The organism is Pseudomonas sp. GW821-FHT07B01, assembly GCF_059419065.1.
Window position 1 is genome coordinate 1 of record NZ_JBWKRA010000029.1, and the last position, 57,671, is coordinate 57,671.

Below are 57,671 nucleotides of genomic sequence, written 5' to 3' on the forward strand. Positions count from 1 at the left end.
GTGTATCAGTCAACAGGTGGGTTGCTGATACACCGCTATCGCAGGCAAGCCAGCTCCCACATTATTCTGCCAGCCTGAAAACAGGCTTCGCCATTTACCCTCATAAGCTAATTCGAAAAAGTTATTTATTTTCGAGTTCTTAGATCATTTAGTCTCCTCTCACGCCGACCCTCGGCCGCCTGATTGAGGAGCTTCCCTTTGAAACTGCTGATCCCTCTGCGCCTGTTGGCCGCATTGTCCCTGGCCGGTGCCAGCCTGTTTGCCCAGGCGGCGGATGTGACCATTGCGTACCAGACCACCGTGGACCCGGCCAAAGTCGCCCAAGCCGACGGCGCCTATGAAAAAGCCACCAACGCCAAGATCGACTGGCGCAAATTCGACAATGGCGCCGACATCATCGCCGCCATCGCCTCGGGCGACGTGCAGATCGGCTACCTCGGTTCCAGCCCGCTGACCGCAGCAATAACCCGCAAAGTCCCGGTGCAAACCTTCCTCGTCGCCACCCAGATCGGCGGCGCCGAAGCCCTGGTGGCGCGTAACGGCTCGGGGATCAACAGCCCGCAGGACCTGGTCGGCAAAAAAATCGCTGTGCCCTTCGTTTCCACCGGCCACTACAGCCTGCTCGCCGCCCTTAAACACTGGAACATCGACCCGGCCAAAGTCACCATTCTCAACCTCGCCCCGCCGGCCATCATTGCCGCCTGGAAGCGCGGTGATATCGACGCCACCTATGTCTGGGACCCAGCCCTGGGCGTGGCCAAGGAAACCGGCAAGGTGCTGATCACCTCCGGGGAGCTGGCCAAGTTCGGCGCGCCGACGTTCGATGCCTGGATCGTGCGCAAAGACTTCGCCGAGAAGCACCCAGAGATCGTCACCGCCTTCGCCAAGGTCACTCTGGATGCCTACGCCGCCTACCGCAAAGACCCACAAGCCTGGCTCGCCGATTCCGGCAACGTCGACAAACTGGTGAAACTCTCCGGCGCCAAGGCCAGCGATATCCCGTTGCTGCTGCAAGGCAACGTCTACCCGTTGGCCGCCGACCAGGTAACGCTGCTGGGCGCACCGACCACCAAGGCCGTCACCGACACCGCTGCGTTCCTCAAGGAGCAAGGCAAGGTCGAGGCCGTGCTGCCCGACTACGCCCCTTATGTCAGCGCCAAGTTCATTACCAACTGACCCAGGAGTTCACTGCGATGGCCTTGCTACAACTGGAGCGCATCAGCGCACAGTACCCAGGCGCCCCGGAACCGGTACTGTCCGATATTTCACTGGAGCTTGGGCCCCAGCAATTGCTGGTCGCCCTGGGCCCGTCCGGTAGTGGCAAGACGTCGTTGTTGAACCTGATTGCCGGCTTTGTCGAACCGTCTGCCGGGCGTATCACCCTCGATGGCGTGCCGGTCAAGGGCCCCAGCGCCGAGCGCGGCGTGGTGTTCCAGGACGACGCCCTGCTGCCCTGGCAGGACGTGCTGGCCAACGTCGCCTTTGGCCTGGAACTTGCCGGCGTGCCCAAGGCGCAGCGCGAAGTGCGCGCCCGCGAAATGCTCGCGCTGGTGGACCTGGCCGGTTTCGACAGCCGGCGCATCTGGCAGCTCTCGGGCGGCCAGAAACAGCGCGTCGGCCTGGCCCGCGCCTTGGCGGCCGACCCTCGTGTATTGCTGATGGACGAACCCTTCGGCGCGCTGGATGCCTTTACCCGCGAACAAATGCAGGAGTTGCTGCTGCAAGTGTGGCGGCGCACGGCCAAGCCGGTATTCCTGATTACCCATGACATTGAAGAGGCGGTGTTTCTGGCCACGGACCTGATCCTGCTGGCGCCCAACCCCGGCCAGATCGTCGAACGCCTGCAGCTGGATTTCGGCCAACGTTACGCCGCCGGTGAATCAGCCCGCGCAATCAAGTCCGACCCGCGCTTTATCGAAACCCGTGAACATGTGCTGGGCAAAGTGTTCTCCCAACGGCAGGTGTACGCATGAGCAGCTACGAACTTCCCGCCACGGCCAGCAAGGCGGTGGCACCTGTCGTTATTCCGGTACGCCGCAGCCTGAGCACGCGTTGGATCAGCGTGCTGACCCTGGTGGCCTTGCTCGCCCTCTGGTGGGCCGTCACCGCCACCGGTTTGATCGAACCTCTGTTCCTGCCGCCACCATCGGCAGTGTTGCAAAAAGGCTGGCTGCTGGCGACCACCGGCTACATGGATTCCACTTTGTGGCAGCACCTGGGCGCGAGCCTCAGTCGCATCGGCCTGGGCCTGGGCTTTGCAGTACTGACCGCCGTGCCGGTGGGGATTGCCATCGGAGCCAACCGCATTGCCCGAGGCGTTTTCGATCCGCTGATCGAGTTCTACCGGCCAATTCCGCCGCTGGCCTACCTGCCGCTGATCGTGATCTGGTGCGGCATTGGCGAGCTGTCCAAGGTGCTGCTGATTTACCTGGCGATTTTCGCCCCGATTGCCATCGCCACCGCCACTGGGGTGCGCACCGTCGACCCGGCCAAATTGCGCGCGGCGCAGTCGTTGGGCGCTACCCGCGCGCAACTGATTCGCCATGTGATCCTGCCCAGCGCCCTGCCCGATATCCTCACAGGTGTGCGCATCGGCCTGGGCGTGGGCTGGTCGACCTTGGTGGCGGCCGAGTTGATTGCCGCCACCAGCGGCCTGGGGTTCATGGTGCAGTCGGCGGCGCAGTTTCTGGTCACCGATGTGGTGGTGCTGGGCATCCTGGTGATCGCCCTGATCGCCTTCGCCATGGAAATGGGCCTGCGCGCCCTGCAGCGTAAATTAGTGCCCTGGCATGGCCAGGCACACTGAGTGAAGAATCCACAATGAGCAGCCTGACCGTTACCCCATTAAGCACCGCCCTGGGCGCCCAGATCAGTGGCGTCGACATCGCTCAGCCGCTGAACCCTGAACAGCGCGACGCCATTGAACAGGCGTTGCTCGACTATTCGGTGCTGTTCTTCCGTGACCAGCCGATCACCCCTGCGCAACAGGCACGGTTCGCGGCAAACTTTGGCGACCTGCACATCCATCCGATCTACCCCAACGTGCCGGAACAGCCCGAAGTGCTGATCCTCGACACCGCCGTCACGGATGTGCGTGATAACGCGGTGTGGCATACCGACGTGACCTTCCTGCCCACGCCGGCCCTGGGCGCTGTGCTCAGCGCCAAGCTGCTGCCAGCCTTCGGCGGCGATACCTTGTGGGCCAGTGGGATTGCGGCGTATGAGGCATTGTCCGAGCCGTTAAAGCGCATGCTCGATGGCCTCACCGCCACACACGATTTCACCAAGTCGTTCCCGCTGGAGCGCTTTGGCAACACCGCCGAAGACCTTGCGCGCTGGGAAGCGACCCGCAAGAAAAACCCGCCGCTATCGCACCCAGTCGTGCGCACGCATCCGGTGAGTGGGCGTAAATCGCTGTTCGTCAGCGACGGATTCACCACCCGAATCAATGAACTGGAACCGGCCGAAAGCGAGGCCATTCTCAAGCTGCTGTTCGCCCACGCCACCCGCCCGGAATTCACCATTCGCTGGCGCTGGCACGAGAATGATGTGGCGTTCTGGGATAACCGCGTCACCCAGCATTACGCCGTGGATGACTACCGGCCGCAGCGGCGGATGATGCACCGGGCGACGATTCTTGGGGATGTGCCGTTTTAGAATCCAGCGATGATCAACTGTGGGAGCTGGCTTGCCTGCGATAGCGGTGGTTCAGCCACTGCACCATTGGCTGAAAAACCGCTATCGCGGGCAAGCCCGGCTCCCACATTTACCGAGTTCGGCAGGTTATTCAGCGGTAGATGGCTTTTCCCACAGGTTGATCCCACCTTCCTGCGCAAACCGATCAATCTCCGCCAGTTCTTGCGCACTGAAGCTCAAGTTCTTCAACGCCCCGACGTTCTCGATAATCTGCTCCGGCCGGCTTGCGCCGATCAGCGCACTGGTTACCCGCGGATCACGTAATGTCCACGCCAACGCCAACTGGGCCAGGCTCTGGCCACGGCGCTTGGCGATTTCATTCAGGCCGCGTACATGGGCGATGTTGGCTTCGGACAGGTGCTGGGCCTGCAACGAGCCACCACCCGGACGGTTCACCCGCGCATCGGCCGGTACGCCGTTGAGGTATTTATCGGTCAACAAACCCTGGGCCAGCGGCGTGAAAGCGATCACCCCGGCGCCGAGTTCTTCAGTGGTCTCCAGCAGGTCTTTTTCCACCCAACGGTTGAGCAGGTTATAGGCCGGCTGATGGATCAACAGCGGCACTTTCCACTCTTTGAGCAGCGCCGCCATTTCGCGGGTTTTTACTCCGGAGTAAGACGAGATACCGATGTACAACGCCTTGCCTTGCTGCACGGCGGTGGCAAGGGCGCTGGCGGTCTCTTCCAGCGGCGTGTCGGGGTCGAAACGGTGCGAATAGAAGATATCCACATAATCGACGCCCAGGCGTTGCAGGCTCTGGTCCAGGCTGGCCAACACGTATTTACGCGAACCGCCACCCTGGCCGTAAGGACCGGGCCACATGTCCCAACCGGCTTTGCTGGAAATGATCAATTCGTCGCGGTAGTGCTTGAAGTCTTCACGCAGCAACCGACCGAAATTGATCTCGGCGCTGCCGTAAGGCGGGCCGTAGTTGTTGGCCAGGTCGAAGTGGTTGATGCCCAGGTCGAACGCCGTGCGCAGCAGAGCGCGCTGGGTGTCGATCGGGGTGCTGTCGCCAAATTTGTGCCACAACCCCAGGGACAGGGCTGGTAGCACCAATCCACTGCGGCCTACGCGGCGATAAGGAATAGATTCATAGCGGTTTTCGGCAGCAATGTACGTCATCGAATCCTCTCTTGATCTAGGGCAAATAAGGCCCGGGAATAGACATATTCCCGGGCCTTTTAAGCAGCTGAATCGCTTAAGTCTGCCTCTTCCTTTTACAGCAAAGACCTACTTGAGAGGAACGCTATCAGCGCACCATGTGCAAGAACTGCAGATGGCGCTCGTACTGGTCGAGGATGTCATTGATGATCTGCTCCTTGGTGTAGCCCACCAGGTCATAGTCCTGGCTGCCCTCACTCAAGTGCACTTCGGCCCGATAGTAGCGGCGGTTGTTGATCTCTTTCTTGCCGATGCCGCCCAAGGCGAACGACGGCGTGAAGTAGCCACGCATCTGCACCTGGTAGATGAACGGACGTTCTTCGCCATGGCCAATTTCGAGGCTGACACTGTCGTTGGACGGGTCGGGCTGGGTCACCACCGTAAGGCCCTTCTCGACAAACACGGCGGTCACTTCTTCAATCGCGGGGCGCACCGTGGTGTCGAGGAAACGGTACACCTCGTCACGCGACGGAAAATGCACCGCCTGGCTCAAGCGCTGGCGCCAGCCGCCTCGACCTTTGCGTGAAGCCGATATCGGCGCCAGGGAATGCAACTGCGCAATCTGCTTTTGCGACTCCAGGTAGAACGCCTTGTGCAGCCCCCACATCATCAGCAGCAGGATCAGCGAGAACGGCAGCGAGGTCAGTACCACCGCAGACTTGAGCGAGTCGATACTGCCAGCGAACAGCAACGCACTGGTGACCAGGGCGGTCATCGCGCCCCAGAACACACGCAGCCACTTCGGCCCGTCTTCATCCGCGTTGCCGCCTTTGGACGAGAGGGTGGAGAGCACCACAGTGCCGGAGTCAGCCGAGGTCACGAAGAATACAAAGCTGATGAACACCGTGACCGCGATCACCGTCTTGCTCCACGGGTAGGTTTCCAGCAGCAGGTAGAGGCTCATCGATGGGTCATCGATCGCCGACTGGCCCAGTGCAGCCATGCCATGGTTGAGCACCTGGTCGATGGCGCTGTTACCGAAAATCGACATCCACGCCAGGGTGAAGCCCAGCGGAATCAGCAGCACGCCAAACACGAATTCGCGGATGGTACGACCACGGGAAATGCGCGCGATAAACAGGCCCACGAACGGCGACCATGCGATCCACCAGGCCCAGTAGAACACCGTCCAGCCGCCCAGCCAGTCGCTCGGCTCGTTGTAGGCGTACACATCAAAACTCTTGGTGGGCAACGCGCCCAAATAGTCACCGATGTTCTGGATCAGGGTGTTGAGCAGGTGCTGGGTAGGCCCGGCGAACAACACGAACAGCAGCAGCGCACAGGCCAGCAGCATGTTGATGTCGGACATCACCCGCACGCCTTTGTCGACGCCGGCCACGGCCACGATGATCGCCGCGCCCATCATCAGAGTGATCAGGCCCACCTGGATCCACTGGGTATGGGCAATGCCAAACAGGTAGTCCAGGCCAGAGTTGAGGTGCAGTACGCCAAAGCCCATGTCGGCGCCCAGGCCGAACACCGTGGCAATGATGCCAAAGCCATCCACCGCATAACCGATAGGGCCATTGATGCGCTTGCCGATCAGCGGGTACAGCGCCGAGCGCAATGCCAGCGGCAGGTTATGCCGGTAGGCGAAATAGGCCAGGGCCATGCCGACAAACGCGAACACGCCCCAGCCATGCAGGCCCCAGTGCAGGAACAACACCTGCATGGCCTGGCGCGCCGCATCGGCGTTCATTGCTTCGCCCTGGGGCGGTTGCACCAGATGGGTCAGCGGCTCCGAGACGCAGAAGAAAAACAGCGTGATGCTGATCCCGGCGGCGAACAACATGCCGGCCCAGGACAGGTAACTGAATTCGGGCTCGTCGTGGTCGGCACCGAGTTTTATCTTGCCGTAGCCCGATAGCGCGGTGACCACCACGAAGACCAGATACAGCGTCATCGCCAGCATGTAGTACCAGCCGACTGTGTTGGCCGCCCAGTTTTGCGCCGCCAGCAGCCAGGCACCGGCCTGTTGCGGGATAGCGATGACCGTGATGCCAAACAGCAGGATGACGGTGGCGGCAAAATAGAAAACGGGCGCATTCATGCGCACCATGCCGCTGGAAGGGGTGGACGATGCACTCATGAACGATGCACCTCAAGGTTGCGGGATATGGCTGTAAAAAACGGACTCAGCAAAGGTAAGCCTCCTGTTGTGAGCGGGCAGCGAACCACCGGTTTAACTTGAACGAACGTTCAAGTTAAACATGAATAGGCGGTCTGGGACTAATCTCGGGGCTGAGTGGTAGGTGTTTCCTACACTAGCTCAGGGATTGGTATGACGCGTGGAGGAGACGAATCGTTCAGCAACCCGCCGGTGAAATACATACGAAATGTGGGAGCTGGCTTGCCTGCGATAGCGCTGGGTCAGCAACCCATCTGTTGACTGATACACCGCTATCGCAGGCAAGCCAGCTCCCACACTGACCGGCGTTTGGCTCAGGTATTACTTCTGCGCCCCATCATCATGCTGCAAGTTCGCCTGGGTGATATTCGCCCCGGCCGGCACGCTGCGGGTCAGCCACACATTGCCGCCGATGGTCGAACCCTGGCCAATGGTGATCCGCCCCAGGATCGTCGCCCCGGCGTAAATCACCACATCATCTTCAACAATAGGGTGACGCGGGTGGCCTTTCTGCAATTGCCCATCTTCATCCGCCGGAAAGCGTTTGGCGCCCAATGTCACGGCCTGGTAGATGCGCACGCGCTCGCCGATGATCGCGGTCTCGCCAATCACCACGCCTGTGCCGTGGTCGATAAAGAAACTCGGGCCGATCTGTGCGCCGGGGTGGATATCAATGCCGGTGGCCGAGTGGGCGATTTCCGCACTGATCCGCGCCAACAGCGGCAGGCCGGCGCGGTACAGGTGGTGGGCCAGGCGATGGTGGATCACCGCCAGGATGCCCGGGTAGCACAACAGCACCTCATCCACACTGCGTGCGGCCGGGTCGCCGTGGTAGGCGGCCAGTACGTCGGTGTCCAGCAGGCTGCGCAAGGATGGCAACGCCAGGGCGAAATCCTGGATCAGGCGAATGGCGTGGGCGTTGACTTCGCTGTCGTCCTCACCGCTCTGGCGCGCGGCATAGCGTAACTCCAGGCGCGCCTGGGCGAGCAAGGCGTTGAGCGCGACGTCGAGGGTGTGGCCCACGTAGAAGTCTTCGCTTTCTTCGCGCAGGTCCGCCGGGCCCAGGCGCATCGGAAACAGGGCGCCGCACAAGGCCTCAAGAATCTGTGCCACCGCCTCGCGGGACGGCAACTCGCGGCCACCATGCTCGCCACTCAAACGCCCATTGCGCGTTCGCCACTGGTCGCGGGCGCCGCGCAGTTGGCTGACGATGGTCTGCAATTGCCAATGACTGGAACGCTCACTCACGGTATTCACTCCTGACGAAATGGCCATCACTTTACGGTATGCACCCAGGCAGCTCTTAAGAACCAATGGTGTGAGCATAAGAACATTTCGTCATAAGCGATTGACGGTTGCCCGATGAAAAGTGCCTGCCTATAGTCCCCCAATCAATCAGCCACCGTGCGTAACCATGATCAAACAACAGCTCGACCGTTTTAACCGTCTGGAACTACTGGGCAGTGCCACGGCCCTGGAAAAACTCGAGCGGCTGTCGGCTTGGCTGGGCAGGGACATCTACGTCAAACGCGATGACACCACGCCGCTGGCCATGGGCGGCAACAAGCTGCGCAAACTCGAATACCTGGCCGCCGACGCCATCGCCCAGGGCGCCGACACCCTGGTCACCGCCGGCGCGATCCAGTCCAACCATGTTCGCCAGACCGCCGCGCTCGCCGCCAGGCTTGGCCTGGGCTGTGTTGCCCTGCTGGAAAACCCTACCGGCACCGACGACCCCAACTACCTGGGCAACGGCAATCGCCTGCTGCTGGAGCTGTTCGACGCCAAAGTGGAGTTGGTGGAAAACCTCGACAACGCCGACGACCAACTCAACGCCCTCGCCGACCGCCTGCGCAGTAACGGCAAGAAGCCGTACCTGGTGCCTATCGGCGGTTCCAATGCACTCGGCGCGCTGGGCTACGTGCGCGCCGGGCTGGAGTTGGCCGCGCAGATTGAAGACAGCGGCATTCAATTCGCCGCCGTGGTGCTCGCCTCTGGCAGTGCGGGTACCCACAGCGGCCTGGCCCTGGCCTTGAGCGAAGCACTGCCGCAGTTGCCGGTGATCGGCATCACGGTGTCGCGCACCGAGCAAGCGCAATTCCCGAAAGTGCAGGGCCTGGCCGAACGCACCGCCGAGTTGCTCGGTGTGGCTATGCCCGACGCCTTCAAGGTTACCCTGTGGGACGAGTATTTCGGGCCGCGGTATGGCGAGCCAAACGCTGGCACCCTCTCGGCGATCAAACTTTTGGCCAGCCAGGAAGGTCTGTTGCTGGACCCGGTGTATACCGGCAAGGCCATGGCCGGTTTGCTGGACGGCATCGGGCGCCAGCGCTTTGAAGAGGGGCCTATCATTTTCCTGCATACCGGTGGCGCGCCGGCATTGTTTGCCTATGACTCAGTATTCAACTGATTGAATACTGTCGATGTGGGAGCTGGCTTGCCTGCGGTTGCGGTGGGTCAGCCAGAAACTTGGCACTGACACACTGCAATCGCAGGCAAGCCAGCTCCCACCCAGGCTGTACATATTTCTAAAAAGAATATGAAATTGTATTTTTATTATTTTCAAGACTTAAAAACCCACCTTATCATCGCGCCGAAGGCGAAGACGCGCTTCGCGCTTTAGGGCAGGATACGACTACCGCGTCACCTGCTTCGCTCACCATAAAAACACAGGGGCTTTCCATGACTATTTCTGCATTTCGTCGCACGCTGTTGGTTGGCACTTTGGGCCTCGCGCTTGGCGCTGGCTGGCTGGGCCAGGCGGTTGCCGGCGAGCAATTGAACACCATCAAGAAGGCCGGCGAGATCAAGATCGGCCTGGAAGGCACCTACCCACCGTTCAGCTTTGTCGATGAAAGCGGCAAGCTCAGCGGTTTCGAAGTGGAACTGTCCGAGGCGCTGGCCAAGGAGCTGGGTGTCAAGGTCAAGCTGCAAGCCACCCCTTGGGACGGCATCCTCGCCGCGCTGGAATCCAAGCGCCTGGACGCCGTGGTCAACCAGGTGACCATCTCCGAAGAGCGCAAGAAAAAGTACGACTTCTCCAAGCCTTACACCGTGTCCGGCATCCAGGCGCTGGTGTTGAAAAAGAACGTCGACTCGATCAAGAAAGCCGACGACCTGGCCGGTAAGAAAGTCGGTGTGGGCCTGGGCACCAACTACGAACAATGGCTCAAGGACAACCAACCAAAAGCCATTATCAAGACCTACAACGACGACCCGACCAAGTTCCAGGACCTGCGCATCGGCCGTATCGACGCTATCCTGATCGACCGCCTCGCCGCCCTGGAATACGCCAAGAAAGCCCCCGACACCGCCGCTGCCGGCGACGCCTTCTCCCGCCAGGAATCCGGTATCGCCCTGCGCAAAGGTGAGCCCGAGCTGCTCGATGCGGTGAACAAGGCTCTGGACAAGCTGCGCGCCGACGGCACCTTGAAGACGCTGTCCGAGAAGTACTTCAACGCTGACGTCACGCAATAATGGAAGCAGGTTTCCAACTCGCGCTGGACTCCGCGCCCTTTCTGCTCAAGGGCGCGTACTACACGGTAATCCTCAGCCTGGGCGGGATGTTTTTCGGCCTGCTGCTGGGCTTCGGCCTGGCCTTGATGCGCCTCTCGCGCTTCAAGCTCTTGAGCTGGACCGCCCGGGTCTACGTGTCGTTCTTTCGCGGCACGCCGTTACTGGTGCAACTGTTCCTGATCTACTACGGCTTGCCGCAAGTGGGCATCGAGCTGGACCCGATCCCGGCCGCCATGATCGGCTTTTCGCTGAACATGGCTGCCTATGCGTGTGAAATCCTGCGGGCCGCCATCGCCTCCATCGAGCGTGGCCAGTGGGAAGCCGCTGCCAGTATCGGCATGACCCGTGCGCAGACGTTGCGCCGGGCCATCCTGCCCCAGGCGATGCGCACGGCGTTGCCACCTTTGGGCAACAGTTTTATTTCGCTGGTCAAAGACACGGCGCTGGCCGCCACCATCCAAGTGCCGGAGCTGTTCCGCCAGGCCCAACTGGTGTCGGCACGTACCTTCGAAATTTTCACCATGTATCTGTCCGCGGCCCTGATCTACTGGATCCTGGCGAGCATCCTGGCGCATCTGCAAAATCGTCTGGAAGACCGGGTCAACCGGCATGACCTGGAGTCTTGAAGCATGATCGTGGTTGAAAAACTGACCAAACAATTCAATGGTCAGGTGGTGCTCAACGGCATCGACCTGGAGGTCAAGGAAGGCGAAGTGGTCGCCATCATCGGCCCCAGCGGTTCCGGCAAGACCACCTTCCTGCGCTGCCTGAACTTCCTCGAAGAACCCACCAGCGGCCGTATCAAGGTGGGTGACATCGAGATCGACAGCAGCAGGCCGCTCAACCAGCAACAGGGCCTGGTGCGGCGCCTGCGCCAGCATGTGGGCTTTGTGTTCCAGAACTTCAACCTGTTTCCCCACCGCACCGCGCTGGAAAACGTCATCGAAGGCCCCATCGTGGTCAAGAAGATGCCACGGGAAGCGGCGGCCGAACTGGGGCGCAAGCTGTTGGCAAGGGTCGGCCTGGCGGGCAAGGAAGCTTCTTACCCGCGGCGCCTGTCCGGCGGCCAGCAACAGCGTGTGGCGATTGCCCGCGCATTGGCCATGGAGCCGGAGGTGATCCTGTTCGACGAACCCACCTCGGCCCTCGACCCGGAACTGGTGGGCGAAGTCCTGGCGACCATTCGCAGCCTGGCCGAAGAAAACCGCACCATGGTCATCGTCACCCACGAGATGAGCTTTGCCCGTGATGTGGCCAACCGGGTGATCTTCTTCGACAAGGGCGTGATCGTCGAACAGGGCGAAGCCAAGGCGCTGTTTGCCAACCCCAGGGAAGAACGTACCAAGCAGTTCCTGAGCAAATTCCGCGCCCACTGACGTTCTGTGTGGGAGCTGGCTTGCCTGCGATGCAAGCGCCTCGGTGTAGCAGTCAAAATGGGGAGATGCTATCGCAGGCAAGCCAGCTCCCACATAAGCCAGGCCCTACAGGGAGTCGCCATTCCAACCCGTAAAAGACCCCGCAGCCTGCCTCTTGAAATCCCCCTCCCCGTCAGACCCGTCTGAATCTCGCCAAACCCGCCGTTTAGCCCTTTGCCTCCATTGACGCTCCTCGGCCAACCCTCTTATCTAGCGCCTTGAGGATTGGATCCTATCCCGGCTACTGACTGAATCGTGCCTTTCGACCCCCCTTGCGCCTGTGCGTCGAGGTTTCGGAACGATTGCTGCTGGCTGCATCAAGGAGATTACTTATGACACACACTCAAATCCCGGCCACGCTCAGTGCCCCAAGGCTTCCCCAGGCTATTGGAAACGGCATCAGCGCCCTGGCCTCCGCCCACTTGCAGGTCGACATTTCACCCTACCCGAGCATGGAAGAAGGCGACCTGATCGAACTCTTCTGGAACAATTGCTTCGCCGCCTCGCGCAAGGTGACGGCGTGCAGGATCGGCACGTGCACCCACCTGTGCGTACCGCAGAGCTTTGTGCAGGACGGACCGGCACGCGTCCATTACCAGGTCTTGCAGATCGGCCATGGTCCGATGCGCTCTGCGGTGACCCTGGTGCGGGTCAAGACCAGCTATCCGGGCGGTCAGCCTTCGCCGCGCCTGAACCCTGAAGGCGGCGATGAAAATCAGAACCTGGCGCCCGTGAACCTGCCCGAGACGATCCGCCGCCATGGCGTCAACAGCAGCCAGGTAAGGCGCGGTATTCCGCTGACCATCGAGCCCTACCTGAACATGAGCACGGGCGATGCCATCACCTTGCGCTGGGGCGATGTACGCCTGGACCTGCCTCGCATTCAGGCCCAGGGCGTCGGCCTGGCGGTGCAGGTGTGGGTGCCGCCCCACGTGATTGTCGAAGCCGGCGACGACTGCCGGTTGGAGGTCACCTACTGCATTCTCGATCGCGTGGGTAACAACTCCCGCTGGGCGCCCGCCCGCACGCTGCGCATCGCCGCCTGCACACCGCCCCGCCCAGCCTCGCCCGCGCCAGGCTATCAACCGCGTCGCTTCGGTTCACCCTGTGAACCGGGGTGACAGCCCTTCTATGCATATTCCTAAAAGTTAGTTTATTTAAATAATTAACACGCTTAGGGTATATGCACCGGACCACCGGACATTCCTGATTTTTCTGTTTATTTCATTGAATGCGAGGTCGGTATGGTCAGAATTACCCCGGTGCGCAACGCCAGGGCATTGCGTGCAGCCAAGGAGCGGCGCTGATGTCTAACTTGGCTCTAACATCCCCCCAGAGCGATCTGGACGTAGCCCCCCTGCTGTTGCCCGCCACGGTGCTGCGCAACGACGCCCAGGCGCTGAGCGCCGCCCACGAGCTGGCCCAGGCTGCACGCCTGCACGCCGCCCAGCGCGACCAGCAACGCAAACTGCCCTGGGCGCAGCTCGAACAGTTCACCCGCAGCGGCTTGGGCAGTATTTCCATTCCCCGTGAATACGGCGGCCCACAGGTGTCGTTTGTGACCCTGGCCGAAGTCTTCGCGATCATCAGCGCAGCCGACCCGGCACTCGGGCAGATCCCGCAGAACCATTTCGGCATCTTGCACGTATTGCAGGGAACCGCGACCGAGCGTCAGAAAAAGCAGCTGTTCCAGAGCGTGCTCGACGGCTGGCGCATCGGCAACGGCGGCCCGGAACGCGGCACCAAAAATACCCTGGAGCTCAAGGCACGCATTACGGCCGAAGGTGATGGGTACGTGGTCAGCGGCCAGAAGTTCTACTCCACCGGCGCACTGTTTGCTCACTGGGTCGCGATAAAGGCATTGAACGATGACGGCAAGCAGGTCATGGCCTTTGTGCGTCGCGGCAGCGAAGGGCTGCGCATCGTCGATGACTGGTCGGGCTTTGGCCAACGCACCACCGCCAGCGGCACCGTTTTGCTTGACCGCGTGGCGGTGGAGCCGGAACTGGTCATCGACAACTGGCGCCTGGGCGAAAGCCCGAATATCCAGGGGGCCGTGTCGCAACTGATCCAGGCCGCTATCGACGCCGGCATCGCCCGTGGCGCCCTCGACGATGCTATCGCCTTCGTGCGTGAGCGTTCGCGCCCGTGGATCGACGCCAAGGTCGAGCGAGCCAGCGACGACCTGTATGTAATCGCCGATATCGGCAAGTTGAAGATCGAACTGCACGCCGCCGAAGCCCTGCTGCGCAAGGCCGGCCAGGTGCTCGACCAGGTCAGCGCCGCGCCGATCACCGCGCAGTCCGCCGCCCACGCCTCGATTGCCGTGGCCGAAGCCAAGGTGCTGACCACCGAAGTGGCGTTACAAGTCACCGAGAAGCTCTTCGAACTGGCGGGCAGCCGCGCCACCCTGGCCGAATTCAACCTTGACCGTCACTGGCGCAACGCCCGGGTTCACACCCTGCACGACCCGGTGCGCTGGAAGTACCACGCCATCGGCGCCTATCGGCTCAACGGCACCTTGCCGGCTCGTCATTCCTGGATTTAACCAACCAGAACACTTTTCCACGAGCTTCTGGAGAAACTCATGACCCTTTCTCACCCCGTCGCGGTCATCACCAGCGACGAACAAGCGCTTATTGTCGCCAGCGATCTTGCTGAAGACTTGCGCCGCGACAGCGCCCAACGCGACCGCGAACGCCGCCTGCCATTGCCCGAACTGGACGTGTTTTCCCGCTCTGGCCTGTGGGGCATCAGCGTGCCCAAGGCCTACGGTGGCGCGGGCGTATCCAACGTCACCCTGGCCAAGGTCATCGCACTGATCGCCCAGGCCGATGGCTCGTTGGGCCAGATTCCGCAAAACCATTTCTATGCCCTCGAAGTACTGCGCGTGAACGGCAGCCCCGAACAGAAGCAACGCCTGTACGCCGAGGTGTTGGCCGGCCAACGCTTTGGCAACGCCTTGGCGGAGCTGGGCACCAAGACCGCCCACGACCGCATTACCAGCCTCACCCGCGACGGCAACGGTTTTCGCATCAACGGGCGCAAGTTCTACGCCACCGGCGCGATCTACGCCCAGCGCATCCCCACTTCGGTGGTGGATGCAAATGGCGTGCAGCAACTGGCCTTCGTACCGCGTGACAGCGAGGGACTGACGGTGATCGACGACTGGAGCGGCTTCGGCCAGCGCACTACCGGCAGCGGCTCGGTAGTGTTCGACAACGTGTGGGTCGCGGCGCAAGACGTGGTGCCGTTCCAGAGCGCTTTCGAACGCCCGACCACCGTCGGCCCGCTGGCGCAGATCCTCCACGCAGCCATCGACACCGGCATCGCCCGCGCGGCCTTTGAGGACGCCTTGCATTTTGTGCGCACCAAGACCCGCCCATGGATCGACGCCGGCAACGACAAGGCCACCGAAGACCCGCTGACACTCAAGAGCTTCGGCCACCTGAGCAGCCGGCTGCACGCCGCCGAAGCCTTGCTGGAACGCTCGGGTGAATTCCTCGACCGCGCCCAGGCCGACAGCAATGCCCAGACCGTCGCCGCAGCCTCCATCGCCGTTGCCGAAGTACGCGCTCTGAGCACCGAGATCTCCCTGGCGGCCGGCAGCACCCTGTTCGAACTGGCTGGCAGCCAGGCGACCCTGGCCGAACACGGCCTGGACCGCCACTGGCGCAACGCCCGGGTGCACACCCTGCACGACCCGGTGCGCTGGAAATACCATGCGGTTGGCAACTACTACCTCAACGATGAAAACCCGCCGCTGCGGGGGACCATCTGATGAGCAAAAAAAAGATCCTGCTCAATGCTTTCAACATGAACTGCATCGGGCACATCAATCACGGTTTGTGGACTCATCCACGGGACAACTCGACCGAGTACAAGACCCTCGAATACTGGACTGAACTGGCGAAGATCCTGGAGCGCGGGTTGTTCGACGGTTTGTTCATCGCTGATATCGTCGGCGTGTATGACGTGTATCAGGACTCCATCGACGTGCCGCTCCAGGAGTCGATCCAGTTACCGGTCAACGACCCGTTGCTGCTGGTGTCGGCCATGGCCGCCGTCACCCAGCACCTTGGCTTCGGCCTTACCGCCAACCTCACCTATGAGCCGCCGTACCTGTTCGCCCGGCGCATGTCGACGCTGGATCACCTGAGCCGTGGCCGTGTGGGCTGGAACATTGTCACCGGCTACCTCGACAGCGCCGCCAAGGCCATGGGCCTTACCGAACAGGTCGAGCATGACCGGCGCTACGACCAGGCCGATGAATACCTGCAGGTGTTGTACAAGCTCTGGGAAGGCAGCTGGGAAGACGACGCGGTGCGCAACGATCGCCAAGCGCGGGTGTATGCGCAACCGGGCAAGGTGCACAAGGTAGAGCACCACGGCGAGTTCTATCAGGTGGAGGGTTACCACCTGTGCGAGCCCTCGCCGCAGCGCACGCCGGTGCTGTTCCAGGCCGGCAGTTCCGAGCGCGGCTTGCTGTTCGCCGGGCGGCATGCCGAGTGCGTGTTTATCAGCGGGCAGAACAAGGCCGCGACCAAGCGCCAGGTGGACAAGGTGCGCGCCAGCGCAGTGGAGGCTGGGCGCAACCCGGACGACATCAAGGTGTTCATGGGCCTGAACGTCATTGTGGGCGCCACTGAAGCGTTGGCCTGGAACAAGCACGCCGAGTACCTCAGCTACGCCAGCGCGGAAGCCGGCGTGGCGCACTTCTCGGCCTCGACCGGGATTGATTTTGCCCAGTACGCGTTGGACGAACCGATCCAGTACGTCAAAAGCAACGCGATCCAGTCGGCCACCCAGAACCTGCAGAACAACGACTGGACCCGGCGCAAATTGCTCGACCAGCACGCCTTGGGCGGGCGCTATATCACCCTGGTGGGCTCGCCTGAACAGGTGGCCGATGAGCTGGAATCCTGGATCAGCGAAACCGGGCTGGATGGTTTCAACCTGACGCGCATTGTGACGCCGGAGAGCTATGTGGATTTCATTGAGCTGGTGATACCGGAGCTACAACGACGGGGCTCGTACAAGACGGAATATGCGCAGGGAACGCTGCGGGAAAAAGTCTTTCACGACACGGCTCGCTTACCCAACCAACACACCGGCTCTACCTACCGCCACATTGTTTGATCGCTCCCACGCTCCGCGTGGGAATGCCTCTTGGACGCTCTGCGTTCGCTTGTGGGACGCGGAGCGTCCCTGGCGGCATTACCACGCGGAGCGTGGGAACGATCTCGCTACCTAAGACCTTATGACTGGAAAACCACTATGAAAAAGACATTCCTAAACCACCCAGTCAAAGCACTGGCCCTGGCCTTCGGCTTATTCAGCTCGGCGGTATTTGCCGCCGACGCCCCGCTGAAAATCGGCACCACCGCTGCCTTCGCCATTCCGCTGGAAGCCGCCGTAGAAGAGGCCGGCAAGCAGGGCCTGAAGGTCGAACTGGTGGAGTTCACCGACTGGATCGCGCCCAACGTCAGCCTCGCCGCCGGCGATATCGACGTGAACTACTTCCAGCACATCCCCTTCCTGGAAAACGCCAAGGCCGCCGCCGGGTTTGACCTGGTGCCATATGCGCCAGGCATCATCAATAACGTCGGGCTGTATTCGAAAAAGTACAAAAACTTCAACGAGCTGCCCGCAGGCGCCAGCGTGGCGATTGCCAACGACCCGATCAACAGTGGTCGCGGCCTGCAACTGCTGGCCAAGGCCGGGCTGATCACCCTCAAGCCGGGTGTGGGCTACAAAGCCACCGAAGAAGACATCGTCGCCAACCCGAAAAACATCAAGATCCTGCAAGTGGAAGCGGTGCAACTGGTGCGCGCCTATGACGACGCCGATCTGGTGCAGGGCTACCCGGCGTACATCCGCCTGTCCAAGACCTTCGATGCCGAGTCGGCACTGTTGTTCGACGGCCTCGATCATCCGGAATACGTGATTCAGTTCGTCATCCAGCCCAAGAGCAAAACCGACCCACGGGTGATCAAGTTCGTCGATATCTACCAGCACTCGCCGGTGGTGCGTGCGGCCTTGGACAAGTCCCTCGGCAAGCTCTATCAGGTTGGCTGGGAAGCTAAACCATGAGTGCCGCCAACGCCCGATTGCACGATCTGGCCCCTGCGCCCAGCCACGCCGAACAGACTGAACTGCACCCGGACTTGAACCACGCCCATGTGCGGTTCATCAACCTGGGCAAAACCTATGACGGCACGGTGCACGCGCTGCAAGGCATTGACCTGGCGATCCAGCGTGGCGAAGTGTTCGGCATCATCGGCCGCAGCGGCGCCGGCAAGTCGTCGCTGATCCGCACTATCAATCGCCTGGAACAACCCAGCAGCGGACGGGTGCTGATCGACCAGGTGGACATCGGCAGCTTCGATGAAGACCACCTGGTGGCGCTGCGGCGACGCATCGGCATGATCTTCCAGCACTTCAACCTGATGTCGGCCAAGACCGTGTGGCAGAACGTCGAGTTGCCGCTCAAGGTCGCCGGTGTGCCCCAGGCACAACGCGCGCGAAAGGTGCATGAACTGCTGGAGCTGGTAGGCCTGCAAGACAAACACAAGGCGTACCCGGCGCAGCTGTCCGGCGGGCAAAAGCAGCGCGTCGGCATCGCCCGCGCGCTGGTGCACGACCCCGAGATTCTGCTGTGCGACGAAGCCACCTCGGCCCTCGACCCGGAAACCACCCAGTCGATCCTCGGCCTGCTGCGCGAGATCAACCAGCGCCTGGGCCTGACCATCGTGCTGATCACCCATGAGATGGCGGTGATCCGCGACATCTGCCACCGCGTAGTGGTGCTGGAGCACGGGCGTATCGTCGAGCAAGGCCCGGTGTGGCAGGTGTTTGGCGATCCGCAACATGAGGTCAGCAAGACCCTGCTCGCACCGCTGCAACACGGCTTGCCGCCAGAGTTGCAAAGCCGCCTGCAACCCACGCCAGCCTCGGCCGACGCCGCACTGGTACTGCGCCTGCAGTTCACCGGCAGCGACACCCTGGAGCCAGACCTCGCGGCACTGTTCAGTGCCCTCGGCGGCCGTGTGCGTTTACTGCAAGGCGGCGTGGAACGCATCCAGGGGCATGCCTTGGGGCAACTGCTGCTGGCGGTGAATGGATCGCCGCACAACGCCGAAGAACTGCGCAAACGCGCGGCCAATTGGGCACAACAGGTGGAGGTGCTGGGCTATGTGGTTTGATCGTTTAGTGCAGGGCGCCATCGACACCTTGTTGATGGTGGGGGTGTCGTCGCTGATCGCGCTGCTGGTGGGCATTCCGCTGGCGGTCTTCCTGGTCACCAGCGACAAGGGCGGCATCTACCAGGCACCGGCGCTTAACCGCGTGCTGGGAGCGTTCGTGAATCTGTTCCGCTCCATTCCGTTCCTGATCCTGATGGTGGCGCTCATCCCGTTCACGCGCCTGATCGTCGGCACCACCTATGGCGTCTGGGCGGCAGTGGTACCGCTGACCATCGCCGCCACGCCGTTCTTTGCACGCGTCGCTGAAGTGAGCCTGCGCGAGGTCGACCACGGCCTGATCGAAGCCGCGCAGGCCATGGGTTGCCGCCGCTGGCACATCATCTGGCATGTGCTGTTGCCAGAGGCGTTGCCCGGCATCGTCGGCGGCTTCACCATCACCCTGGTGACCATGATCAACTCATCGGCCATGGCCGGAGCAATAGGCGCCGGTGGCCTGGGCGATATTGCCTACCGCTATGGCTACCAGCGCTTCGATACGCAGATCATGCTCACGGTGATTGTGCTGCTGGTGGTGCTGGTGGCGGTGATCCAACTGAGTGGGGACCGGTTGGCGCGGGTGTTGAACAAGCGCTGACGTCACGGGCACTCATCCAGTTGGGCAACACTGGCACGGGGCACGAAGGTGATGGTTTTTTCCTTGGCCTGCCAGGGCCGCACGATATAGCTGCCATCCGAGTCGGCCATCACTCGCAGTTTTACGCTGCGCTTGGGGTTGTCGGCGTCTACCAGTGCGCCGGGGACCTTGGCCTCTGCCGCCCAGGTCATCAACGTACAAACGCGCCCTCCCGAGGCGGAGCCTTGCAGCGGCAGGCCACCCAACTTGGCCCCACTCGCCGGGATCAGCCCGAGTAAAACGATGAGCGCAAAGGCCACCAATGAGGCGAACGCCACCGGGTTTTTCTGGACGCGCATGCGCACCACCAGGCAGGCGGCGCTTCCCTGGATCAGGAACAGCACGGCCATTTCGGCGGCCATGAACGGCGCAAAGAACACGGCGCTGTCGGAGTACTCGCTGAAGGCGCGGGAGACCGGCACCGTCACCATCAGAATGACCACCATTTGAATGGCCCCGGCGCCAGCACTGGCCAGCCAGAACTCGCCGGACAACTCACGCAGAGCAACATGGGCGGGGCGCGCACGAATAATGATGCCGACATAGGCCACTACCGCCGCCATGATCGCCACGATCCAACTGAGCGTCAGCAAAAACCCACTTTCGGCGTTCACGGACAGGTATACGGCGGACATCCAGAACACAAACATCACCAACAGGCTGGCCGCCCAATGTCCCAGTAACCTCCTGTGCTGGGCCGTCTCTTGCGGCGACTGCGGGCTGAGATTGAGTTGATCACTCAGACGCACACCTGTGCCGTTCAGGCGTGTGAACAAGATGAACGTGGGCACCAGGATCGATGCACCCATCATGCCGATCACAAATACCAACATGGCGAACATCGCTGGCAATGCGGTGAACGCCGACGCCGACAAGATACTCAGCGGCACCTTTTCCATCTGGATGTACTGGTACAGGTACAGGCCTGCCACCGAGAGAATCCCCACCGTCAGCGGCCAGGCACGCTCATTGAGCCAGAACAGCCCATTGCTCAATCTCGTGGCGTATTGGTCGACCTTGTTCGGTGCGGTGTCGTTGCCAACGGGTGAACGTTTTTCCTCTTCCATAGATGGATAACCCTCTTTGAATTAGGGCCGAATCTTACCCACAATCCCGCGGGGCGGTATGTCGGAATACCACAGTACGAACCCAGTGAAGTGCACTACATCGAATACACGTCTTTAAACTGAATCAGACGGAGCCTGAGGATCCCTGTCACGAGTGCGGAGCAAACGCTGAAACTACTCGCCTATACCTGTTAACTCTGACAGTTGTTGATTGTTTTCTGCGTGTATCTAATCAAACAGAATCTCTCACCAAGGATGGACTGATGATGAAAATGCACTCTTTAGGGTTTGCAGGTTGCCTGTTACTGAGCGCGGTCAGCTTGACCGTCAACGCTGCCGCCTACACCAACTTAGGGCATGAAGCGGGAGCACAATGCGAAACCTCCGGCATCAACGACAGTGGTATCGCTGTGGGCAATTGCACTCCGGCCAGTGCCAGCGCCAACAATGTCCCTTGGTTAGCAGATACGAACACAGAGAACTCACAAGTAGCGCTCAAGCCATTGGTTGCTGAACAGCCTTGCCGCGCCCTCAATATCTCGAACGCCGGCTGGATCGGCGGTATCTGCAAGAACGCAAACAATGTCAACACCGCCGTGGTCTGGAACGCCACCACTCCAAATAACACTCCGACACCTCTCAAGCCGCTTCCTGGGGTAGTGCTGCCGTTGCGTGCCGCGGACGTAAAGACAATCATCATGGCGTCCAATCAACGCGGGGATATGGTTGGATGGAGCATCAGCAGCAATCAGGAGCTATCTACCGTCATATGGCTCGCGGGGGATGACACGCCTAAGCGGGTATTTTCTTCGCTGCTTGGACTGCTTGGGTACAACGATAAATGCGTTCCAGTGGGCGTCAGTGACAGCCTTTCGAATGGCTACCCCAGCATTGCCATGAACTGTCCCAGAACCAACGGCATCACAATTCCCCAAGTAGCTAAGGCTAACGTTACGACCTATACCATAAGCTCTTTACCCATAGCGACTGGAGCCAATCGTTGCTATGTCAAAGGGATCAATAACACACTGCAATCGGTAGGTTACTGCGAGTATCCCGATACCGCCACCAACCCGGTCCGGACCGCAGCCTGGATGACACCGACGACAGCGCCTCTGACCTTGACCCTTTCTATCAAGTCCAAAAATGCCGGACGCGCAATCAACAACAAGGGGATTGTGCTGGCATCACGGCAGGACGATACCGGTAGAGTGGGCGACTTAACGTGGATTCCCCTAGCAGGGTTGGCGGGCATTCAGCTGATTCAGCCCCCGACGGGAGCCGTGTCGACACAAGCGTTCGGTATTGCCGATAACAATACTGTTGCGCTTAACAGCGACGTTGATCAGTACCTCACCGGCTGTATCTGGTCACCTGCAACCGGTGGAAACGCTGCGGCGACCCATTGTCTGGCTTCGATTGGTGGAGGCAAAAAAAACTGGCTGAGCACCTTCTCTCAAAGCGGAAGCTACGCCGGGGGTGTAAACCTCAACAGCACCCAGGATATGGATGCGGTAGCAGTGGAGCTGCCCTGAGTGCATCAATACTTGAGGCAGCAAACGCCACTTCATGCCAACGACCTATAACTTCAGGGAAAAATCATGTCAAAACTCATGACGTCGAACAGCCTTGCGTCTGTCACATTGTTATTTAGTGTTGCTATAAGCGGTACCGCTGCAGGCACCCCATCGATAACAGGGGAGGTAATTTCTGAACTTGTCCTAGACAACGCCACCGCCATCTCTTTTCCAATTGAACCTTGGCCTTTGCCACCACCTGAAACGCGGAAGGTGGTAGGACAATTTTGCTACCTATTTCCTTGTGATAAGGGCGGTCCTAATTGGCACAATATTTACGAAGATTAGTTAAGCCTAGATTGTGGTAGCGGCCCAGGCATCGGATATAGTTGCTGTGTTCTCACTGAAATAGCCCTATGAAACTCGAACCCGACGACCTCAACCAGATCACCTCCACCACTCTGGACCATTACAACAAGGTGGCCGAAGACTTCCGTGAAGGCACCCGCGATCACGATGTGAGCCAGAACATCGAGGCGCTGCTGCGGCATATCCAGGGCACGCCGCCGTTCACTGTGCTGGATTTCGGCTGTGGACCAGGGCGGGATTTGCAGACGTTTACGCGCATGGGGCATATCGCCGTGGGCCTGGATGGCTCCGAACGTTTTGCGCAGATGGCCCGCGAAGACAGCGGCTGTGAGGTGCTGCAGCAGGACTTTCTCAAGCTGGACCTGCCCGCCGAACGCTTCGATGGCGTGTTTGCCAATGCGGTGCTGTTTCATATTCCCAAGCAGGAGTTGCCCCGAGTGCTCAAAGAGCTGCACGGCGCGTTGAAGCCTGGGGGCGTGCTGTTCAGCTCGAACCCTCGGGGCGAGAACCAGGAGGGCTGGAATGGGCCGCGGTATGGCTCTTATCACGATCTGCAGGCCTGGCGGGCCTTGCTGACCGCAGCCGGGTTTGAAGAGTTGGAGCACTACTACCGGCCGGCCGGGTTGCCGCGGGAACAGCAGCCTTGGTTGGCGAGTGTATGGCGTAAGATTTAGTGCTGCATCGCCTGTACCTGCCTCATCGCAGGCAAGCCAGCTCCCACCTCTGGAATGAATTCCCTTATGGGAGCCGGGCTTGCCCGCGATGGCGCCGTAACGGGCAGCGTTATTTCACCTGATACACCACCGGCTCCCACCTTTGGAATGCATTCCCCTGTGGGAGCCGGGCTTGCCCGCGATGGCGCCGTAACGGACAGCGTTATTTCACCTGATACACCACCGGCTCCTCCCCCTCCACAAGCACCGTCACACTGCGCCCGGCATACCCCTCTTTCTCCACCACCGAAAAATTCGCCACCAGCCGCGTCCCATCAGCAAAGGTGGTTTGCTGCAGCTGCTTGTCCACCGTCAGCCAACGGAAATCCGTCATTTCCTGGGTCGCCAAGCGCTGGTGCAACGGCCGGAAGAAGCGGTCCTGGCGCTGAATAACCGGCAGCCGCGCCTTGAGCGTCGCAGCACTGAGGTGGTACAGCGGCGGCACGTTGTAGAGCAGTTGGGTCAGCTCATTGTCGCCCTGCACATTGCTCAGTTTGAGGCTGTCGAACAGCCAATGATGGGTGGTGATCACCGAGCCGTGGAACACCGCCTGATACAACGGCACGCGCATCGTCGGTTCGAAATACAGCGTGCGAAACGGCTCCTTCAACGGCACTGATTTGAAGAACACCGCCGGTTGCTCCGTGGGGTACCAGTTGCCTACGAAGTACGGCGACTGCGGGTCCTGGGTCATCTCGCGGTCACCCCAGCCGATCACCGGGGTCTGCATGCCGTGGGCAAACAGGATGCCTTGGGCAGTGATCGCGTTGCCGTCTTCGGAGCCTGTGACCAGCTTCGGCACGGTGTTGATCCAGCGGGAAGCATCGATATTGCCTTCGGCGTTTTGTGCCTGAGTCATGCTGGCGTTGCTGCGATAGCTGTCGAACAACATGCTGGTGGCGTAGGCATCGAGAAACCAGGCATTGAAGCCAGTCTTCGCGTGTACTGCCTTCACCCGTGCCTCCAGCAGCGGCCGCACACAACGTGGATCCGTGTAGTGGCCGGACTTCTGGAAACCGGTTTTCAGCTTGCCGTCTTTCAACACGATCGCGCAGTCGCGGTAGGCCTTGGCGCCCAGGTGGGCAGTGGTCCAATCGGGGTTTTCCGTGGCGGACAGGGCCGTTTCATAGGAGTCGTAAGGCGCCATCAGAAAACCGGCTTCCACCCCCGCGCGAATCGCCTCGGGATGCCAGAGGCCACCCTCCCAACCTTCGCCCAAGGTCAGCAGCAGACGCTGCAGCCCGGCGTCGCGCAGGGTTTGAATGGTGCTACTGCCCCAGGTCTGCGGGCTGTCACTCAAGGCTCCCGCAAAGTCCACGGCCAGTTCACTGCGCAGCTCACCATAACGGGCGGCAAGGCGGGTCATGTCTGGCTCTTGCACTTGCCAGGCCTGCCGGGCCTTGGTGTTGATCGCCGCGTTGAGGCCGCGAAGGAGCACGGTTTGTTCATAGCGATTCAGTGCAGCGGACTGCGCCAGCAGCTGTGCGCTCTCTTTGTCCATCAGGCTCTTGAGTTCATGGCTGCGCAGCCGTTGGATCAGTCTTGGCCAATCACGCACATCGCCCAAAGCCAGCAGGCCGTTGTCCCAGAGGTACACATGGCTGGCGCCCAGCAGTTTCTGGGCTTCGGGTGTTTGCCGCAGTTTGTCCGCCAACGGCTCATAGCGGCCCTGCTCCACCAGCCACTGGCGGTAGCGCTTGGCACCAGCCAATGGGTCGGCATCGCCCAGGTACAGCCGCAGCGTCATCGGCGCATCAGGCGCCAGCGAGGTGAATTCATGGGCCGCGGAGAGGGCCAGGCCGTTGCCGTCGGCTTGCCATTGCAGGCGGTTGTTGTAGGGGTTGGTCAACAGCCAGCTCAAGGTGAAGCCACCGTGATCCACGCCCCACAGCGGCAGGCTCAGGTCCTGGGTGGTATTGAACTCGCCCCGCTCCAGCAGAAACGTCTTCCAGATGGCATTGCCGGCAGGCACGTAATGCCCCTCGGCCAAGGGCCAGATCAACCCTCGCCCCATGGCCTCGGCAGGCTGACGCAGCAGGGCCAGCTCACCGGGCTCGCGGGCGTTGATGGTCAAGGCCAGGTCGCGCTGTTGCAAGCGGGCGGTCAGGCGATAGGCGCCGTTGTCCCATTGCCAAGTGGCTTGATCAGGCGTGTTCTGCAATTGGCTGACGGCATGCGAGGCCACACCGCTGGATGCCTGCACCGAAGTCTGGCCTGCGGGTGTCACGCGCAGCGCCAGGGTGGCGGGGTCGAGTTCGACGCGCCACAAGGCATTTTCCAGTACGGTGGCGGCGAAGGCAGAGGGTGCAAGGAGCAACGCGCAAAACAGCAAGGTGAAACGCAGGCACTGCATGAGGATCGACCTGGGTTTGGAATGAGGACCAGAGGGTACAACATGCAGTAGCGAGCCAGGACGACATGGGGATTTTTCAGAAACTTCACACAGCCTCAACCAGAATGAAGATCCAAATGTGGGAGCTGGCTTGCCTGCGAAAGCGACAGTTCAGTCACAGATGCAGCGACTGACACACCGCCTTCGCGGGCAAGCCCGCTCCCACAGGGGGTCTGCGCTTAACTGGCAGCCCCCTCTCTCAGTGTTAATCCTGTTGTGGCTGATGTTCCTGTTTCGGCTCGCGGATCTTGTACCAGGCCACATACAGCGCCGGCAGAAACAGCAACGTCAGCAACGTCGCAATGATGATCCCGCCAATCATCGCGTAGGCCATCGGCCCCCAGAACACTTCCCGCGCAATCGGGATCATGCCCAGGCTCGCGGCGGCGGCCGTCAGCAGAATCGGCCGACGCCGGTGTTCGGTCGCTTCCACCACCGCGTCCCACGGCGTGTAGCCGGCCTCTTCGTACTCGTGGATCTGTGTGACCAGAATCACCGAGTTGCGGATGATGATGCCGATCAGCGCCAGGATCCCCAGGATCGCCACAAAGCCCATGGGCGTGCCGGTGGGGATCAACGCCAGCACCACGCCGATCAGCCCCAGTGGCGCAACGCTGGCCACCAGGAACATCTTCTGCACGCTGTGCAACTGAATCATCAGGAACGTGGCCATCAGGAACAACATCAACGGCACCACGCTGGCAATCGGGCCCTGGGCCTTGCCACTTTCTTCCACGGTACCGCCGGTGGCGACTTTGTAGCCCACCGGCAAGCCTTCGCTGAATTTCTCGATGGTCGGCGCCAACTGCTTGACCAGGTCGGTCGGCTGCATCTCATCGCGCACCGCGGCCTTGATGGTAATCGTCGGCTTGCGGTCACGACGCCACACCAGCGGCTGCTCCAGTTCGTAACGCACCGTGGCAAAGGCCAGCAATGGAATCGAGGTGCCATTGGGCGTAACGATCTGCAGGTTCTGCAAGGTTTCCGGCGTACCGCGCTCGGCATCCTCGGCGCGGCCGACCACGTTGATCAGGTAGATATCGTCGTGCACCTGGGTCACCGCCGCGCCGCTGACCACGCTGTTCATCAACTGCGCCACGTCTTCCGACGAAAGCCCCAGTTGCCGCGCCTTGTCCTGGGCGATGTCGACGCGCAGCACTTTGCCCGGCTCGTTCCAGTCGTAGATGATCTCGCCCAGGTGGGTGTTCTGATCCAGCAAGGTCGCCAGTTCAATGGCGTGCTTGCGCACCTGGTCGGTGTCTTTACCAGAGACGCGGTACTGGATCGGCCGCCCGACCGGCGGGCCCATTTCCAGCGGCTGCACGTAGCTGCCGATACCGACAAAATCATCGCGCAGGCGTTTCTGCAATCGAGCAATCAAGGCACCGCGCTCTTCCAGACCTTTGCTGACGATCACCAACTGCGCGTAGTACGGGTTCTCCAGTTGCTGGTCCAGCGGCAGGTAGAAACGAATCGCGCCCTGGCCGATGTAGGTGCTCCAACGGGCGATATCCGGGTCGTCCTTGATGATCGCTTCGAGGCGGTCTACCGCCTTGCGCGTCTCGTTGATCGAGGCGTTTTGCGGCAGGTTCAGGTCGACGAGAATTTCCGGACGGTCCGACGACGGGAAGAACTGGTTCTGCACAAATTGCATGGAAAATACCGAGGCCACGAACAGCGCCACGGTGATGCCAATCGCCCACCAGCGGTTGCGCATGGCCCACAGCATGCCGCCATTGAAGGCACGGCCAATGCGCCCTGGCTCGGCGTTGTGCGGTTTCACATTGGCGCTGAGGATATGCACGCCGATCACCGGCGCAAACAGCACCGCCACCACCCACGACACCAGCATCGCCACGGCAATCACCGCGAACAGGGTAAAGGTGTACTCGCCTGCCGAACTGGCGTTGAGGCCAATCGGCACGAAACCGGCCACGGTCACCAGCGTGCCGGTGAGCATCGGGAACGCCGTGGAGGTATAGGCGTAAGTCGCCGCCTGTTCCTTGGTTTCGCCTTTTTCCAGGCGCGTGATCATCATCTCCACGGTGATCATCGCGTCATCCACCAGCAGGCCGAGGGCGATGATCAACGCGCCCAGCGACACGCGCTGCATGGTGATGCCGCTGTATTCCATGAACACGAATACCAGCGCCAGCACCAACGGAATCGAGCACGCCACCACCAACCCGGCGCGCATGCCGAGGCTGATAAAGCTCACCACCAGCACGATGATCACCGCCTCGAACAATGCGCTGGTGAAGCCGCCGACCGCCTCTTCCACCACTTCGGCCTGGTCGGACACCTTGTGCACGCCGACGCCCACCGGCAGGTCGGCGGTCAGCTCGTCCATGCGCCCGTGCAGGGCCTTACCGAACGACTGGATATTGCCGCCCTTCTGCATGGCGATGGCCAAGCCAATCGCCGGTTTGCCGTTGAAGCGAAACATCGGCCGCGCCGGGTCCACATAACCACGGCTGATGTCGGCAATATCCGCCAGCCGGTAGAAACGGTCATTGAGGCGCAGGTTGACGTTGGCCAGGTCTTTCTCCGAGGCGAACTGCCCGGAGGTGCGCACGGAGATGCGTTCCGGCCCGGCCTCGATCACCCCGGCGGGGGTCACGGCGTTTTGCGATTGCAGGCTTTGTACGACCTGGCGCTGATCAATCCCCAGGGCCGCGAGTTTGCGCGTGGAGAAATTCAGGTAAATCACTTCGTCCTGCTGGCCGATCATCTCGACCTTGCCCAGCCCTGGCACCGAGCGGATTTCGGCGCGCACCTGTTCCACGTAGTCACGCAACTGGCGCATCGACAGGCCATCGCCGGTAAAAGCATACACCGAGCCGAACACGTCACCGAACTCATCGTTGAACGATGGCCCCTGCAATCCCTGGGGGAAGGTCCCACGAATGTCATCGATCTTTTTGCGGACCTGGTACCAGATCTCCGGGATGGCCTTGGCACTGGTGGTGTCCTTGAGGAACACGAACACCGTGGACTCGCCGGGCCGGGTGTAGCTTTTCACGTAGTCGAGGGAATCGAGTTCCTCGAGTTTTTTCTCGATGCGGTCGGTGACCTGCTTGAGGGTTTCTTCCTGGGTCGCGCCCGGCCAGCGGGTCTGGATCACCATGGTCTTGATGGTGAACGACGGGTCTTCTTCACGGCCCAGGTTCATGTACGAGAACACGCCCATCAGCAGCGCGACGAACATCAGGTACCAGACGAAGGACTGATGCTTGAGGGCCCAGTCGGATAAGTTGAAGCTCCCTTTCATCGCGGGCTGTCCTCGTCGATTTTGACTTTTTGCCCAGGTTTCAGGCTGTTCACGCCGGCGGTGACAATGCGCTCGCCGGGTTTGACGCTGCCATTGAGCAAGGCGCTGTGAGCATCACGGCTGATAACCGTGACCTCGCGGGGTTGCACGGTCTGGCTCTGGGTGTCGAGCAGCCAGATACGGGTCTTGCCGTCGACTTCCTGCAAGGCGCTCAGGGGCAGTTCGATACGCGGGGCGATGGCGGTGCTCAACGTCACGCTGATTGCCGTGCCCAGGCGGAACGCCGGCGGGGTTTCGGCCAGGCTCAGGCGTGCGCGACGGGTGCGCGTGGCGCTTTGGGCCTGAGGCTCGATCTCACGCACCACGGCAGTGGTGTGCACGCTGGGGTCCAGTTGGCCAGCGACCAGGAACACCACATCGGCAGGCAAGCGTTCAGCCAGGCCGGCGGGCAGGTCGATCACCGCTTCCTTGATGTCCGGACGGGCCAGGGTCACCACCTGCTGGCCGGCGCTGACCACTTGGCCAGCCTCAGCGTTCCAGGCAGTGACGATGCCGGCATGGTCGGTGCGCAGTTCGGCGTAGTTGAGTTGGTCCTTGGCCTGGTTGACCGAGGCACGGGCCTGGTCAAGGGTCGCCTGGGTGGTTTTCAGGTCGGTCTGGGCCACATCCAACTGAGCCTGGGCGCCGACGCCACGGTTGAACAGCTCCTGTTGCCGCCGAGCGTTGGCCTGGGCGTTGATGAACTGCGCCTGTACGCGCGCCAGGTCGCCCTGGGCAGCGCGCAATTGGTTCTGCTGGTCGGTGGGGTCAAGCACGGCGAGCAGGGCGCCCTTCTCCACTTCGGCGCCGACATCCACGGCGCGACGGGCGATGCGGCCCGGCACACGGAAACCCAGGTTGCTTTCATAGCGGGCCTGGATGGTGCCGGCGAAACGGCCCAGGTTTTCCTGGTCTTCAGCCTTCACTTCCATGGACAGCACCGGGCGTATGGGTTCGGGCGGCGCCTCTTCCTTGGAGCAGGCCATCAGCAACAGGCTGGCGGCGACAATGAGCGTCAATTGCTTCATGGCTGCGCTCCGGGTTGGGCGATCTCGACGACCATGCCGGGGTGCAGCAATTGCCCACCGGCTATCACGACTTTTTCACCGCCTTTGAGGCCCTCGCCGATGATCACTTTGCCGGTGAGGTAGCGCGCCACGGTGACCTTGTGCAACTGCGCCTTGCCTTCGCCGTCCACCAGCCACACGGCTGGCTCGTTGAGGTCTTTGGTCAGCGCTGACCAAGGCAGCTCGATGCTCGCCTTGGCCGGGCCATTGGCGGTGGCGCTGACCACCGACCCCAGTTCCATGCCCTTGGGCAGGCTTTGCAGGGCGATCTTCACTTGCACGGTGCCGGTATTGGCGGCCACGGCGGGCGTGACTTCGCGGACTTTGCCCACGGCCTTGATGCTCGGGTTGTCCAGCAGGCTCACCGTAATCGGCGCGTCGGGCGGCGGCTCCACCAGCAAGGACTCATACACGTTGAACACGGCGTCACGTTCGCCATCGCGGGCGAGGCTGAAGATCGGCACGGTGGCCTGTACCACTTGGCCGACTTCGGCCTGACGCGCGGTGATGATGCCCGGGGCATCGGCAATCAGCGAGGTGTAGCCCAATTGTTCGCGGGCATTGGCCAACTGCGCCTGGGCAGCGGCCAGGGCACTTTGGCTGCTGCGCAGCGCGGCCTGGGCGGCGTCATATTCGCTGCGGCTGGTATAGCCTTTGGGCAAGAGTTTTTCCTGGCGCACAAAGGCGGCGGCGGTCTGCTTGACCCGCGCCTGTTCGGCCACGACCTGGGCCTGGGCCGAATCAACGTTGGTTTGCAGGTCCTTGGGGTCGAGCTTGGCCAGGACTTGCCTGGCCGTGACGCGGTCGCCCACGTCGACCATGCGCTGGATGATCTTGCCGCCCACGCGAAAGGACAGATCGGTTTGCACCCGCGCCTGGATATCGCCGGTCAGCGTGACCGCCGCGGCGAAATCCGCTGACTGCACGGTTTGCACAAACACCCGTGAATGCTGCTTGGGCTCGGCTTTGTCCTGGCCACATCCGCTGAGCAGCGCCAGGAGGCCAAGGCTGAAAATAAATGTCGAGGTGCGACCGCCCATGCAGGCTCCTTTTGCGTGATGCCGACGTTCAAGTGTGTATGCGACTGTGAGCTTAGATCAGGGTTCCTTATCTGCATGGAGGATCCCATACTCCAATGGTTCCCATGCTGACTAAATACACATGCTTAAAACACTCGCGGTGGCCAATTACCGCTCGATCAACAAATTGGTGGTGCCCCTGGACCGGCTGAACCTGGTGACCGGGCCCAATGGCAGCGGCAAATCCAACCTGTATCGCGCCCTGCGCCTGCTGGCCGAAACCGCCCAGGGCGGGGTGATCAATGCCCTGGCCCGTGAAGGTGGGCTGGATTCGACCTTCTGGGCCGGGCCGGAAACCATCAGCCGGCGCATGCGCAATGGCGAAGTACCGGTCGAATCCACTGTGCGCCAGGGCGTCAAACGCCTGCGCCTGGGGTTTGCCGCAGAGGATTTCAGCTACGCGATCTCTTTGGGCTTACCCGAAAAAACCCTCTCGGCCTTCAAACTGGACCCCGAAGTAAAAAAGGAATGCATCTGGGCCGGCCACGTCTACCGTCCGGCCAGCCTGCTGGTGCAGCGCTCAGGGCCGATGGTGCGTGCCCGCGAAGGCCGAGCGTGGGATGTGCTGGCGCATCACACACCGAACTACCACAGCCTGTTCGATCAGGTCGGCAGCCTGCGTGGCTCGCCGGAAGTGCTGCTGTTGCGTGAAAGCATTCGTGGCTGGCGCTTTTACGATCACTTTCGCAGCGACGTGGACGCGCCAGTGCGCCAGCCACAATTGGGCACGCGCACGCCGGTGTTGCACCACGACGGCCGCGATCTGGCGGCCGCGTTGCAGACCATCCGCGAGATTGGCGATCCCGAGGCGCTGCAACGCGCCGTGAGCGATGCATTCCCGGGCGCGCGTCTGCACATTGAACCGTTGCAGGGCGGACGCTTTGCCATCGAGTTCTATCAGGAAGGCTTGCTGCGACCGTTGTCGGCGGCGGAGCTGTCGGACGGCACCCTGCGCTACCTGCTGCTGATCGCCGCGCTGCTGACGCCCCGGCCACCGACCATGATGGTGCTGAACGAGCCGGAGACCAGCTTGCATCCGGACCTGTTGCCGGCACTGGCCCGCTTGATTATCCAGGCGTCGAAGCAGTGCCAGGTATGGGTGGTGAGCCATGCCAGCCGCTTGATTGCGGCGTTGCAGCAGGATGGGGGGTGTAACTCGATTGTGTTGGAGAAGGTGTTGGGGGAAACACGGATTGTGGGGCAAGGGATGCTGGATGCGCCGGCCTGGCACTGGCCGGAGTAGGCGGTGACTGCACTGGCCTCATCGGGGGCAAGCCCCCTCCCACATTTTGATGTGTGAATACATTCAAAGGTGGGAGCTGGCTTGCCTGCGATAGCTATTTCAGCCCTGCCACTTACCGCCCTCAACAATCACACTCTCAGGCTTGGTGTCATCGCTCAGCTCTTTACGCACATATTGGTCATAAAGCTTGAGCAGGAATTTCTCCTCCCCCAGCTTCGCAAGCTCAGCGTTCACCCAGTCACGCAGCTCGATATTGCCCTTCTTCACAGCCGGGGCAATCGGTGCTTCATCCCCCAGTTTCTCTTCCAGTACGCGGTAGCCAGGGTTCTGCTTGGCCCAACTGAACAGCACCAGGTTGTCTTGCGCATAGGCATCCCCACGGCCAGCCGACAGCGCCTGCAGCGACTCGGAGTTCTTCTCGAACTTGAGCAGCTTCCAGTCCGGATGGTTCTTGGTCAGCCAGATATCCGCCGTGGTGCCGGTGGTGACGATGGTCGTGCGGGTTGCCAGGTCATCCAGGCTTTTGACGGCGCTGTCATTCGGCACCAGAGCCTGCACCGCCACTTTCAGGTTAGGGTTGGTGAAGTCCACTGCTTCCTTGCGTTCAGGCGTCACGGTCATGTTGGCGAGAATCAGGTCGACCTTGTCGCTTTGCAGGAAGGGAATGCGGCTGGCCGGTTCCACGGCGACAAACTCCACCTTGTTTTCATCGCCCAGCAGGTCCTTGGCGAACTGCCGGCCGATGTCGGTATCGAAGCCGACATAACGACCCGCTTCGTCCACAAAACCGAATGGCGGCTTGTCGGTAAACACGCCGACAATCAGCTTGTCCCGCGCTTTGATTTTGTCGATGTAGCTCACAGCCGCGGGTTTTACCGGCTCTTCGGCCTTTTTATCGCAGCCGGCCAACAAGGCGACGGCAAACAGTGGCAGCAGTAACTTTTTCATATCAGCTCCAGTTCCTTGATCTTTTTGGGCAGTGTTGAAACAAAGGAGAACTTCTCCAGGAACTGCTGCGCGCGTGCGGTCTGCGGGTTCGTAAAGAATGCCTCGGGGGTGTTGTGTTCGAGGATGCGACCGGCCTCCATGAACACCACGCGGTCGGCGACGGCGCGGGCGAAGGCCATTTCGTGGGTGACGATCAGCAGGGTCATGCCATCGCGGGCCAAGTCCTGGATCACTTCCAGCACTTCCTTGACCATCTCCGGGTCGAGGGCCGCGGTGACTTCGTCAAACAGCATGACCTGAGGGTTCATGCACAACGAGCGGACGATGGCGATGCGTTGTTGCTGGCCACCGGAAAGCTGGCGTGGGAAGGCGTCGCGCTTGTCGGCAAGGCCCACGCGCTCCAGCAATTTTTCCGCCTGCTCACGGGCTTCACGCGGGTCGCGCTTTTGCACTTTCAGCGGGCCGAGCAGGATGTTGTCGAGCACGCTCATGTGCGGGAACAGGTGGTAGCTCTGGAACACCATGCCAATGTCCTGGCGTACCTGGCGCCAGTCGGTGGTTTTATCCAGCAGCTCTTTGCCGGCAAAGCGCAGGCTGCCGCTGTGCGCGACTTCCAGCCCATTGAGGCAGCGCAACAGGGTGCTTTTGCCACAGCCGCTGGGGCCTAAGATCACCACCACTTCGCCGCGCTGCACGCTCAGGTCGATGCCCTTGAGCACCTGCGCCTCGCCGAAGAATTTGTTGAAACCCTGGAACTCGATCAATGCACTCATGCTTGGGCCCAGCGCCGTTCCAGCACCTTGGAGGCGGCCGACAACGGGTAGCAGATAAAGAAGAAAAACAGGAACAGCGCACCGTAGATCAATACCGACTCGTAGGTGCGCTCGATGATTTGCTGGCCGACCTTGATCACATCCACCACACCGATCAGCACCGCCAGGGAGCTGGTCTTGATGATGCGCGTGTACACGTTGATGGTCGGCGGCGTCATGCGCTTGAGGGCCTGGGGCAGCAGTACGTAGCCGTACAACTGTGGGCCGGACAGGCCAATCGACAAGCCTGCTTCGCGTTGGCCACGGGGCAGCGAATGCAGCGCGCCACGCACCACTTCGCCCACCTCGCTGGCGCCCCACAACGACAGCACCAGCACCGCGCACCAGAAACTCGGGATGCTCAGGCCGAAGAAGATCGGCACGCCAAAAAACAGCAGGTACAACCACACCAGCACCGGAATGGCGCGGAACAGTTCCAGGTAGACCCGCAACACGCCGTTGATCGCCTTGTTATTCAAAGTGCGCAGCACGCCGTAGAGCACGCCGCCAACCGTACTGAAGGCGATGCTCAAAAACGAAATTGACAGGGTTTGCGCAGCGCCCTTGCCCAGTTGCGGCAACGACACCCAGAGCAACTCAAGACCCGAACTGGCCATGTTGGAGCCTCCTTTCCAGGCGGCTGAGCAACAGCGACAACGGCAAGAACAACAGCACGCAAATCAGCGTCAGCACAGCGAGCATTTCGTAGGTTTTATAGTAGAGGGCGATATAGCTCTTGGTGGTATAGAGAATCTCCGGCACCGCCACCGCCGACACCACGGTGGTTTCCTTGAGCAGAAAAATGAAGTTGGCGAACAGCGCCGGCAGGCTGAGGATGCCGGCCTGGGGCAGGATCACATGGCGCAACACTTGCCAGTCGGACAGGCCAATGGACTTGCCCGACTCGATTTGCGCTTGCGGCACCGCTTCCACGCCGGCGCGCAGCACCTCGGTGAGGTAGGCGCCGCCCAGAAAGGTCATGGTGATGATCGCCGCCCAGAACCCGGAAATATTGAAACCCAGGGCCGGCAGCGCGAAGTAGACGAAGAACAGTTGGATCAACAGCGGCGTGTTACGCGCCAGCTCCACATAGAGCGCCACCAGGCGCGACAGGTAAGGCGTACGAAACACCAGCAGCGCAGCGTTGATCAGCGCCACCAGCAAGGACGTGGCAATGGCGATCAGGCCGACTTGCAGCGTAACACCCACGGCCTTGAGAAACGCCGGCAGCGTGCTGAGGATAAAAGCGAAATCGAAGGTCATGTGCAGTCCATATCGCCGCATGGGTAATGCCGCGAGCGCAGTCCGTGCCGACGTGGATAACGTCAGCTAGCGCGAACTTTAAAGGTATAAAAATCAAAGTTTAAATACCGAAATAGCATATTGATATCACCCAAAAACCTAACCTCTGTGGGAGCTGTCGATCATTCCCACGCCCTGCGTGGGAATGCAGCCCCGGACGCTCTGCGTCCGCTCTAAAGTCGTGACGCAGAGCGTCACAGGAGACGTTCCCACGCGGAGCGTGGGAACGAGCAAGCCAGCTCCCACAGTTTTGACTGTATTTCAGATAAAAAAACGCCGACGCTGTAGGAGCCGTCGGCGTTGAAACCTTGAAGGGGGTTTTGGCTTACATCAGAACGCTGGCACCACCGCGCCGTTGTACTTCTTCTCGATGAAAGCTTTGACTTCCGGGCTGGTCAGGGCCTTGGCCAACTTCTGGATAGCATCGCTGTCCTTGTTGTCCGGGCGCGCCACCAGGAAGTTCACGTACGGCGACTTGGCGTCTTCGATGATCAGCGCGTCCTTGGCCGGGTTCAGGCCAGCTTCCAGGGCGTAGTTGGTGTTGATCACATCCAGGTCAACCTGATCCAGCACGCGTGGCAGCAGCGCCGATTCCAGCTCTTTGAATTTGAGGTTTTTCGGGTTGTCCTTGATGTCCTTTGGCGTGGACAAGGCGTTGGTCGGGTCTTTCAGGGTGATCAGACCGTTCTTCTGCAGCAGCAACAGGGCGCGGCCGCTGTTGGAGCCTTCGTTCGGGATGGCCACGGTGGCGCCATCTTTGAGCTCAGAGATATTTTTGATTTTTTTCGAGTAACCACCGATGGGTTCGACGTGCACACCCACAACGGTGACTAGGTTGGTGCCCTTGCCCTTGTTAAAGTTTTCCAGGTACGGCAGAGTCTGGAAGTAGTTGGCGTCCAGGCGTTTCTCAGCGACCTGCACGTTCGGCTGTACGTAGTCGGTAAAGACTTTGATCTGCAGGTCCACACCTTCCTTGGCCAGGGTCGGCTTGATCAGCTCGAGGATTTCGGCGTGCGGGATCGGCGTAGCGGCCACCACCAGTTTCTCGTTGGCCTGGGCAAAGCCAGCAGTCAGGGCAGCCGCCAGAGCGGTAAACAACAGAACCTTTTTCATGCAATGTCCTTCTAACGACCGTTTTTATGTGAGGTGCCAGCGAAGTGCTATCGCGGCGTGGAAGGGACAATACCTAGATTTTTTATTCCCGAACAATATCTTTTATTCACGTTGATATTCCATTTTGTTCATACAGGAATTTACGCACCGATTCCGTCTCGGCCGGGCTGGCGCTGGCCAAAATTCGTCGTACTTGCTCCAGCGGTGAGCCTGCCGTCGGTAGGTTCAAATGCTCGGGCAAGATTTCATCGCCGCTGCTCACCAGCAAGGCAAAGTGAATGACGTTTTCCAATTCTCGCGTATTGCCCGGCCACGTGTGGTGTTCCAGCACCTGCTGGGCGGCGTCGCTGATCAGTGGCACCGGAAGGTCCAGGCGCTGGCTGTAGATGCCGAGGAAATATTCGGCCAGAGACAAGATATCCCCCACCCGCTCGCGCAACGCCGGCAGGTCCAACCGGCCCTCACTCAAATAATGGAACAGACGCTCATGAAACTTGCCCACGGCCACGGCCTGGGCCAGGTCGATGCTGGTCGCGGCCACCAGGCGCACATCCACCGGGCTGGGCTGGTGGGCACCGACGCGGGTGACTTCGTGGTTTTCCAGGGCCGCGAGCAATTTCACCTGGATCGGCAGCGGCAAGTCACCAATTTCATCCAGATACAAGGTGCCACCATTGGCCGACCCGAACCAACCTGCGCGGCTGCTGGCCGCGCCACTGTGACTGCCGGCGGCATAGCCGAACAACTCGGCATCGGCATAGGTGGGGCTGATGGCGCCACAGTTGACCGAGACAAACAGGCCTGTACGGTCACTGCCACGGTGGATGTGCCGCGCCAGCAACTCTTTACCGCTGCCGGTTTCTCCTCGAATCAATACGGGTAAGGCGCGCGGCGCAAGGCTTTCCAACTCTTCACGCAGTTGGCGTGAGCGTGGGTCGACGAACACCAGCGCCTTGGCGCGGATGCTCAACGGGCTTTTTTCAGCATCTGGAAAAGTCAGCAGCGGCTGGCCGAAGGTTTCATGCAGACTCATGGCAGGCTCCCGCCCCAATCCACACAGGGACGGGGCGTTGAAAAATATTAGGCGCTGCGCCGAGCATGGTGCTCGAGGCGATGTTGCAGGCGATAGAGGTAAGCAAACCCTTGCTCCCAGCGGCGGTGGCCGGACTTCACATTGATATGCCCGGCGCCCGACAAGATGCCGGCTTCGGCGCCCCACTGACGCGCCAGTTCCAAAGCCCTTGGGGCACTTACGGCACTGTCGTTATCGGAGCTGACCACCTGGCTGGGGAATGGCAACAAATCGGTGGGAATCGGCGCGAAGTTACGCAGGGCGGGCGCGCACGCAGGCCGCTCGACATCCGCCGGCGCCACCAGCAACGCGCCGCGTACCTGCCGCAAAAAATGCACGGGCGCGGTGGCTGCCCAGTGAGCGACAGTGATGCAACCCAGGCTATGAGCGATCAGGATCACCGGCGTGCTGTCGGCAGCGATGGCCTCGGCCAGTGCGGCGACCCAATCCTCGCGACGCGGTGTCAGCCAATCGGCCTGTTCCACGCGGGCGCTATTGGGCAGGCTGTTCTGCCAATGGGTTTGCCAATGATCTTCTGGCGATCCTTGCCAGCCCGGCACGATCAGATAACGAATCGACTCGCTGTGCATGGGTGTGCCCTCCTGCAGCGTTTAACGTTGCTGACCAGTATAGGGGCGACCCAACAATCAAATAAGGAATAAAAAGGAATTTATTAATAACTAAATTGCATTTTCGACATCAGGTCACGTTATCCTCATCCGAGGCGATCGCCGTCACTGAAGCCAGTCGCTGAGGCGGATAAACCCGCTCCTCAGCGACTGCAATCGACACCAGGTTTGTTTTACCAATTAGCGAGAATGATGCATAGACTGCTCTGAGCCAATGGAGACCCCGAACTTATGATTCATCGGCATGTAATAATCTCGCGCGCTCATATAGTTGGCACCATAGTCCTTGGGAAGTAAAAGACAAGCGTTCAACAGTTCTGTCACCTCATCAACTACCGCGAAAAACCCATACTCCTTTTGTGCCAATACATCCCCAAACATTTTCGGCCCGGTGATTTCAAAAATTTTCTTCTCGTATTCTTTATAAGCCTGCTGTTCGGCGGCTGTCGAACTGTCACTCAGGAAAGCACGATTACTTTTCAACCACTCCTCATTGGCCTTATAGCGCTCATAGGCCTCTTCCAGGATCTCATCCAGCAAAGGATTATCGGCATGACTGGCGAAATTACTGGTATTGAAACCACTGAAGTCCGCTGGTTCATAAGTCACTGGCGAATTCATCAGAATATCGTTCGGTGTGGCTTTCAACGTGACGTTTCCCACATTGAAAGTCAGTGTATCGTCCGCATCCAGATATATTCCACCGTACTTCTTAAGCAATGCAACGCGCATCACATCCGATGAGGCCGCTAGATTTTGCCCTTGGCCGGCACGAAAGTACTGATACATTTCCCCATACTTGCCAGCCTTCAGCTCCCTGAAAGCCTCATCTGCTTGCAAATCATGCACTTCCAGACCGCCTACTTTGTGATCCAATGCAGACTTTATCTTTTGAAAAACACTCGCATTATTGGCATCTACATGAACGATCGACTTATAGCCCGGACTTTTCCTGGAGTTCTCAACAATATTGTTGAGCAAGTTCTCTGGCATCTCATTGCCAGCCCAAAAATAGTGGATAACCTTGGGCACCTCAGTGGCGCCGGAGGGTAACGATGGCAGGTTCGGTAACTTCAGTGTTTTATTTATCATTGAAGCCGGTGCATTTTTATTCCCTTCGATCGCTTCAGCTTTTGTACCACTCATCCAGTTTTCTTGGCCTTTACGCCAATAAAACACGTCATTCACTCGACCGTTTTCGCTGACCCCACGCCATAGGCGGGCCTCTACGTCATACGTCACTTTAGTGCCGTATCGATCGACGAAAATCATGTAGTCTTTCGAGACCATTTGATGGACATCGTCCATGGGGACTGTGAACGCCTCATGGAGTTTCGGGGGCGAAACAGGGCTCATCGGATAACCAATCTGCCCATTGATTCGCCGTGGCGGATTGAAGAACGGGCGCCCTTGTTCAGTCACTTGAGTAGAGGCCTGGGCTGTAGCATCCGCTCCGGCTGCGACGCCCCCGCTGGCAAACCTTTCTGTTATCACTTTCGCCAGCGGCGCACCCGCATGAGTGGCTAACGGCGGCGCAGCGTTCAATACCCCAAAAACAATTCGGTCCGCACCGGTCGCTTTTCCTTTGATGGCATCATCAATACCAATACCGGCCTCGGCGCCCCCGGCTGCCAGGAAGAAAACATCCAGGCCTATTGCGACTTCCGGCATGACCAGGGCCAGGGGCGTCATGAACATGGCGACTTTGGTGGCCTCTTCCACCCCTTGCAGCACTTTGTTCTTGGTGTAGTCCCCATCACTGACGATCGCATTATCCGCGTCCGAATAAGACCGGGCCTTTTGTCGAACCTTGACTGCTTCAAAAGGGTCGCCCTGCAGCTGATCCACTGTGATAAACCGATCCGGCACCCAGCCGTTGAGCCCTTTAAGGAAAGCATTACCCGACGCCTGCGCGTCGGACCAATTCCCCATCCCTTCCAGAGACTGACGTACACCGTCTGAAAACGACTTGTCAGCTTGATCCTTGAGAGAAAAGTGCGTCAGCAGCGATTCGCGCTTAACGGGGTCTGACGCCTGCCCCGCCAGCCACGTTTTCATTTGCTGCGGATTATCGAACCGATGAATGGGTGAGGAATTGCCAGGGATGTATAGCAACGTCAGCTGGGTTTTCCGATCGGTCACACATATCAAGTCGGTCGACTGCAGGCTATTGATGCTCAGCAATCCGATGTCCAGATTCGGATCCTTGACGGCAGGCTTGGTAAAATCCTGAACCGTCAGCTCGGACCAATCCTTTTGCGCAACCGCCCCCAACGCACGCTGAGCGAGTGCCGCCTCAACCGGTCCAAGTGTTCCTTCCAGACGCTGTAGATTGATCGCTTTAACAAAGGATATTTTACTCAACGATGCATACGAGGCGCTGTGTTTGTCCCAGAATCCATCAAGCGTATTCTTGTAAAGTTGGGTGCGGTCTGTATCCCAGACCAAGGCTTTGAAATCTTCAACCGGAATGGGCAACTCAGTGGCCGCACTGTAGAGCGCAGAGCCCGGAGAACTCGGTTCCTGGTAAATAGCTTGGCGACTGCTTGCTTCCTGCACCCAGCCGTCAATTTTGTTGTAAACATACACTGCCGGCGAAAAATACTTGGCGATTTTTCGAAACCAGCCCTCATTATCTTCAATCGTAACATCTTGCCTGTTTTTCAAAGCCGCTTGGGTCAGCGTTATTTTTTCCACAACATCCTTTTCGTCATCGCCATTATCCTTAAACGTCACCAGATACGTTTTATCAGGATCAACTTCAATGCCCCACTGTTGTTTTATCTTCGCGGACAAAATAGTGGCAATCTCTTTTTCAGGAGACATAAAATCAGACGCATGCGTACTGATATAAGCATCTATTACAGGATTTGGCTTCAATACCTTGGGTTCGGCATTGGGTGCGTTAATATGCTGATAACCGGCGCGATTCAAAGATGAACTTTGCCCTAGCGGATGCCGTGGGCCAGGCCTATCGGACGGCCCAGAAAAAGCGACAGGTTTTTTTTCATCGGGCTGAGAAACCGGTTGTTGCGGGCTGACGAATGTATCTACCAAACGAATCGGAAAACGTACCATTCTATAACCTCTCCATTTATCGAAACTTTCCATGCGCCAGCCAGAATAATCATACGGTCATGAATTGCACGCTCAGAAACATTCAAAAACGTGTGAATTCTTTTCCTTTACTAACGCTATACCCTTCCAATAAAAAAGGGCCGCACCCTGCCAAGGAAACGGCCCAAAAACGTGTCGCGGCTCTTTGAAACTAACGTGCAGTAATCACCGACAATTTGGTAATGCCTGCGCGCTCGATCGACGCCATGGCTCGCGCCACTTCGCCGTAGTTCACTCCATTATCGGCCTGCAGTTGCACCCGCACGTCGGGGTCCTTGGCCTTGGCCGCCTGCAGGTTGAATTCCAACAGGTCCGGCTGGATTTCGTCCTTGTTGATAAACAATTTGCCGGCGCCGTCGATGCTCACCACCAATGGATCCTTCTGCTCAACCGGTGCCACGGCCTGGGTCTTGGGCAGGTTGATCGGGATGGAGTTGGTCAATAGCGGCGCGGTGACGATAAACACCACGAGCAGCACCAGCATCACATCCACCAGCGGCGTGACATTGATCTCGCTCAGCACCTCATCGCTGTCTTGCGTGGAGAAGGCCATTCAGGATGCCTCCTTCACTTTCTGCGGGCTGCCGGTGCTGGCCTTGGCCAACGTCGGGTGCAGCAGCACGCGGAACGCGTTTTTCTGCGCCAGGCTGTAGAAGTCGTGGGCAAAGTCATCCAGGTCTGCCGCCGTCAGCTTCAGGCGACGCAGGAAGTAGTTGTAAACCAGCACCGCAGGCACCGCGACGGCGATCCCCACGCCGGTCGCCACCAGTGCCGCGCCGATGGGCCCCGCCACGGTTTCCAGGCTGGCGGACCCGGCAGCACTGATCCCCTTCAGCGCTTCCATGATCCCCCACACGGTGCCAAACAGGCCGATAAACGGCGAGGTGCTGCCGATACTGGCGACCACAGCCAGGCCGGTTTCCAGGGAGCGACGCTCACGCACGATTTGCTGGCGCAGGGCGCGTTCGAGGCGGTCCTGGTGATTGATCGCCTGGCTCAAATCCGCAGCGTGGGTGGTATCGCCCACCTGGATCGCGGCATAGCCGGCCTGGGCTACACGGGCGGCAGCGCCAGGCTGGGTTTCGGCGAGTTCGGCGGCCGAGTCGAGGCTCGATGCCGCCCAGAACTGTTTGTGAAACTTGCGATCCTGGGCCTTGAGGCGACCGAACTGCACGCCCTTGAGCAAGGCCAGGCCCCAGGTGGCGACCGAAAAGGCCACCAGCAGCCAGATCACCGCGCTTTCGATGGATTCAAGTGGAGATGCCAATGCCATGATGTTTTCCCTCTGCGCCGCTGAATAATTAATGAATCTTGAAATCGATGGGCACGCTCACCCAGCCGTTCTGGGCCACATCGCCCTGTTTGGCAGGTACGAAACTCCAGCGTTTCACCGCTGCCAATGCCGCGTCATCCAACTGCTGGCGACCACTGCTTTTTTGCACCTGGATCTCACCCGGTTTACCACTGGCCAGCACCTGCACCCGCAGCAACACCGTACCTTCCCAACCGCGACGCTGAGCCAGTGACGGGTATTCCGGCGCCGGGTTCTTCAGGTACGCGGCGTTGGCCGAAGCAGGCGTCACCGGCGCTGGCGCCGCGGGTGCGGGCGGTGCAGGTGGCGCTGGAGGCGGTGGTGCAGGTGGCTGCTCGACGGCCTTGGGGGCCGGCTTAGGCTCAGGTTTAGGCACGGGCTTGGGCTTGGGCTTGGTTTTCGCAATGGGTTTGGGCGGCGCCGGCTTGGCCGCCAACTCATCCACCACCGACGGCGGTGGTTCGACCACAGGCGGAGGCGGTGGCGGTACAGGCGGTGGCGGTTCAACCACCGGCGGCGCCGGCTGGGAAAATTCGATGGTCATCGGTGGAATTTCCGGCGGCACAATCGGCAGCACCGGCGTGGGTTTCTGGCTCACCCAATAGATCACTGCACCGTGCAGCGCCAACACCAGCAACCCGAGCAAAACCCCCTCGCGGCGGCTGGAAAAACGCTTCGGGGTCTTCTGCAGGCGCAATTGCCCCAACGGCGCGTGATGCGGCCGGCCAAGGTCAACCAACTCACCACTCGGTGCCGGGCGCCACTGCGCCTCGGGTGCACTGGCGGCGGTCTGGACATTGCCCATTGATTCACTCCCTGCGGTTCTGAAAAACCGACGGGGCCTGCGTGAAGGCCCGTCGAGGGCTGAATCATCGGTGCCAGACACTTATCTCTTAAAGTAATCTTTAAAGTTATACATAGAACAAAAACACATAAACAAAACAGCCGATCACACCAAAGCCACGGGGCCCGTGGCCTGGCTTCAAGCCGTTGTCTTTCAATGCCTTAAAGGCATACAAAATATTCGGCAAAGGTATGGGCTCAGTGCGGGTTTCCACTGCACAAGGCCAGCAATTCACCCAGCAAACTCTGGCCCGCTGCGCCCAAACCACTGCGGCCATACAGGGCCAATCGCACGCCATGAACAGGTGGCAAGCCACTCTCTGGGCCGAGTATGCGATGGCCCGGTTGCAATACCCGTTCTGGCAATAAACTGATGCCCAAGCCTGCCGCCACCGCCGAGCACACACTGGCCAGGCTGGCGCTGGAATAGCCGATGCGCCAACGCCAGCCGGCCCGTTCCAGATGGTGCAGCATGTCGTTGCGATACAGGCCGCCCACGGGGAAAGCCACCAGCGGCAGCGGGTCGCGGCCCAGGGCCGGGGTGCTCAGGCTGTCGACCCAATACAAGGGCTCGGGCCACGACGCCACGCAGTCGTCGCTGTCGCCCATCTGCTTGACCAGCAACACATCGAACTCACCGCCCCGGTACTGGCGCTGCAATTCGGGGCCAAGGCCACTGGTGACTTCCAGCCGCACCCGTGGGTACGCCACCACAAACGCCGAAAGCAGCGGCATCAGGCGCTCGGCGGCAAAGTCCTCCGGCACGCCGAGACGCAACACGCCGTCGCTTTGCTGGTTGATCAGCACATCGGCGGCTTCTTCGTGCAGCGCGAGGATGCGGCGCGCATACGCGAGCAGGCGCTCACCCTCGGCGGTGGCCACTACCCGGCGCTGGTCGCGGTCGAGTAACTGACACGCCACTGCGTCTTCCAGGCGGCGGATCTGTTGGCTGACGGTGGACTGGGTCAAGTGCAGGCGCTCGGCGGCGCGGGTGAAATTGCCGCAGTCCACCACGGCGACAAAGCTGCGCAACAACACGGGATCGAGCAACGTCATCACCATTGTGTTTGCCACTGATTGGCATGTTTATATTTAATTTCAGAATACCTTGCTGGCTGCCCATACTTCACACCTTTCATCGCATCCGGGGGCCTTGTATGACCAACGATCAAGCACACCTGCAACGCGCTATTGCCTTGGCCCGTGCCAACGTCACCCAAGGCGGCCGCCCCTTCGGTGCGGTGCTGACGCGCAACGATGAGATGTTGGTGGAAGCCGTGAATGAGATCCACCTGACCCAGGACCCCACCGCCCACGCCGAGCTGCTGGCAATTCGCGCAGCGAGCCGGCAGCTGGGTGCACGCCTGGAAGGGTGCGTGATCTACGCCAGCGGCCAGCCTTGCCCGATGTGCCTGAGTGCCATGTACCTGTGCGGCGTCGAGCGCGTAGTGTTTGCCGCCAGCAACGAAATGGCCGAGCCGTTCGGCCTGTCGACGGCAGCCATCAGCCAGCAGGTTGGCTTGCCCATCGACGCGCAATGCCTGCCCATTCAGCACCTGCCCGATGCCGCAATGACTGCGCTGTATCACCAGTGGAAAACCCTGCATGACCCTGAATAAATCCCTCGCCGGCTGGGGCCTGCTGGTGGTGCTCGGCCTGAATCTGCGCCCGATCCTCAGTTCCATCAGCCCACTGCTCGGCGAGATTCGCCAGGCCACCGGCCTGAGCTTTCAGAGCAGCGCCCTGCTCACCAGCCTGCCGGTGATCTGCATGGGGTTGGTGGCACTGGTGGGCGTGCGCGTGGAGGCGCGCTTGGGCGAGCGTCGCGGCATCGCCCTGGGCTTGTTGATGATTTTGCTGGCGTGCCTGGCGCGCTGGCTGATGGGCCAGGCTTCGGCACTGCTGGTTACCGCGCTGCTCGGCGGTGCGGGCGTGGCGCTGATCCAGGCGCTGGTGCCGGCGATGATCAAGCGCGAATTCCGTCACCGCGTGCCGGCGGCGATGGGCGTGTATTCGGCCTCGCTCATGGCCGGTGGCGGCCTGGCGGCGTTGCTCAGTCCGGTGGTGGCCACGCATTTCCAGCAATGGCAAGCAGGCCTGGGTGTGTGGCTCTTGCCGGCGCTGGGGGCGTTGTTGCTGTGGGCCTGGCTGCCGCTGGGCGCGGCACGAAACCCACAGCAGGCGCCTGCGTTCAAAGGGTTGCGTAACCGCCGCGCCTGGCTGCTGGCGCTGTATTTCGGCCTGGTCAACTGCGGCTACATGAGCATGGTCGCGTGGCTGCCCGCCTACTATCAGCAACTGGGTTGGGGCGTGCTGCCCAGCGGGTCATTGCTGGCGTTCATGACGATTTTTCAGGTGACGGCCGCTCTGTTGATGCCAGTGCTGGCGCAACGCGGTATCGACCGCCGCCCATTGCTCAGCATCAGCCTGCTGGCGCAAACCATCGGTTATTTGGGCCTGATCATTGCGCCGCAGGAATATCCCCACCTGTGGGTGGCCTTGTGCGGCTTCGGGTTAGGGGCGTGCTTTGCCCTGAGCTTGCTGCTGACCCTCGACCACCATCGCGACCCACGCCAAGCCGGGCAACTGGCGGCGTTCGTGCAAGGCGTGGGCTTTTTGATCAATGCGATTTCGCCGTGGCTGACCGGCTGGCTGCGCGAGCTTACCGGCAACTTTGTCAGTGCCTGGGTGGTGCTGACGGTGACGGTGGTGGCGATGCTGCTGGTGACGCGGGTGTTCAGCCCGGCCACCTATCGCACCGACCTAGAAGTCGTAGCGCCCAGTCACGCCTAGGGTGCGCGGCGTGCCCAACAGGCCCTCGTAACCGCCGTTACCACCGGTCCACAGGGTGGTGTAGTAGGTTTTGTCGAAGGCGTTTTTCAGCCACAGCGACACATCCCACTGCCCTTGGTCATAGTCGCCGCGCAAACCGGTAGACAGGTTGACCACCGCATACGCCGGGATCTGCCCGTAGTCGGAATCTTCCACCGTGCCCACCGCCTTGGAACGGAACGCGTAACTGGCGGTAACATAGGGTTCGAAGCCGTTCGCCAGGTTCCACTTGTACTCGCCGTTGGCGTTGGCGATCCACTTGGAGGCGCCCACTACCTGATGGCCGCTCAGGTCGCAGGACGCCGGCGCACCGGGACGCAGGCTGGTTTCCGGCGGGCACGGCGCGTCCTTGTAAGACAAGTACGTCACGTCATTGAAGGAGCCGTTGATGTTCAGGGTCAGGCCCTTGATCGGCACCAAGGTGCTTTCCACCTCCACGCCTCGCGAGCGTACCGAGCCGGCGTTGGTCAGGTACTGAACGCGGTTATCCTGGTCGTAGGCGTTGGTCTGGTAGCCGTTGACCTGGGTCCAGAACAGGTTGGCATTGAGCTGCAGGCGGCGGTCCCACAGCGTGCTCTTGAAGCCTAGCTCGGCGTTGTTGGCGCGCTCGGTGCCGATCAGCAACGAGTCGGCTCCGGCCGTCGGCGCAGACCCCACCGCCAGGTTCACACCGCCGGACTTCTCGCCATGGGACAGCGTCGCGTAGCCCAGCAGGTTTTCATTGAAGTGATAACTGAGGTTGAGCAGCCCCGACGGCGTGGCGCTGTATTGCGACAGGTCGCCCGAGTCATAGGCCCCGGTACGCCCACGCCGCGCCGTGGCAGCAGCCCCGCTGACCGCCGCGCCACCGACGGGCGCATTGCGCGTGACCCAGGCGCTTTTCTCTTCGTAGGTGCCACGCAGGCCGGCGGTGAAATCCAGGCGTTCGGTCAGGTGCCAGGTGCCTTGGGCGAACAGCGCGAAGCTGTCGGTGCGGATATGCCCGTTGCCCACACTGCTCACGTTGCTCAACGCACCGGCAGGTGTGCCGTTCCAGATATCGGCCTTGGGCCCGTAGTAGGCAAAGGATTTGTTATCCAGGTCGGAGCCGAAGTAGTAGGCGCCCAGCACGTAATCGAAGAAACCACCGCTGGGCGACGCCAGGCGAAATTCCTGGGACCACTGCTTATCTTCCACCGAAACCCCGGCGTTATACGACGCCGGTACGTTGAGGCCGTCATCGTTGCGCGGGGTGAAATTCCACCAGCGATAAGCACTCACCGAGGTCAGGGTGAAGTCGCTGGGCAGCGTCCAATTGGCTTCCAGCGACGTACCGCCCTGGAACACCGTGACGTGCTGGTCGTTGTCCAGGTTGACCTTGCGATGGGTGCCGTCCACCAAGGTTGCGCCCGCCACGTTGGCCCGGGATTGATACAGATTGGTGCCATTGATGGTCGGGCCGGTGCTGTACAGCACGCGGGTGCCGGCGCTGGAATCCTCTTCGTTGTAGTCACCGATCCAGCGCAGGTTGAACGCTTCGTTGGGCTTGTACAGCAGTTGCCCGCGAAAGCCTTGGCGCGAACCACCGTTAAGATCATGGCCGTCGTACTCGTTCTTGATATCGCCGTCGCTGCGCGTGCGATAGGCCGAGAAACGCCCTGCCAAGTCCTCGGTGAGCGGGCCGGAAATCGTGCCCTTGGTCTGGAAATAACCGTCCTCCCCCAGGGAGGTTTCGATGCTGCGCTCGGGAGTAAAACTCGGCGCGCGCGTACTGATATTGATCACACCAGCGGTGGTGTTCTTGCCGAACAACGTGCCCTGGGGGCCGCGTAAAACCTCAAGCTGCTCAATGTCCATCAGGTCGAACACCGCCATGCCCGGGCGCCCGAGGTAGACGTTGTCGATATACAGCCCCACGCTGCCTTCCAGGCCATCGCTGGCCGGGTTGTTGCCCAGGCCGCGGATCGACACGCTGGACTGGCGCGCATGCATATAGGCGACGTTGACGCTGGGCACCAGTTGCTGCAAATCCTGGATGCGGTACACCCGCTGGGTTTCCAGGGCCTGGCCACCGAGCACGCTCATGGGCGTCGGCACGGCCTGGGCACTTTCGGTACGCCGCCGGGCAGTGACCGTGACAGTTTCCAGTTGGCCACTGGCGCTTTCGCCCTTGCCGGCAGGCGCGGGTGTTTCAGCGGCCTGGGCCGGCGACCAACTGCTGCTACCGGCCACTAGAACGGCCAGGGGCAAGGACTTGAACAGACTCATAAGCGGCTCCAAAACCCCGGAATACTCGTCGCCTCATATTCCTAAAGGTTATTTATTTATGTTTTTACGAACATTTACTGCATAAGAGATAGCCTTTATAAGGAGTCGACCTAATGCATAGCCAATGCATTTCCCGGATATTTTTGATGTGAAAAATGCATATCGACCTGCGCCAGCTTCGCCACTTCATCGCGCTCGCCGAACAGCGCAGTTTCGTCGCGGCAGCAACGGCGGTGAACCTGTCGCAGTCGGCGTTCAGCCGCAGCATCCAGGCCCTGGAACACAGTGCCGGCTGCCAACTGGTCGACCGTGGCCGCAAAGACCTGGCGCCCACCAAGCAAGGCCAGGTGCTGCTCGAGCATGCACGGCGCCTGGTCAGCGGCGCACAACAACTGGCCAATGAAATCAGCCAGTTCAACGGCCTGGAAGCCGGTGAACTGCGTTTCGGTTGCGGCCCCGCGCCGGCAGCTGGGTTAGTCCCACGTGCCATCGGCAGTTTTATCGGGCGCTACCCCAAGGCCCGCGTGCAGTTCCAAGTGGATGACTGGCAAAGCCTGGGCAAGCGGCTGCTCAGCGAAGAGTTCGAATTCTTCGTCGCCGACACCCGCCACTTCGAAGCCAACCCCGACTACCACACCCACCGCCTGCGCCCGCGCCGTTGGCACTTCTGCTGCCGCGCCGGGCATCCCCTGGCCGCGCGCAACAGCGTCAGCGCCGCCGAACTGATGAGCTACCCGCTGGCAGTGACCATCCGCCCGCCGAACCTGCGCAAAGTCATCGTCGACCTCAGCGGCCGGCCGGATTACCAGCCCAATGTGGAATGCGAAAACGGTTACAGCCTGATGGGCGTGGTACTGCGCTCGGACGCCATTGGCATCGTCAGCGCCAACAGCGATGTGCTGCACATGGCGCGGGGCGAGTTGGTGTGTTTGCAGATTGAGGGATTGGACGAAAACCTGGAGGAGCGCTACACCCGCTACGGGATCGTCAGCCGCGCAGGGTATCGGTTGTCGCCGCTGGCGCAGGCGATGATTGAGCAGATCAAGGAGATTGATGAGAGAGACGAGGATGCTTATGCGTTGGAAAATATTGCGGTCTGACTAAGCAGTGAACAGCGGCCCGCAACGTCAGTGAAGTCATCGTTAGATAACAAAGATCACATACAAGAGGGTCTACCTTTTGACTCGCACGAGGAAGCGCGTTTGATGGACTGTATTTTTTGCAGCATTGCCCGCCGTACTGCACCCTGCCACCTCCTATGGGAAGACCAGACCCACATGGCCTTTCTCTCCATATTTCCCAACACCCCGGGGTTCAGTGTCGTTATCCCCAAAACCCATCACGGCAGCTATGCGTTTGCCGAACCGGACGCCGTGCTGTGTGACTTGGTCATCGCAGCCAAAAAGACGGCGAAGCTTTTGGACAAAGCACTAAAAGGTGTGGCTAGAACGGGCATGATTCTGGAGGGTTATGGCGTCGATCATCTGCACGCCAAATTATTCCCGATGCACGGGACCGGGGAAGATAGCGCCTTCAAAAAAATCAGTTCGACCCAGGACAAATATTTTGAGCGTTATGAAGGCTATGTCTCCTCCCATGACGCGGCCAGGGCAGATGATAAAGCGCTGGCAGGACTGGCCGCTCACATCAGGTCCTTCGCCGGGTAAGCCTGCTCCCACCATTTGATCGCGGGGTGCCAGGTAGATATGGGTCTGCTGTCAGGCCGTCATCGCAGGCAAGCCAGCTCCCACAGGGGAATGCATTTCAACTGTGGGAGCTGGCTTGCCTGCGATGACGCCAGCAGCCACACCCATGCACTCAATGCATAGAACCCAGTCCCCAAATGCACTTGCCAGAGCGCCCCTCGAACGGCGAAAAAACCCACCTGTCCTCCGTTCGGTAAATTCCTATGTCTGACCCCAAACCCGTGCGCAACGTGCTCTACATCATGTGCGACCAACTGCGCCGCGACTACCTTTCCTGCTACGGCCATGCCCATTTGCACACGCCGAATATCGACCGCCTGGCCGACGCTGGCGTGCGTTTCAGTCGGGCCTATACACAGGGCACCATCTGCGGTCCGTCGCGTATGTCGGCCTACACCGGGCGCTATGTCAGCAGCCATCAGGTGGCGTGGAACGCCGTGCCGTTGCCGCTCGAAGAGCTGACGATCGGCGACTACCTGCGCCCCCACGGCATCCGCACCGCCCTGGTGGGCAAGACCCACGCCACGCCGAACCTTGAGGCCTTGCAGCGCCTGCAGATAGACCCCGACAGTGCCCAGGCCGAGCCGCTCAATGAGGTCGGTTTCGATGCGTACCTGCGTCACGACGGCATCTACCCCGACAGCCCGCTGTTCGAGGATAAGCGCGAGTCCGCGCCCTACACCCAATACTTGCGTGATCACGGCTACCACGGCAGCAACCCTTGGCACGAATGGGCCAACGCCGCCGAAGGTGAGAACGGCGAAGTGCTCAGCGGCTGGCATATGCGCAACGCCGGCAAACCCGCACGGGTGGCCGAAGAACATTCGGAGACCGTCTACACCACCGACCGCGCCATCGACTTTATCGACGAACAAGGTGAACAGCCCTGGTGCCTGCACCTGTCGTATATCAAGCCGCACTGGCCCTACATCGCGCCGGCGCCTTATCACGCGCTGTACGGTACCGAGCATGTGCAGGCGCCGATTCAACCTGAACACACCAGCGATCACCCGGTGTACCAGGCATTTCGCCAACACCAGGAGAGCCAGAATTTCTCCCGTGACGAGGTGCGCCTCACGGTGATTCCGACCTACATGGGCCTGATCAAACAGATTGACGATCAACTCGGGCGGCTGTTCGACTTTCTGCAAAGCGCTGGCCGCTGGGACGACACGCTGATCGTGTTTACCAGCGACCACGGCGACTTCCTGGGCGATCACTTCCTTGGCGAAAAAGAGTTTTTGCTGGAGCCTGCGGTGGGCATTCCGTTGATCGTGCGCGACCCGCGTGCCAGCGCCGATGTCAGCCGCGGCACCCTAGACGAGCGCCTGGTGGAAACCATCGACGCCCTGCCCACCTTCCTCGACGCCTTGGGCTTACCCGCCGCCGACCATCGCCTGGAAGGTCGCTCATTGATTCCATTGCTGCAGGGCGAGCAACCCACTTGGCGCCGCTATGCCATTGCCGAATACGACTACGCCTTCCAGGCCCCGGCTCGCGAGCGTCTGGAGCAACCCATCGACCGTTGCCGCATGACCATGGTGCGCAGCGAGCGCTGGAAGTACCTGGCGTACGACGGCTTTCGCCCGCAACTGTTCGACCTGGAAAACGACCCGCAAGAACTGCACGACCTGGGCAGCGATCCCGCCTATGCAGAGGTGCGCGAGACGCACTTGGGTTATCTGTTCGACTGGTTGCGCGGGTTGAAGCGGCGTACCACCATCAGCCACACGGAGGTTGAGGTGCGCGGGCAATGGTTTCGTTATGGTGAGCCAGAGGCAGAGAAAGTGGTGAAGATCGGAGTCTGGTAAACACCACAAATCCAAATGTGGGAGCAAGCCCGCTCCCACATTTTTAATCCTCCCCCGGCTTAAAGACCTTTAGTGGTTTTGCTTGATTGCCCTTGCACTCCCACCGGCACATCGCCCTTGAGCGTAACCCGGCGCACGATGCGCTCCTGGGTGCCGTAGTCATCCACCGCGTAATGCTGGGTGGCGCGGTTATCCCAGATCGCCACGTCACCGGTGTTCCAGCGCCAGCGCACGGTGTTTTCCAGGCGGGTGACGTGGCCTTGCAGCAGGTTGAACAACTGCGCCGACTCTGCCTGGGAGTAGCCTTTCAGGCGTTTGACGAAGTGCCCCAACAGCAGGGTGTTCTCACCGCTGACCGGATGCACGCGCACCACCGGGTGTTCGGTTTCATACACCGTGGAAGTGAACACTTTGCGGTATTCCTCCAGCTTCTCCACCGCCACATCCGGCTTGCGTGCGGCGTAGTCGTATTCGTTGCTGTGCACCGCCCACAGGTGATCAGCCAGTGCGCGCAGTTCCACGCTGAGGTCGTTGTAGGCAGCGGCTGTGTTGGCCCATACGGTGTCGCCGCCGGACACAGGCGCCAGCACCGAACGCAGGATCGAGGCCTTAGGGTAGGCATCGACGAAGGTCACGTCGGTGTGCCAGGAATTGGCGCGCTGTCCACGGGTGCCATCCAACTCCATCAAGAACCGCGTGCCGTCCCGCACCGGCACCGTCGGGTGGGCAATCGGCTCGCCGAGCAGGTGAGCAAAGGCTTCCTGGCTCTGATCATCGAGGTGGGTCTGCTCGCGAAAGAAAATCACCTTGTACTGCACCAGCGCCTGCTGGATGGCCTCGACGGTGGCGGCATCCAGCTCACCGGACAGTTTGATGCCACGGATTTCGGCGCCGATCCGCCCGGCTACCGGGTGAATATCGAGTGCGTGGGCGATGGGTTGAACGGCTAATGCGGCGTTGCTCATTGTGATGACCCTCATGTGCCTGCGAAACGGTGGGGGGACGCTTCCAGCAACGCTCTATCCATATGCAATTTAGGTCTAGCAAATGAATGAATGCTTCGTTGACGGAATAAGAGCTTGCATTTAAAACCTCAGCTTGCTCGGTCGCAAATGCCTTCGACCTATTTTTAAAATGCCGGGAAAGCATATGGATCTTCGCCAACTGCGCTACTTCATCGCCCTCAACGAACACCGCAGTTTCGTGCGTGCCGCGGACGCCATGGGCATCACCCAACCAGCGTTCAGCCGCAGCATCCAGGGGCTGGAACAGGAGTTCGGTTGCGTGTTGGTAGACCGTGGCCACAAGGACTTGCGCCCCACGCCGGAAGGCCAGGTGGTGTTGCAGCACGCCCTGAGCCTGGTGCATGGCGCAGCGCTGCTGAGCAGTGAAGTGACGCGCATGACCAAGCTCGACGCCGGCGACCTGCGCTTCGGCTGCGGCCCGGCGCCAGCCGTGAAACTGGTGCCGGATGCGGTGGCGCGGTTTATCAACGCCCACCCGAAAATCCGTACTACGTTTCAGGTGGATAACTGGGAAACCCTCAGCCGCCGCCTGAGCCGTGAAGAGATCGAATTCTTTATCGCCGACATCCGCCAGTTCGAGGCCGACCCGAATTTCCAGACCCGCGCACTCACCCCCAAACGCGGGGTGTTTTTCTGCCGCCCTGGGCATCCTTTGCTGGCCAAGGACAGCCTGTCCACCAACGATATGTTCGATTACCCGCTGGCGGCGCCGCTGATCTCCCAAGGCATTCGCAAACTGCTGGCGAACCTGAGTGGGCGCATGGATTTCTCCCCGAGCATCCAGACCGAGCACTTCCCGGCACTGGTGAGCATCGTGCTGCAAACCAATGCCATCGGCGTCGGCACTGAAGAAGCCTTTGCCGAGGACATTGCCAGGGGGGCGCTGGTGCTGCTGCACTGGCGCAACTTGCCGCAGCACATGGATACCCTGAGCGCACGCTGCGGGATCGTCAGCCGCACGGGGTCGCGGTTGTCGCCGGCGGCGAAGGCGATGATCGAGACCTTGGTGGAGGTGGATAGCCAGCAGGTCAGTGTGGCGGTTTGAAGGGCCTCATCGCAGGCAAGCCAGCTCCCACATTGAGCGGTGAACACGTTCAAGTGTGGGAGCTGGCTTGCCTGCGATGGCGATAGCCCAGGCACCGACAAGCTCAGAGCCCTGCCGCCACCAGCCCAGGCGCCACCCAATCACTCACCTGAAACGACTTGCGAATCAACTTCTCCCTGGACGCCAAGTCCACCGCATCCTGCAATTTGCCCAGGAACACCGGGTCTAGGGTCGAGGGGAAAACTTCGCTGAGTTTCTGGTCTTTCAAATCATTGGTGAGGATCACCGGGGGGTAACTGGCCAGCCCTGATACCAGCGCTATGTACGCCTGTTTGTTGTTGTCATCGGTCAACCACTGCACCGCTTGCTGCTGGGCCTTGAGCAACGTGGCCACGGCGTCTGGGTGTTCATCGACGAATTTGGAGCTGCCCACCAGCACGGCCTGGATGCTGCCGGCATCGCCCAGGTCTTTGGTGGTCAGCGGTATTTCTGCCAAACCTTTGGCCTGCAACGCGGTCAGGGTGGAACCGCCCCAGGTGGCGTCAATCTGCTTGGCGGCCAGGGCGGCAGCGGCCGCGTTGAAGTCCAGGTTGATCACCTTCAGGTCCTTCTCGCTCAAGCCCTGGCTGGCCAATGCGCTGTCGAACGACAACTGGCTGGCCGTGCCTCGGAACACCGCCACGCGCTTGCCCTTGAGGTCTTGCAGGGTCTTGATGCCGGAGCCCGGCACCACGCCGAGGTAGTGTTTCACTCCCCGTGCAGAGGCGCTGAGCAGCCGCGTATCCAGGCCATTGGAACGGCCGATGATCGCTGCCAAGTCGCCCAGATAGGCCAGGTCCACCTGGCCGTTGGCGAACGCTTCATTGATCACCGGGCCGGCGCCCTTGAAGTAATTCCACTGGATCTTGATGCCTTGGTCGGCAAAGGCTTTTTCAAAGATCTGCTGTTCACGCAACACGTCGGTGATGCCACCGCCGCTGTGCTGGCTGCCGGCACTGAGGTCGGGCACTGCGATGCGGATTTCCTTGAGGTCGGCGGCATGCACCAACCCGGCCAGGGCGGTGCCGGCGAACAGGCTGATCAGACGTTTAAAGGGCAGTTTCATAAGCGCAGCTCCTGGTGGGCGACGGTCGCCTGGGGAGCAAAAAGTAGGCACAGACTGAACAAAACTTTAAATACTATAAATCCACAATTTAATAGCTTTTAGAAATATGCAAGCTAACCCGCAGCCTCCAGAGGCATATGCATAAACAGCATCAAAAATATTCTTCGAATGCATTGGATGCGTGGCGGCGTGAGGCTTTAAATGACTTTTCTTATCTCACAATCATCTTGATCGCGCTTTTGTAAGATCGAAATCACATAACGCATTCGGAGGTCTTCCATGGCCCGAATTTCACTTCTTAGCCTGCCGCTGGCGGCCCCGCCCAAAGGCATCGCGCCGCGCTGGCCGCAGCTGGGCCAGCGTCTATTGCCGTGGCTGCTGCCGCTCACGCTGTTTGCCTTATGGTGGCTGGCCAGCCGCAATCATTGGATGAGCGAGCAGATTCTGCCCACTCCCGCCCTGGTGTGGAGCAGCGCGGTGGAATTGGCCGGCGGCGAGTTATGGAGCCATCTGGCCATCAGCTTGCAGCGCTTGTTCTGGGGCCTGCTGGCCGGTGTCAGTGCCGGCGCGATACTGGGCGCGTTCCTGGGGTTCAGTGAGCGCGCCGAGCGCTTGGTGTTCCCGACGTTCAGCGCGCTGGCGCAAGTGCCGACCCTCGCCTGGATCCCGCTGTTCATGGTGCTTTTCGGCATTGGCGAAACCCTCAAGCTGGTGGTGCTGGTCAAGGCCATCGTGGTGCCCGTGACCCTGCATACCCTGGTAGGCGTTCGCGACGCCCAGCCCAACCTGCGCGAAGCCGCCCGTGTACTGCGCCTGCCTGGCCACTTGCTGATCCGCCGTCTGGTCCTGCCCGCCGCACTGCCTGCGTTCATGGCCGGTGTACGCCTGGCCCTGGCGGCGGGCTGGACCTCCCTGCTGGCCGTGGAGCTGCTGGCCTCCAGCGAAGGCATCGGTTACCTGATGGTGTGGGCGCGCCAGTTGTTCATGCTCGATATCGTCTTCGTGTGCATCGTGGTCATTGGCGTGCTGGGTGTGGTGATGGACCGCGGCATCGGCTGGCTGGACCGCAAGTGGGTGCACTGGCCCCATCCGGCCACTGCGCAGATTCGACGCGGGCCACGCTACGAAGGCTGGCAGCGCTTGCAACCCTGGCTGTTGCCGCTGCTGCTATTGGCGTTATGGCAAGTAGCGACTCAGCAGGATTGGGTCGATCCAAACATTCTGATCAGCCCCTGGGCGGTGCTGCAAACCAGCGTGGCGGGCGTGCTGGATGGCAGCCTGACTACGGGGCTGGGCAAAAGCCTTGGCCGGGCCCTGGGCGGGTTGCTGCTGGGCGGTAGCCTGGGCTTTGCCATGGGCCTGTGGCTGGGGCTGTCGCGGCGCAGTGAGCGGCTACTTGGCCCCACTTTGTCCGCGCTGCGCCAGATCGCGATTTTCGCCTGGGTGCCGCTGCTCACCGCCTGGTTCGGCCTGGGTGAACTGGCCAAGTGGGTGTTTATCGCCCTCGCCGCCTTCTTCCCGTTGTTTATTGCCACCCAGCGCAGCGTGCTCAACTTGTCGCCCCAGCTGCGCGAAGCCGCGCAGGTGCTGCGCCTGAACCTCTGGCAACGCTTGCGCCGCCTGGTACTGCCGGGCGCCGCGTCGGGGATTTTCGCCGGCCTGCGCCTGAGCCTGATCTACGCCTGGATGGGCACCCTCGGCGCCGAATATTTCATGCCCTCAGATGGCGGCATCGGCAGCCTGATGATCGGCGCCCAACAGTTGCTGCGCATGGATTTGATCATGAGCGGCATGCTGCTGGTCGGTCTCACCGGCGCCGTTCTCAACCTGATCGGCCAACGCATCGAAACCCGTGCCACCCGCTGGAGACACGCATGAACGCACCGATTGTCAGCTTCAACCACGTGGGTAAGTCCTTCGACGTCGATGGCTTCGAACTGGAAGCCATCCGTGAATTCAACCTGGAGGTGGCCGAAGGGGAATTTGTTGCGATTGTCGGCTCCAGTGGATGCGGGAAATCCACACTGCTGCGCTTGCTGGTGGGCTTGGATACGCAGTTTCGCGGCGAGATCCAGGTCGATGGCAAAGCCGTCAGCGGTATCGGTGGCGAGCGCGGCATCGTGTTCCAGGAGCACCGCCTGTTCCCGTGGCTGACCGTGGCACAAAACATCGGCCTGGGGCTGGTCAACGAGCCCCTG

General features: G+C 60.6%; 49 protein-coding genes (1 of these 49 running past the window's edge). 26 read left to right on the forward strand and 23 right to left on the reverse strand.

Annotated features, from left to right (window positions below):
• The first annotated feature begins 198 nt into the window (after positions 1 to 198).
• The 4 genes from tauA to tauD are packed head-to-tail and all read left to right on the forward strand — an operon-like array spanning position 199 to position 3,657.
• On the forward strand, positions 199 to 1,176 hold the full coding sequence (tauA, locus tag AC07S6_RS24045) for a taurine ABC transporter substrate-binding protein (protein ID WP_495113192.1): 978 nt from the start codon (positions 199 to 201) through the stop codon (positions 1,174 to 1,176).
• 17 nt (positions 1,177 to 1,193) lie between these two features.
• A complete protein-coding gene (gene tauB, locus AC07S6_RS24050) occupies positions 1,194 to 1,973 on the forward strand; it encodes a taurine ABC transporter ATP-binding subunit (RefSeq protein WP_014716468.1) in 780 nt (259 codons plus the stop codon).
• A complete protein-coding gene (tauC, locus tag AC07S6_RS24055; RefSeq protein ID WP_038448492.1) occupies positions 1,970 to 2,806 on the forward strand; it encodes a taurine ABC transporter permease TauC in 837 nt (278 codons plus the stop codon). The genes tauB and tauC overlap by 4 nt, the downstream gene beginning before the upstream one ends.
• 14 nt (positions 2,807 to 2,820) lie before the next feature.
• Positions 2,821 to 3,657 carry a taurine dioxygenase gene (tauD, locus tag AC07S6_RS24060; protein WP_495113193.1) on the forward strand — a complete coding sequence of 279 codons (837 nt, stop codon included), beginning with the start codon at positions 2,821 to 2,823 and terminating at the stop codon, positions 3,655 to 3,657.
• Positions 3,658 to 3,783: 126 nt separating this feature from the next.
• Here tauD and mgrA read toward each other — a convergent pair whose 3' ends face one another.
• The 3 genes from mgrA to epsC all read right to left on the reverse strand — a co-directional run bounded on the left by mgrA (position 3,784) and on the right by epsC (position 8,236).
• Entirely contained in the window at positions 3,784 to 4,821 is a 1,038-nt protein-coding gene (mgrA, locus tag AC07S6_RS24065; protein ID WP_495113194.1) for an L-glyceraldehyde 3-phosphate reductase, read from the reverse strand.
• Positions 4,822 to 4,948: 127 nt separating this feature from the next.
• Positions 4,949 to 6,910: a choline transporter BetT gene (gene betT, locus AC07S6_RS24070; protein ID WP_169856569.1), complete on the reverse strand. Its 1,962-nt coding sequence runs from the start codon at positions 6,908 to 6,910 to the stop codon at positions 4,949 to 4,951.
• Positions 6,911 to 7,309: 399 nt separating this feature from the next.
• A complete protein-coding gene (gene epsC / locus AC07S6_RS24075) occupies positions 7,310 to 8,236 on the reverse strand; it encodes a serine O-acetyltransferase EpsC (RefSeq protein WP_014716464.1) in 927 nt (308 codons plus the stop codon).
• 166 nt (positions 8,237 to 8,402) lie between these two features.
• On the opposite strand from epsC, the gene AC07S6_RS24080 reads away from it, so the two are divergent.
• From AC07S6_RS24080 to AC07S6_RS24130, 11 genes are all read left to right on the forward strand, one after another.
• A complete protein-coding gene (locus AC07S6_RS24080; protein ID WP_197881541.1) occupies positions 8,403 to 9,398 on the forward strand; it encodes a D-cysteine desulfhydrase in 996 nt (331 codons plus the stop codon).
• A 272-nt stretch (positions 9,399 to 9,670) separates the two neighbouring features.
• Entirely contained in the window at positions 9,671 to 10,465 is a 795-nt protein-coding gene (gene tcyJ / locus AC07S6_RS24085) for a cystine ABC transporter substrate-binding protein (RefSeq protein WP_014716462.1), read from the forward strand.
• Entirely contained in the window at positions 10,465 to 11,130 is a 666-nt protein-coding gene (tcyL, locus tag AC07S6_RS24090) for a cystine ABC transporter permease (RefSeq protein WP_003187646.1), read from the forward strand. The genes tcyJ and tcyL overlap by 1 nt, the downstream gene beginning before the upstream one ends.
• A gap of 3 nt (positions 11,131 to 11,133) precedes the next feature.
• A complete protein-coding gene (gene tcyN, locus AC07S6_RS24095; RefSeq protein ID WP_197881539.1) occupies positions 11,134 to 11,880 on the forward strand; it encodes an L-cystine ABC transporter ATP-binding protein TcyN in 747 nt (248 codons plus the stop codon).
• A 371-nt stretch (positions 11,881 to 12,251) separates the two neighbouring features.
• The gene (locus AC07S6_RS24100; RefSeq protein WP_495113195.1) at positions 12,252 to 13,040 is read left to right on the forward strand and encodes a hypothetical protein; all 789 of its coding nucleotides are present in this window, start codon (positions 12,252 to 12,254) and stop codon (positions 13,038 to 13,040) included.
• Positions 13,041 to 13,225: 185 nt separating this feature from the next.
• Complete coding sequence (locus tag AC07S6_RS24105) at positions 13,226 to 14,467, forward strand: SfnB family sulfur acquisition oxidoreductase (protein ID WP_197881535.1); 1,242 nt, start codon at positions 13,226 to 13,228, stop codon at positions 14,465 to 14,467.
• Between the two features lie 39 nt (positions 14,468 to 14,506).
• Positions 14,507 to 15,700, forward strand: a complete 1,194-nt coding sequence (locus AC07S6_RS24110; protein WP_197881533.1) for an SfnB family sulfur acquisition oxidoreductase — start codon at positions 14,507 to 14,509, stop codon at positions 15,698 to 15,700.
• Positions 15,700 to 17,058 (forward strand): LLM class flavin-dependent oxidoreductase, encoded by a 1,359-nt coding sequence (locus tag AC07S6_RS24115; RefSeq protein WP_495113196.1) that lies wholly within the window; start codon positions 15,700 to 15,702, stop codon positions 17,056 to 17,058. Before AC07S6_RS24110 ends, AC07S6_RS24115 begins: the two co-directional genes overlap by 1 nt.
• Before the next feature lie 138 nt (positions 17,059 to 17,196).
• Positions 17,197 to 18,012 carry a MetQ/NlpA family ABC transporter substrate-binding protein gene (locus AC07S6_RS24120; RefSeq protein ID WP_054896665.1) on the forward strand — a complete coding sequence of 272 codons (816 nt, stop codon included), beginning with the start codon at positions 17,197 to 17,199 and terminating at the stop codon, positions 18,010 to 18,012.
• Positions 18,009 to 19,124, forward strand: a complete 1,116-nt coding sequence (locus AC07S6_RS24125; RefSeq protein ID WP_060764943.1) for a methionine ABC transporter ATP-binding protein — start codon at positions 18,009 to 18,011, stop codon at positions 19,122 to 19,124. The genes AC07S6_RS24120 and AC07S6_RS24125 overlap by 4 nt, the downstream gene beginning before the upstream one ends.
• The gene (locus AC07S6_RS24130; protein ID WP_495113197.1) at positions 19,114 to 19,758 is read left to right on the forward strand and encodes a methionine ABC transporter permease; all 645 of its coding nucleotides are present in this window, start codon (positions 19,114 to 19,116) and stop codon (positions 19,756 to 19,758) included. Before AC07S6_RS24125 ends, AC07S6_RS24130 begins: the two co-directional genes overlap by 11 nt.
• A 2-nt stretch (positions 19,759 to 19,760) precedes the next feature.
• On the opposite strand, the gene AC07S6_RS24135 is transcribed toward AC07S6_RS24130, so the two are convergent.
• Positions 19,761 to 20,864, reverse strand: a complete 1,104-nt coding sequence (locus AC07S6_RS24135; protein ID WP_495113198.1) for a hypothetical protein — start codon at positions 20,862 to 20,864, stop codon at positions 19,761 to 19,763.
• A gap of 263 nt (positions 20,865 to 21,127) precedes the next feature.
• Here AC07S6_RS24135 and AC07S6_RS24140 point away from each other — a divergent pair, with 263 nt between their 5' ends.
• Together AC07S6_RS24140 and AC07S6_RS24145 are read left to right on the forward strand one after the other, a co-directional pair.
• Entirely contained in the window at positions 21,128 to 22,399 is a 1,272-nt protein-coding gene (locus AC07S6_RS24140; protein ID WP_073844029.1) for a hypothetical protein, read from the forward strand.
• 398 nt (positions 22,400 to 22,797) lie between these two features.
• Positions 22,798 to 23,424: a class I SAM-dependent methyltransferase gene (locus tag AC07S6_RS24145; protein ID WP_495113199.1), complete on the forward strand. Its 627-nt coding sequence runs from the start codon at positions 22,798 to 22,800 to the stop codon at positions 23,422 to 23,424.
• Positions 23,425 to 23,626: 202 nt separating this feature from the next.
• On the opposite strand, the gene AC07S6_RS24150 is transcribed toward AC07S6_RS24145, so the two are convergent.
• From AC07S6_RS24150 to AC07S6_RS24165, 4 genes are all read right to left on the reverse strand, one after another.
• Complete coding sequence (locus AC07S6_RS24150) at positions 23,627 to 25,816, reverse strand: glycoside hydrolase (protein ID WP_495113200.1); 2,190 nt, start codon at positions 25,814 to 25,816, stop codon at positions 23,627 to 23,629.
• Positions 25,817 to 26,060: 244 nt separating this feature from the next.
• On the reverse strand, positions 26,061 to 29,126 hold the full coding sequence (locus tag AC07S6_RS24155) for an efflux RND transporter permease subunit (protein ID WP_197881523.1): 3,066 nt from the start codon (positions 29,124 to 29,126) through the stop codon (positions 26,061 to 26,063).
• Positions 29,123 to 30,193 (reverse strand): efflux RND transporter periplasmic adaptor subunit, encoded by a 1,071-nt coding sequence (locus AC07S6_RS24160; protein WP_096143912.1) that lies wholly within the window; start codon positions 30,191 to 30,193, stop codon positions 29,123 to 29,125. Before AC07S6_RS24160 ends, AC07S6_RS24155 begins: the two co-directional genes overlap by 4 nt.
• Positions 30,190 to 31,272, reverse strand: a complete 1,083-nt coding sequence (locus tag AC07S6_RS24165; RefSeq protein ID WP_034125475.1) for an efflux RND transporter periplasmic adaptor subunit — start codon at positions 31,270 to 31,272, stop codon at positions 30,190 to 30,192. The genes AC07S6_RS24160 and AC07S6_RS24165 overlap by 4 nt, the downstream gene beginning before the upstream one ends.
• A 121-nt stretch (positions 31,273 to 31,393) precedes the next feature.
• Between AC07S6_RS24165 and AC07S6_RS24170 the strand changes: the two genes are divergently transcribed.
• Positions 31,394 to 32,554 (forward strand): AAA family ATPase, encoded by a 1,161-nt coding sequence (locus AC07S6_RS24170; RefSeq protein ID WP_495113201.1) that lies wholly within the window; start codon positions 31,394 to 31,396, stop codon positions 32,552 to 32,554.
• A gap of 99 nt (positions 32,555 to 32,653) precedes the next feature.
• On the opposite strand, the gene AC07S6_RS24175 is transcribed toward AC07S6_RS24170, so the two are convergent.
• The 12 genes from AC07S6_RS24175 to AC07S6_RS24230 form a co-directional block, all read right to left on the reverse strand.
• Positions 32,654 to 33,502: a transporter substrate-binding domain-containing protein gene (locus AC07S6_RS24175; RefSeq protein ID WP_020302225.1), complete on the reverse strand. Its 849-nt coding sequence runs from the start codon at positions 33,500 to 33,502 to the stop codon at positions 32,654 to 32,656.
• Positions 33,499 to 34,275 carry an amino acid ABC transporter ATP-binding protein gene (locus AC07S6_RS24180; protein ID WP_034125472.1) on the reverse strand — a complete coding sequence of 259 codons (777 nt, stop codon included), beginning with the start codon at positions 34,273 to 34,275 and terminating at the stop codon, positions 33,499 to 33,501. The genes AC07S6_RS24175 and AC07S6_RS24180 overlap by 4 nt, the downstream gene beginning before the upstream one ends.
• Positions 34,272 to 34,931 (reverse strand): amino acid ABC transporter permease, encoded by a 660-nt coding sequence (locus tag AC07S6_RS24185; protein WP_034125471.1) that lies wholly within the window; start codon positions 34,929 to 34,931, stop codon positions 34,272 to 34,274. The genes AC07S6_RS24180 and AC07S6_RS24185 overlap by 4 nt, the downstream gene beginning before the upstream one ends.
• Positions 34,912 to 35,577, reverse strand: a complete 666-nt coding sequence (locus tag AC07S6_RS24190) for an amino acid ABC transporter permease (RefSeq protein WP_495113202.1) — start codon at positions 35,575 to 35,577, stop codon at positions 34,912 to 34,914. The genes AC07S6_RS24185 and AC07S6_RS24190 overlap by 20 nt, the downstream gene beginning before the upstream one ends.
• A 369-nt stretch (positions 35,578 to 35,946) precedes the next feature.
• On the reverse strand, positions 35,947 to 36,729 hold the full coding sequence (locus tag AC07S6_RS24195) for a MetQ/NlpA family ABC transporter substrate-binding protein (RefSeq protein ID WP_198716285.1): 783 nt from the start codon (positions 36,727 to 36,729) through the stop codon (positions 35,947 to 35,949).
• Between the two features lie 106 nt (positions 36,730 to 36,835).
• A complete protein-coding gene (locus AC07S6_RS24200) occupies positions 36,836 to 37,762 on the reverse strand; it encodes a sigma 54-interacting transcriptional regulator (protein ID WP_014716443.1) in 927 nt (308 codons plus the stop codon).
• Between the two features lie 47 nt (positions 37,763 to 37,809).
• Entirely contained in the window at positions 37,810 to 38,391 is a 582-nt protein-coding gene (locus AC07S6_RS24205; RefSeq protein WP_034125468.1) for an alpha/beta hydrolase, read from the reverse strand.
• Between the two features lie 219 nt (positions 38,392 to 38,610).
• Positions 38,611 to 41,508 carry a glycosyltransferase family 32 protein gene (locus AC07S6_RS24210; RefSeq protein WP_495113203.1) on the reverse strand — a complete coding sequence of 966 codons (2,898 nt, stop codon included), beginning with the start codon at positions 41,506 to 41,508 and terminating at the stop codon, positions 38,611 to 38,613.
• A gap of 190 nt (positions 41,509 to 41,698) precedes the next feature.
• Entirely contained in the window at positions 41,699 to 42,100 is a 402-nt protein-coding gene (locus AC07S6_RS24215) for an ExbD/TolR family protein (RefSeq protein ID WP_078820015.1), read from the reverse strand.
• On the reverse strand, positions 42,101 to 42,823 hold the full coding sequence (locus AC07S6_RS24220) for a MotA/TolQ/ExbB proton channel family protein (protein ID WP_102666687.1): 723 nt from the start codon (positions 42,821 to 42,823) through the stop codon (positions 42,101 to 42,103).
• Between the two features lie 25 nt (positions 42,824 to 42,848).
• Positions 42,849 to 43,664, reverse strand: coding sequence for an energy transducer TonB (locus tag AC07S6_RS24225; RefSeq protein WP_495113204.1), 816 nt, complete (start codon positions 43,662 to 43,664; stop codon positions 42,849 to 42,851).
• 236 nt (positions 43,665 to 43,900) lie between these two features.
• Positions 43,901 to 44,752: a LysR family transcriptional regulator gene (locus tag AC07S6_RS24230; protein WP_495113217.1), complete on the reverse strand. Its 852-nt coding sequence runs from the start codon at positions 44,750 to 44,752 to the stop codon at positions 43,901 to 43,903.
• 107 nt (positions 44,753 to 44,859) lie between these two features.
• Here AC07S6_RS24230 and AC07S6_RS24235 point away from each other — a divergent pair, with 107 nt between their 5' ends.
• Both AC07S6_RS24235 and AC07S6_RS24240 read left to right on the forward strand, forming a co-directional pair.
• On the forward strand, positions 44,860 to 45,321 hold the full coding sequence (locus tag AC07S6_RS24235) for a nucleoside deaminase (RefSeq protein WP_495113205.1): 462 nt from the start codon (positions 44,860 to 44,862) through the stop codon (positions 45,319 to 45,321).
• On the forward strand, positions 45,308 to 46,495 hold the full coding sequence (locus AC07S6_RS24240) for a CynX/NimT family MFS transporter (protein ID WP_495113206.1): 1,188 nt from the start codon (positions 45,308 to 45,310) through the stop codon (positions 46,493 to 46,495). The genes AC07S6_RS24235 and AC07S6_RS24240 overlap by 14 nt, the downstream gene beginning before the upstream one ends.
• Here the strand turns inward: AC07S6_RS24240 and AC07S6_RS24245 are convergent.
• Positions 46,466 to 48,781, reverse strand: coding sequence for a TonB-dependent receptor (locus tag AC07S6_RS24245; protein ID WP_495113207.1), 2,316 nt, complete (start codon positions 48,779 to 48,781; stop codon positions 46,466 to 46,468). The genes AC07S6_RS24240 and AC07S6_RS24245 overlap by 30 nt on opposite strands.
• 155 nt (positions 48,782 to 48,936) lie before the next feature.
• Between AC07S6_RS24245 and AC07S6_RS24250 the strand changes: the two genes are divergently transcribed.
• The 3 genes from AC07S6_RS24250 (at position 48,937) to AC07S6_RS24260 (ending at position 52,298) form a co-directional block, all read left to right on the forward strand.
• Positions 48,937 to 49,881, forward strand: coding sequence for a LysR family transcriptional regulator (locus AC07S6_RS24250; protein ID WP_073844017.1), 945 nt, complete (start codon positions 48,937 to 48,939; stop codon positions 49,879 to 49,881).
• A gap of 105 nt (positions 49,882 to 49,986) precedes the next feature.
• Positions 49,987 to 50,448 carry an HIT family protein gene (locus AC07S6_RS24255; RefSeq protein ID WP_019819891.1) on the forward strand — a complete coding sequence of 154 codons (462 nt, stop codon included), beginning with the start codon at positions 49,987 to 49,989 and terminating at the stop codon, positions 50,446 to 50,448.
• 242 nt (positions 50,449 to 50,690) lie between these two features.
• The gene (locus AC07S6_RS24260) at positions 50,691 to 52,298 is read left to right on the forward strand and encodes an alkaline phosphatase family protein (RefSeq protein WP_495113208.1); all 1,608 of its coding nucleotides are present in this window, start codon (positions 50,691 to 50,693) and stop codon (positions 52,296 to 52,298) included.
• A gap of 59 nt (positions 52,299 to 52,357) precedes the next feature.
• Here AC07S6_RS24260 and AC07S6_RS24265 read toward each other — a convergent pair whose 3' ends face one another.
• Complete coding sequence (locus tag AC07S6_RS24265; protein WP_495113209.1) at positions 52,358 to 53,263, reverse strand: TauD/TfdA dioxygenase family protein; 906 nt, start codon at positions 53,261 to 53,263, stop codon at positions 52,358 to 52,360.
• Positions 53,264 to 53,447: 184 nt separating this feature from the next.
• Between AC07S6_RS24265 and AC07S6_RS24270 the strand changes: the two genes are divergently transcribed.
• Complete coding sequence (locus AC07S6_RS24270; RefSeq protein ID WP_003187586.1) at positions 53,448 to 54,368, forward strand: LysR family transcriptional regulator; 921 nt, start codon at positions 53,448 to 53,450, stop codon at positions 54,366 to 54,368.
• A 103-nt stretch (positions 54,369 to 54,471) separates the two neighbouring features.
• On the opposite strand, the gene AC07S6_RS24275 is transcribed toward AC07S6_RS24270, so the two are convergent.
• On the reverse strand, positions 54,472 to 55,473 hold the full coding sequence (locus AC07S6_RS24275) for an ABC transporter substrate-binding protein (protein ID WP_020302215.1): 1,002 nt from the start codon (positions 55,471 to 55,473) through the stop codon (positions 54,472 to 54,474).
• A gap of 279 nt (positions 55,474 to 55,752) precedes the next feature.
• Between AC07S6_RS24275 and AC07S6_RS24280 the strand changes: the two genes are divergently transcribed.
• Both AC07S6_RS24280 and AC07S6_RS24285 read left to right on the forward strand, forming a co-directional pair.
• Complete coding sequence (locus AC07S6_RS24280; RefSeq protein WP_495113210.1) at positions 55,753 to 57,351, forward strand: ABC transporter permease; 1,599 nt, start codon at positions 55,753 to 55,755, stop codon at positions 57,349 to 57,351.
• On the forward strand, positions 57,348 to 57,671 hold the 5' end (the start) of the coding sequence (locus AC07S6_RS24285) for an ABC transporter ATP-binding protein (RefSeq protein ID WP_105225374.1). The gene runs 492 nt beyond the window's last position; 324 of the gene's 816 nt are visible here — the first part of the coding sequence; the start codon lies at positions 57,348 to 57,350; the stop codon falls past the right edge of the window. Before AC07S6_RS24280 ends, AC07S6_RS24285 begins: the two co-directional genes overlap by 4 nt.

Excerpts from the sequence above, each read along its gene's own strand:
- tauB (WP_014716468.1), top strand. The coding sequence starts at position 1,194 with ATGGCCTTGCTACAACTGGAGCGCATCAGCGCACAGTACCCAGGCGCC.
- tauC (WP_038448492.1), top strand. The coding sequence starts at position 1,970 with ATGAGCAGCTACGAACTTCCCGCCACGGCCAGCAAGGCGGTGGCACCT.
- tauD (WP_495113193.1), top strand. The coding sequence starts at position 2,821 with ATGAGCAGCCTGACCGTTACCCCATTAAGCACCGCCCTGGGCGCCCAG.
- mgrA (WP_495113194.1), bottom strand. The coding sequence starts at position 4,821 with ATGACGTACATTGCTGCCGAAAACCGCTATGAATCTATTCCTTATCGC.
- betT (WP_169856569.1), bottom strand. The coding sequence starts at position 6,910 with ATGAATGCGCCCGTTTTCTATTTTGCCGCCACCGTCATCCTGCTGTTT.
- AC07S6_RS24080 (WP_197881541.1), top strand. The coding sequence starts at position 8,403 with ATGATCAAACAACAGCTCGACCGTTTTAACCGTCTGGAACTACTGGGC.
- tcyJ (WP_014716462.1), top strand. The coding sequence starts at position 9,671 with ATGACTATTTCTGCATTTCGTCGCACGCTGTTGGTTGGCACTTTGGGC.
- tcyL (WP_003187646.1), top strand. The coding sequence starts at position 10,465 with ATGGAAGCAGGTTTCCAACTCGCGCTGGACTCCGCGCCCTTTCTGCTC.
- tcyN (WP_197881539.1), top strand. The coding sequence starts at position 11,134 with ATGATCGTGGTTGAAAAACTGACCAAACAATTCAATGGTCAGGTGGTG.
- AC07S6_RS24100 (WP_495113195.1), top strand. The coding sequence starts at position 12,252 with ATGACACACACTCAAATCCCGGCCACGCTCAGTGCCCCAAGGCTTCCC.
- AC07S6_RS24105 (WP_197881535.1), top strand. The coding sequence starts at position 13,226 with ATGTCTAACTTGGCTCTAACATCCCCCCAGAGCGATCTGGACGTAGCC.
- AC07S6_RS24110 (WP_197881533.1), top strand. The coding sequence starts at position 14,507 with ATGACCCTTTCTCACCCCGTCGCGGTCATCACCAGCGACGAACAAGCG.
- AC07S6_RS24115 (WP_495113196.1), top strand. The coding sequence starts at position 15,700 with ATGAGCAAAAAAAAGATCCTGCTCAATGCTTTCAACATGAACTGCATC.
- AC07S6_RS24120 (WP_054896665.1), top strand. The coding sequence starts at position 17,197 with ATGAAAAAGACATTCCTAAACCACCCAGTCAAAGCACTGGCCCTGGCC.
- AC07S6_RS24125 (WP_060764943.1), top strand. The coding sequence starts at position 18,009 with ATGAGTGCCGCCAACGCCCGATTGCACGATCTGGCCCCTGCGCCCAGC.
- AC07S6_RS24130 (WP_495113197.1), top strand. The coding sequence starts at position 19,114 with ATGTGGTTTGATCGTTTAGTGCAGGGCGCCATCGACACCTTGTTGATG.
- AC07S6_RS24135 (WP_495113198.1), bottom strand. The coding sequence starts at position 20,864 with ATGGAAGAGGAAAAACGTTCACCCGTTGGCAACGACACCGCACCGAAC.
- AC07S6_RS24140 (WP_073844029.1), top strand. The coding sequence starts at position 21,128 with ATGATGAAAATGCACTCTTTAGGGTTTGCAGGTTGCCTGTTACTGAGC.
- AC07S6_RS24145 (WP_495113199.1), top strand. The coding sequence starts at position 22,798 with ATGAAACTCGAACCCGACGACCTCAACCAGATCACCTCCACCACTCTG.
- AC07S6_RS24150 (WP_495113200.1), bottom strand. The coding sequence starts at position 25,816 with ATGCAGTGCCTGCGTTTCACCTTGCTGTTTTGCGCGTTGCTCCTTGCA.
- AC07S6_RS24155 (WP_197881523.1), bottom strand. The coding sequence starts at position 29,126 with ATGAAAGGGAGCTTCAACTTATCCGACTGGGCCCTCAAGCATCAGTCC.
- AC07S6_RS24160 (WP_096143912.1), bottom strand. The coding sequence starts at position 30,193 with ATGAAGCAATTGACGCTCATTGTCGCCGCCAGCCTGTTGCTGATGGCC.
- AC07S6_RS24165 (WP_034125475.1), bottom strand. The coding sequence starts at position 31,272 with ATGGGCGGTCGCACCTCGACATTTATTTTCAGCCTTGGCCTCCTGGCG.
- AC07S6_RS24170 (WP_495113201.1), top strand. The coding sequence starts at position 31,394 with ATGCTTAAAACACTCGCGGTGGCCAATTACCGCTCGATCAACAAATTG.
- AC07S6_RS24175 (WP_020302225.1), bottom strand. The coding sequence starts at position 33,502 with ATGAAAAAGTTACTGCTGCCACTGTTTGCCGTCGCCTTGTTGGCCGGC.
- AC07S6_RS24180 (WP_034125472.1), bottom strand. The coding sequence starts at position 34,275 with ATGAGTGCATTGATCGAGTTCCAGGGTTTCAACAAATTCTTCGGCGAG.
- AC07S6_RS24185 (WP_034125471.1), bottom strand. The coding sequence starts at position 34,931 with ATGGCCAGTTCGGGTCTTGAGTTGCTCTGGGTGTCGTTGCCGCAACTG.
- AC07S6_RS24190 (WP_495113202.1), bottom strand. The coding sequence starts at position 35,577 with ATGACCTTCGATTTCGCTTTTATCCTCAGCACGCTGCCGGCGTTTCTC.
- AC07S6_RS24195 (WP_198716285.1), bottom strand. The coding sequence starts at position 36,729 with ATGAAAAAGGTTCTGTTGTTTACCGCTCTGGCGGCTGCCCTGACTGCT.
- AC07S6_RS24200 (WP_014716443.1), bottom strand. The coding sequence starts at position 37,762 with ATGAGTCTGCATGAAACCTTCGGCCAGCCGCTGCTGACTTTTCCAGAT.
- AC07S6_RS24205 (WP_034125468.1), bottom strand. The coding sequence starts at position 38,391 with ATGCACAGCGAGTCGATTCGTTATCTGATCGTGCCGGGCTGGCAAGGA.
- AC07S6_RS24210 (WP_495113203.1), bottom strand. The coding sequence starts at position 41,508 with ATGGTACGTTTTCCGATTCGTTTGGTAGATACATTCGTCAGCCCGCAA.
- AC07S6_RS24215 (WP_078820015.1), bottom strand. The coding sequence starts at position 42,100 with ATGGCCTTCTCCACGCAAGACAGCGATGAGGTGCTGAGCGAGATCAAT.
- AC07S6_RS24225 (WP_495113204.1), bottom strand. The coding sequence starts at position 43,664 with ATGGGCAATGTCCAGACCGCCGCCAGTGCACCCGAGGCGCAGTGGCGC.
- AC07S6_RS24235 (WP_495113205.1), top strand. The coding sequence starts at position 44,860 with ATGACCAACGATCAAGCACACCTGCAACGCGCTATTGCCTTGGCCCGT.
- AC07S6_RS24240 (WP_495113206.1), top strand. The coding sequence starts at position 45,308 with ATGACCCTGAATAAATCCCTCGCCGGCTGGGGCCTGCTGGTGGTGCTC.
- AC07S6_RS24245 (WP_495113207.1), bottom strand. The coding sequence starts at position 48,781 with ATGAGTCTGTTCAAGTCCTTGCCCCTGGCCGTTCTAGTGGCCGGTAGC.
- AC07S6_RS24250 (WP_073844017.1), top strand. The coding sequence starts at position 48,937 with ATGCATATCGACCTGCGCCAGCTTCGCCACTTCATCGCGCTCGCCGAA.
- AC07S6_RS24255 (WP_019819891.1), top strand. The coding sequence starts at position 49,987 with ATGGACTGTATTTTTTGCAGCATTGCCCGCCGTACTGCACCCTGCCAC.
- AC07S6_RS24260 (WP_495113208.1), top strand. The coding sequence starts at position 50,691 with ATGTCTGACCCCAAACCCGTGCGCAACGTGCTCTACATCATGTGCGAC.
- AC07S6_RS24265 (WP_495113209.1), bottom strand. The coding sequence starts at position 53,263 with ATGAGCAACGCCGCATTAGCCGTTCAACCCATCGCCCACGCACTCGAT.
- AC07S6_RS24270 (WP_003187586.1), top strand. The coding sequence starts at position 53,448 with ATGGATCTTCGCCAACTGCGCTACTTCATCGCCCTCAACGAACACCGC.
- AC07S6_RS24275 (WP_020302215.1), bottom strand. The coding sequence starts at position 55,473 with ATGAAACTGCCCTTTAAACGTCTGATCAGCCTGTTCGCCGGCACCGCC.
- AC07S6_RS24280 (WP_495113210.1), top strand. The coding sequence starts at position 55,753 with ATGGCCCGAATTTCACTTCTTAGCCTGCCGCTGGCGGCCCCGCCCAAA.